The organism is Rhodothermus profundi (assembly GCF_900142415.1).
Taxonomy (GTDB): Bacteria; Bacteroidota; Rhodothermia; order Rhodothermales; family Rhodothermaceae; genus Rhodothermus; species Rhodothermus profundi.
Map to the genome: position 1 here is coordinate 183,978 of NZ_FRAU01000003.1, position 55,790 is coordinate 239,767.

The window sequence follows — 55,790 nt, forward strand, 5'->3', positions numbered from 1 at the left end:
CAGGAATGCTCAGTCGGAAATGACACATCAGGGACATGATAACATATCGTCGAAGCTGGTCCTCAGGAGTCAAGACATATCCCTTTCCGACGGGGACCTGCCCGTTGTCCAGCGCGGCATAATATTCAGAAAGCTTAAGAACATTTTGCACGTAGGCGTGGCGCAGTTGACTGATGGCCGAGATGCCGAAAGCGTACAGCTCCGTGCCGCCATGGGTGGAATAGCCCTGAAAGTTGCGCTGCAACGTGCCTTCATCCAGGGCCCGGCTGAGAGGATCATCGGGCCGCGCAAAGTGATCCATACCGATGTACCGGTAACCGCCTTCCGTGGTGAGCAGTTCGACAGCTCGAAGAAAGAGCTGTAGCTTTTCAGCCGGACGGGGTAGCCATTCCTCACGGATGAGCCGCTGGTGTTTCTTCTTCCAGGGCACGTGCGCATAGCTAAACAGGGAGATGCGGTCGGGCCCCAGCGCAATAACCTGCCGGATTGTCCGCTCAAATTGCGTCAGATGTTGATAGGGCAGGCCGTATATCAGGTCATAGCTAATACTTTCAAAGCCCAGCTCCCGCGCCCACCGGGTAACCGTGGCTACCTGCTCATAGGGTTGCACGCGGTTAATGGCCTGCTGGACAGCAGGATCCAGGTCCTGCACCCCAAAGCTAATGCGGTTAAAGCCAGCCTCTCGGGCTGCTTCCAGATGGGCGCGGGTAAGACGGCGCGGATCCGCTTCGATGCCTATTTCGGCGTCGGGTGCAAAATCGAAGTGCTGCCGGAGCGCCTTCATCAGGGCCACGATCTGATCGGGCGACAGATAGGTTGGCGTTCCGCCTCCCCAGTGAAGCTGCACAACTGGACGCCCTGGAGCCACCCACTGGCTAACCAGCGCAATCTCCCGCGTAAGATAGTCCAGATAGCGGGCAATCTTCTCGGGCCGGTGCGTCACGATCATGTGGCAGCCGCAGTAGTAGCAGAGCGTGTGGCAGAACGGCAGGTGCACGTAAAGCGAAAGAGGCTCCGGGTCAGGTCGTTGATTGTCGGCCTGCAACAGCGCGACAACCTGTTTCGGGGAGAAGCCAGCGCGAAAGTGAGGCGCAGGTGGATAGCTCGTATAGCGAGGACCCGGGCGGTTATACTTCTGGACAAGTTCAGCAGGTATCTGCATGATATTTATTTCAAAATCCTCTTTTATCTCGGAAACGTTCCCTCCACCTTCAGGTGCCCATCTTGCTTGAAATTCATCAGGGTGCCAGCGTTCAGGAATGTTGTGGTAAGGGTGCTGCGCGCAGCGCCAGAAACCGCAAAGGCGCTGGTGAACAGCGCCTTTGACAGATGCAGCAATCGGCTACTGCTTCCGGCCGAGACGCGTGCGCTGCTGCGCTACACTTCTACCGAGCCGGCGGGAATTGCTGGCTGAAGCGACCGGGCTGTTTTAGGCTCCACGCCTTTCTGTTGCAGCGGCAGATACGCTTCGGCCAGCTTCATTTCCAGCAGAGACAGCAAGAAAGCCAGCGTGGACTCAGCGCCCTGATTTTCGTTCACGCCATTGGGTTGCAACCCGTCGTAGCACCCACCTGTGGAGGGGTCATACAGCGGCAAGCCAAGCTGGTTGCGCCCCAGGAACCAGTCGAAAGCGCGTTGCGCCTCTCGATACCAGAAGGCATCGTTGGTGATGCGGTACGCCTCTAAGCAGGCAGAAACGGTAGCGTTGGCTTCTATGGGCTGCTGATCGAAGTACGGACGTTGCTGCCCCTGGACGTAAAAGCCGTCGTTTCCAATAGGAGCAAAATAGCCTTGTTCATCCAGTTGCACGTGCACCAGCCACCGCAGCGCCTCCAGGCCGGCCTCTACCCATTCGGAGCGGTCGGTCCATTTACCAGCCATCATGAGCGCCTGGGGAAGGCGAGCATTGGCATAGGTCAGGCGATCTTCGAACCAGCGCCAGTCATCGCGTCGATGTTTCTGGTAGAGCTTGAAGAGTCGGTCGGCCAGTTTTTTTCGCGCCTGCTGGGCGGTACGATCCCCATAGAAACGCCGTAGATATTCCTGAATCCCCAGAATGGTAAAGGCCCAGGCGCGTGGATTGGCAAAGCGCAGCGCAGCGGGCAGCGCCTCTTCAAACAGCCGACCGGCTAGTTTCCAGAGGCCGGTCCGTCGAGATCGACCGACGACATAGCCCAGCCCCCAGAGTGCCCGAGCGTGGCTGTCTTCGGAGCCCACCGCTTCGAGCCAATTGCGATTATAATCCAGAAAGTTGCGGAAACGCCCCGTTTCTGGATTAAATGCATGCCACAGGAAGGCCAGGTAGCGAGTGGCCAGCTCGGGTGCTTCGGTCGCGGTCTTGCCGCCCAGTTCCTCTACCAGGACGGCTACAATGAGGGCGCGGGCGTTGTCGTCGGTCGTATAGCCTTCGTTATAGTTGGGAACAGAATAGGTAGCGTGTTGCAGAATTCCCGTATCGTCAGTCAGTCGCTTCAGATGGTCTAATTTGAGCATGGGGAGGTCCCCGGGTCGCTGGTTCAGGGCCGGGATAGCCACGCGCGTGCGCGTCGTGCCGGTGGCCCGGGCTCGCTTAAAGCTTTCCAGGTAGCGCTGCGCCACGACTGGCCAGATCATCTGGCGGCCATACAGGTAGGCACGCTTTCGAATGGCGTGGCGTTCGGCCTCGTTGTCCAGCAGCCGGTTGATCGCCTTCGCGATAGCGTCTGCGTCCCGGAATGGTACCAGAATACCGCGCCCATCCGCAAGTAGCTCTTCTGCGTGCCAGTAGGGCGTTGAAATGACCGCTTTGCCGCAACCTACGGTATAGGCCAGCGTGCCCGAGGTAATCTGCTCGCGGTTCAGGTAGGGTGTCAGGTAAATGTCTGCCGCCCCGATGAATTCGACCAGCTCCTCTAAACTGACAAATCGATTGTGAAAGATCACATGCTCCTCAATGCCCAGCTCCCGCACGCGACGTTGTAGAAAGAGCCGATAGCTCTCGCCCTCTACCTGGCGTACGTGGGGATGAGTAGCGCCCAGTACGATGTAAACGACGTGGGGATGCCGTTCCAGTACAGCCGGCAGAGCTTCGATGACATACTCAATACCTTTGTTACGGGAAAGAAGTCCAAATGTTAGCAATACGATTTTGCCTTCAACCCCGAAGCGATCCTTGTAAAAGTTGGGGTCCACAAACGGCACATCCGGAATGCCATGGGGGATCAAATCAATTTTGCTTTCCGGCACCCCATAGATTGATTGAAGAAACTCTTTTCCACGCTGCGTCATGACCACCACGCGGTCCGAGAGCGCCGCGAGTTCTTCCAGCACGGCCCGTTGCTCCGCATCGGGTTCCCGCAGAATAGTATGCAGCGTGGTGACAACCGGCATGCGCAGCTCGCGCACCAGCGTCAGCACATGGCTGCCGGCTGGTCCCCCGAAAATGCCATATTCATGCTGTAAGCAGACAACGTCTACGTCGTTGATGTTGAGAAACTCGGCAGCGCGCCGATAGGCAGTCAGATCCTCTTCTGGAATTTCAAACCGAACCCGTGGGGGGTAAGCATATCCGTCGGTGCGGTCATTAATCGGCACCGCAAAACAGGTAAGCTCAGAAGCAGCCGCCGCTACGGCCTCGCACAGATCCGTCGTAAAGGTAGCAATGCCGCACTGACGCGGCAGATAATTGCCGACGAAGGCAACGCGCCGTATGCGAGCACCCTCCATAGAAACCGGATCCGGATGGTTGATAGGACCCAGCGGTACGTTTGAAGAACTGATCGCCCGCTCTGCATAAACGTTCCTGAAAAAATGGCAAAACGGCCGACGTTAAGCCGGCCGTTGCCATATTGTAACGTTGTGGTGTTCCTCAAACAAGGCGGGCATGCAATTCAATGACCGGCACCGATGCCAGCGCCTTTGAAATGGGGCAGCCCTCCTTGGCCGCTTCTGCGTGCTCCAGGAAGGTCTGCTCATCCAGCCCTGGTGCTTCCACTTCCGTATGCAGCTCCACCTTGCTGACTCGCGGCCCGTCTCCCGTCATTTCCAGATGCACACGCGCTTCTGTCTGCACACGGCGTGGCGTGTGGCCAGCCTGATCCAGCCGATGGGCCAGGGCCATCGAAAAGCAGCCCGCATGCGCCGCTGCAAGCAGTTCTTCTGGATTGGTGCCTTCCCCTTCTTCAAAGCGCGAAACAAATGTGTAGGCTCCTTCGAACGGACCAAAAGCGATGCTTCCCTTTCCTTCGCGCAGATTGCCGTTCCAGACGGCCTGTGCTTTACGTACCGGCATAGGACAGACAGGTTTTGGTGATTGGCAGCAGATACAAATTGTAAGATAAGTCCTTTTTTCAGAGAAAAGGCAAAGCGTACGTGCAAATGTTATATTAAGGCCAGCAACCTTCCTCCCTTTGGAGAAGGGACGGGTCTTTCCCTGATAGCTCTGAGGTGATGGTACAGATTGGCCTGACGACTGCCTTCGACGGCAACCGCCAGCAAATAGACTATGCCTACGTGCAGGCGCTGGAAAAAGCGGGCGCGCTCCCGGTATTGCTTCCGATAATTCGCTCCCAGGCTCCTGCTCGGCTGTTTGCCCGGCAGTTGGATGGGCTCGTTGTGCCCGGAGGTCCTGCCGTGACGGATGGCCTGATCGGAACGCTTCCCGATGACCTGGACCCGCCACAGCCGCTGCGCACTGAAAGCGACCGATACTATCTGGAGGCCTTCCTGGAAGCCGGTAAACCCATTCTGGGCATCTGCTATGGCATGCAGTTGCTCAATGCGGTCCTGGGCGGCACCCTGTATGCCGACGTGCAGCGACAACGCAAGGACGTACTGCCCCACAGCCCCAAACGCGGAGGGCAGCAGCATGCCCTTGCCATAACCCCCGATACCCACCTTGCCCGCCTGGTAGGTCAGCTTACCTGGCAGGTCAACACGCGTCACCTCCAGGCTGTGGCCACGGTAGGCCAGGGACTCCGCATCAGCGCCCGCGCTCCTGACGGCGTAATTGAGGCCATCGAATCACCGGACGGCCGTCTCGTAGGCGTACAGTTTCACCCTGAGCGGATGGGAACCGAAGGATTAATTTTGTTTCGCCACCTGGTCAGCCAGGCCGAAAAATTTGCTGCCCGCAGCGTCTGACACCCCAATTGGTACGCATTTCGCCGCGATTATAGGGTGTAGTCTGATCGCAGGTTGGCAGCCTACGTAAGTTCCCATGATGCGACCGCATGCCTGGCGCCTTTTATGGGTAGCCGTCCTGGGAGGCATCGTGTCAGTCAATCTGCCGCAACTTGCCGCAGCAATCCGAACATATCTCCTGCCTCCTGATTCGGCCAGTTTGCCCTCTGCTCCTGCCTCCCCGCCCCGTAACCATTCCGTTCTTTCCCTGGGCGCCTTGGCTTTTGACCTGCATCCTGATGTTCGCTACGGGCCGTACTTTACCGGCGTGCTGACTCCCTCAGACCGCTCCCTTGCTGCGGCTTCTCTGTTGCCTGCGTTTCAGCATTTGCTCACGCAGTACACGTTGCGCCAGGCCGTTGACGACAACTTTACCCTCCGCATTTATGACGGCCGCAGCGGAACGCTGCTGGTTCGGTATGAGCTAACCGACATACGGCAACGCTACCAGGCAACCGGCCACGCCGACTGGGATCAAGTAGATCGCCTGCGTCGAGACATAACCCGTTCCCTTCTGGATCGTCTGGTTGCCCGCGGCTTCCCACGCCGCGATCTCGTTGTGCGCTGGGGACGCGCTAACCAGGTGCAAGAAGCCTTTATGCGGGCAGTCCCCTACCTTGAGTATGAAATCCGGCTGGCTCGAACGCTCAATCTAAGCCTGCTCAGCACAGCGGTCAGCATCGTAGAGACGTTTAGCGATGACCGGCGGGTCTCACCAGCCGGTGCACGCAGTCGCTATCAGCTTATGCCCTACCTGTTGCGCCAATATGATCTTCACCATTACACGCTACGCACAGCGGCTGGCACCCGAGTGCGCATACGCGAAGCATGGCATCCCCTGCTGACCATGGAACCGGCCTTTCTGGTCATGCGCAGTTATGCCAATGCAGTAGGCCACGAAGTGCCCGGCCTTTCTGCTTACCATACCGGACCAGCCAATCTCTTTCGTCTCTACCGCCTGTTTCTCACCCGGGGTCTTGATTACCTGCAGCCTGGAACCACCGTGCTGGATGCCTATCTCTGGGCGATAACCGAAGGGTTTAACGAACTGGCCCGCCGCACAACCTTCCGGGAATATTCACGAGGTTACATCCCGTCTCTCTACGGTACGCTCCGCGCGCTGGAACACCTGCCGCTCGACACCAGCCGTACCATACGCGCCGAGCTGGTGCAGATAACCACTTCGGATCCGTTCTACCTGAGCGACCTGCTTACGCTGCTGCGTACAACGGGAGCCGATACGCTGGACTGGCGGGTAGGCAATTCGGCAACCAGCCTTTACAACCGATTCCGCCTACTCAACCCGCATTTTGATTTACCAGAGGTACCTGACAGCGCGAACGTTCCCCCGACAGGGGATGTCCTTTTTGCAATAACGGAAACTAAGCATCCTATCCGTATTTTCCTTCCCCTGGGCACCACCCAACGCCTCCGGCAGCTTGGATTCCAGGGCCTGCGCCTCCTGCAGCGCTTCGACCACACCACCTTCACCCCGGCTTCCCCTTCTCACCGAACTCAATGGGATCAGGCGTACGCCCAACTCCTCCACGACATCCAACGCTTCGGCTTTACGTTCGCCAACCGTATCCGACTGGACACGCTCGTCGCACGTTTTACCCACCTGGCCGCTGCCCTTCCTTCCCCCTACCGGCAACGTCAGCTTCGAATTATCCGCACCCACGCCTACCTGTGGCAGTTCGATGCCTGGGAACAACTGGCCCATGCTGCCGAAGCCGCCACTGGCCGACTCCGTCTTCCGGCCCAACCCCTTGAGCCAACCGGAGCTGATTGAGCCGCTCAATGTTCTGATGTTTCTTCCGCCTCTGGAATTCCTGTCTGCTCCCACAATACAGCCGGATCCCAGGGCTCCCGTTGCCGGCTGGCAGCCCGCACCGCCGCCACTTCTTCAGGCGACACAGCCGCTGCCTGATTACCAAAGTGCTGGCGAATATAAGTCAACACCGCAGCGATCTGCTCATCCGTCAGAAAATCATGCGCCGTCATCACATTATTGTACACCTCCTCCCCCACCCGCATCTCTCCCTGAGCCCCATGCAACACCAGCCGAATGAGCCGCCCTTTGTCGCCCTGCACCCATTCGTTAGGCGTCAGAGGCGGATAAATGCCCGGAACTCCCTGCCCATTTGGCTGATGACAGGTAGCACAATAATTCTGATAAACGCGTCGTCCGAGCTGCATAAACGAATCCTCTCCGGAACCTGGCAAGGTATGCCCTTCCGAACGACAGGCGACCAGGACAGCCGCCAGTCCAATAGCCAGGATGCTCAAGCTGCGCATAGGCCCTCTGAGTTTTACAACTTGCGAACAGGATCTCCTACGTGAACGATACCACCCCGGCACACCCGGAATAAGGCCCCCCGCAAACCAGTGCGCGCTACGGCTTCAAAGGCTTCCGGGCTGGTGCGCGCCCGAAACGTAGCGCACGGATGATGCGGCCGGTCGCTGCGTTCCAGTACCACATCGCCTACCATCAACCGATCCCCCGGGCTGAAGGTCCGCAGGTCAATACCCTCCAGAATCAGATTATCCCCGGGAACGGCGGGCGGTATGCCCAGTGCTCGCAACACTTCCAGGCTTATGGCACTCACTTCCCGACCCGGCGCGTGGCGACGCGCGTGATCACCCGGGCACCCTATCCCCACTTCCAAAGACAGCGCAGCCCGCAACAGATGCCTGCCCGGCACCGGACTTTCCACCAGATAGGCCACGCGGCCTATCGGATCAAATCGAAGCGCCTCCAGCGCCCGGATATAAGCCGCAAGCTGCGCGTCGTCCATAGGTCCTGCATAATGGTTCACGGGTAATGTAGGATGCACAGAGAATTGACGGACAGCCCCGGCGCCGTTTTCCCGAATTGTTTAACTTATGGCCGCTCCTTCAGTAAGCCACACGGGATACGTGGATGCGCTGACCTTACCATTACCTCCCCCCCATCCGTTCCCGGATCCCTGGATTCCTGAGCCGCTGGCCAATCCCCCGATTATTTCCTGCGCGGCAGGCTTCGAAGCTGTCGTGGCCGCCGAACTGCAAGAGCTGGGCTACCGCGCTTGCTATCTGAAGTCGGCTAAGCTGGTCGTGCCCGAGGCATCGCTGGACGCCTGCCTTCCCCTGATTTTCTATGGGCGTACGCTGCACCGCGTCTACCTATTGCTGGGGATAGGCCGAGTTAAGACGTTAAACGATGTGCGAGATTTTGCCCAGGCTATCTCCTTTCAAGATTATCTACATCCCAGCCAGCGGTTTGCCGTACGGGCGCAGCGACACGGCACCCATCCTTTTACTTCCATGGATGTAGCACGTGAGGTCGGCACAGCAGTTGTTGACCGCATCCTCGCCCATACCGGGCAGCGCATCCGCGCCGACCTGGAAACGCCGGATGTAGAAATCATGGCAGAACTGAGCGACGATCAACTTTTGCTCTTGCTCAACGCGTCAGGTCCGCCCCTGCATCGCCGGCATCGCCGTGCCTTTCAGCACTTTGCTCCCCTGCTTCCCACCTTAGCGGCTGCCCTGCTGCGCCTGTCCGATTTTCCCAGCGCAGTAGATCTCCTGATCGACCCGATGGCCGGTGGGGGTACCATTCCCATCGAAGCGGCGCTCATGGCGCGCCAGATTGCCCCAGGCCTGTTGCTTCCAGAAGAGCACCTGGTCTTCTTTCGGCTTCCCTTCTTCGACGCAGCCGGCTGGCACCAGCTTCGCCAGCAGGCAACATGCCAGGTTCGCCCACGCTCGCCTGTTCCGATTCTGGCAGCGGATCGTTTTGCCCGCAACGTCCGGGGCATGCAGGCCAATCTTGCTGCCATGGGCGTTGCAGCCGACGTGTCCGTCCATGCTGGAAACGCCGAGCGCATGACATACCTGGAAGGGATGGCCGGCGGGCGCTGGACGGTGGTCACCAATCCACCGTACGGCCTGCGCCTGGGCGACCCACGGCGCATCGACCAGCTCTACCGCGACTTTGCGCAGGCCTGCGCCCGGTACACCATTGGCGAGATTGTGGCCCTGACGCCCCGCCGCGATTCCTGGCTCAACGCCTTTGCGCAGGCAGGTTATCATCCCACGCTGATCCAGCCTGTGCGTTACGGCCGACTGGAAGCGTTCGTGCTGCGCGTTGAGCTGGCAGCTTAATAACAACGGGGTAGCCGGAAAGCCAGCCACCCTGTTCACCCCAGCGCTTCCTAGGCTGTTTGTGGCAGAGGCTCGGGCCACAGGTGGCGGATGGCTTTAGGCAACATAGCCCGCACGTCGGCAATCTCGCCGGCACTAATGTGCCGGTTAAGCACCTCAAAGACAACCCGCGCCGCCTGCTGCGGGCTGATAGTTAGACCAATCTGGTGCAAGGCCTCTTGAATGGGCAGCAGAAAATCCTGCTCATGCCGCAGGCGAAGCGGCTTATCGGTGGGATCCCAGCCCTCGAAGAAAATACCGCGTACCAGCAGAGGGAGCTGGGCTGCAAATTGTGCCGCTTCTTCGATGGTCAGCCGATCACGGAGCTGATGCAACACCGCCCGCAGCACATGATAGGCGTAGCGCCGGGCCGTCTCCTCTGGGTGCGGGCTATTACCTACATGTTCATCCAGATGCAACGCTTCACGGATTTCCTTCAGCCACGTATTTGTTTTTTGGATCGTGCTGTCAAACACGTCCAATCCCGTCATCGACATGGCGCGCCTCTGGGTCTGGTTGACACGCTGTCATCCACAGGCTTCCTCTGTAGACTGCGACAAAGCCCGTACCGGTCTGTCAGGCCGGCAGTACCGGAACCGGGCAGGCAGGCCAGCGCACTTCGAACGTACTGCCGCGGCCCGGGCCATCGCTCCAGGCATGCACCGAACCGCCGCAGGCTTCCACAATGGCGCGCACAATGGCTAACCCCAGTCCAGAGCCCGGCTTTCCCTCGGCGGAGCGTCCGCGATAGAACCGATCAAATAGATGGGCGGCTTCTTCCGGATCGAAGCCTATCCCTGTATCAGATACGCGCAGTCGCACCTGTCCATCTATTTGATGCACCTCTAACCGAACCCGTCCGCCCGGAGGCGTATACTTGCACGCATTAGCGAGCAGATTATCCAGCACTTCGTCCAGATACTCCGGCACGCCACATACCCAGGCCCTTTCGGGCAGCACCACGTCAAGCGTCAGGCCAGCTCGCATTAGCCGCGGTTGCCAATCCTTCAGTCGAGTCTGGCAGCGTTCGACTAAATCGATCGGACGCGCGCGTTCGTGGGTGTCGGTCCGTTCCAGACGTGCCAGATGCAATAACCCCCGTACCGTGTCGGTCATGCGCTCCACGTCGCGCAATGCTTCCTGCAGCACCTCATGGTAATATGCGGCAGAACGTTGGCGCCGCAGGGCTACTTCCAGCTCACTACGCAGGGCCGAAAGGGGTGTCAGGAGCTCATGAGCAGCATTGTCCGTGAAACGCCGCTCGCGCTCCAGCGAGGCAGCCAACCGATCCAGCAAATCATTAAAGGTCTCTGCCAGTTCGCTCAGTTCGTCTCGCACCTCACCCGGGACCGGCAATCGAGCTTCCAGGTTATCTGCCCCGATCTGGCGAGCCGTGGCTGTCAGCACCGCTACAGGCCGCAGAGCGCGTCGGGCCAGCCAGTACCCCCCCACTGCTGCCAACAGGGTGCTCAGCAGAATCCCCAGCCCCAGCACAAGCCCCAGATGGTGCAGCTCGCGGTGAAGTGACCACTCAAACCCCGTCACTTCCAGCCAGCCAAATAGCCGTCCCTCCTCCGAAAAAAGCGGCGTGTAGCGCGTGCGCGCCGGTTTATCTTCCCAGACGTGGCTGTACACCTGGGGCTCCTGGATGGGCTGCACGCGCACTGGCAGCGGGGCATGACGCGCAAAATTTGGACTTTCGTAGACCACTTCACCATCAGGTCGAAGCAGTCGCACGTAGGTTCCATAGATACCATCTGTCTGATAGGCAACCGAGCGTAGCGTATCCAGAGCTACAAAAACCGGCCCGGCAATTCCCTGCTGCACGAAGGGTAGTAACTGACGCGTCTCATGAATCAGATGCTGGTCAAAGTCGCGGTGACGCGCTACGTGAAACGTAAAGTAGCTGAAGGCAGAAAACAGCCCCAGCAAAATCAACATGGCAGCGGCAAACCAGAGAGCCAGCCGCACCGAAATCGACCACGGCACCAGTTTCCAGCGGCGCATCATGAGGAAAACATTTCTTCCGAGCTGACGCGCAGGGCATATCCTACGCCCCGGACCGTTTCGATTTGCAGGGCCGGGGTTGCCTCACTCAACTTCTGACGCAGTCCCGAAACCGTCACATCAATGGTATTGTCGCTGACGTAGAAGGGATCGCCCCATACTTGTTCGGCGATCCGTGTCCGCGAAAGCACCTCTCCGGGATGGCGAGCCAAAAAACGCAGAAGGTCGTACTCTTTGGGCCGAAGCGGAAGCACCTGGTCGCCGATTCGCGCCTGGCGGCGTCGTTCGTTGATTTCCAGCGGTCCTACCCGAATTAAGTCGCTGGGTTGCCACACAGGCGCCCGTCGCAGCAGCGCCCGCAAACGCGCCAGCAATTCTTCAAAGGCAAACGGTTTGCCCAGATAGTCGTCGGCGCCCGCATCCAGGCCGGCCACGCGATGCTCCAGATCATCCAATGCTGTCAGCATCAGGATAGGCATCTGGTAGCCTGCCTGCCGCAGGCGGCGGACAAGGGTCTGACCGTCCATTCGGGGCAAACGCCAATCGACGATGAGCGCATCATAGGTGCTGGCCTGCACGCGCGCTTCAGCTTCCAGGCCATCGGCTACTCGATCGACCTGATACCCTTCCTCGCGCAGCCCGCGGGCCAGCGCCCGCGCCAGCCGCTCATCGTCTTCTACGAGCAAAATCCACATGACCATTACGTTACTTTTTTTCAAACGATGAAAGGTCGCATTTCCCGTTTCAGTTCCAACCTTAAAGGGTTTTAAGCAGGCATCCAGATCGGCTTTAGTTCTTTGCCTGGAGATTGCTAGCGTTCTGGTGCAATCCCCACGGACCAACATCCATGAGCAATGGGAACGTTTACACGGCGTGATTTTTTGCAGGCGCTGGCTGTGCTGGGGATCACGACAGGCTTAGAAGCCTTGCTACCGGCTTATGCGCGGCCGCGTCCGCAAGTGCGACCGCTTCGCCGGCAGACTGATGGTCCGGTCACGTACGATCTAACCATCGCCGAAACGCCGATTCGGATTGGCGCGCGGAAGGCTACGGCGACCACCATCAATGGTACCGTTCCGGGTCCTCTGCTTCGCTTTCGCGAAGGAGATGAAGTCATTCTGCGCGTTACCAATCGACTGAAGGAGGATACGTCCATTCACTGGCATGGTCTGCTGGTACCCTTTGATATGGACGGGGTGCCGGGCGTCAGTTTTCCAGGAATCAAGCCGGGCGAAACATTCGAATATCGGTTTCGCATCCGCCAGCATGGTACCTATTGGTACCATAGCCACAGTGGGTTGCAGGAACAGACAGGCGTCTACGGCCCCCTCATTATTGACCCCGCAGAAGAGCCGTATCCGTATGATCGCGAGTACGTGATTGTCCTGAGCGATTGGACTTTTGAAAATCCCTACCGGGTGCTGGCCCGCCTGCGCAAATATCCGGGCTATTACAACTTTCAGCGGCGCACGCTGTCCAATCTGTTTGAGGAAGCCAGAGAGCGGGGCTTCTGGAGCGCCCTGAAAGATCGACTGAGCTGGGGACGCATGCGCATGGGGGCCACCGACATTGTCGATATTACGGGAGCCACCTATACCTATCTGCTCAACGGCCGTGCTCCCGAAGACAACTGGACCGGTCTGTTCCGGCCTGGCGAGCGCGTGCGGCTACGCTTTATCAATGCGGCAGCCGGTAGCTTCTTCGACGTGCGCATTCCCGGGCTGCCCATGACCGTAATTCAGGCCGACGGGCAGTACGTGCAGCCGGTGACGGTCGATGAATTTCGCATCGGCATCGCCGAAACCTATGACGTCATCGTCGAGCCCAAAGAGGAGAAGGCCTATACAATTTTTGCTGAATCCATGGACCGGAGTGGCTATGCCCGGGGCACACTGGCACCCCGCGAGGGCATGGAAGGTCCCATTCCCCCGCTCCGGAAACGTCCCCTACGAACCCACGCCGACATGGGCATGGTGCACGGAGATGGGGACCACGCAGGCATGCAGCATGGCGGCATGCAGCAGCATGAAGGAAGGGAGCACCGGCCAATGCACCACCAGAATCAGCAACATCAGGACATGTCCCATGCTCAACATGGGGCCATGATGGCCGGCATGATGGGAGGCGTAGGCCAGCCTCCAGGCATGCCACCGGAACCACAACCGCACAGCAAAGAAACGCACGGCCCTGGCAACGCAGCCATTCCGATGGTTACGCGAAGCCGTCTGCATGAGCCGGGCGTGGGACTGGGCGAGGATGGCTGGCGCGTGCTGGTCTACACCGACCTGAAAAGCCTTTACCCACGAAAAGACTTTCGTCCGCCTACCCGAGAGATTGAGTTGCACCTGACCGGCAACATGGAGCGCTTCCTGTGGAGCATCGACGGAAAAACCTACTCCGAAGCGCCAGAACCCATCCGGCTTCGCTACGGAGAGCGGGTGCGACTCATTCTCGTCAATGACACGATGATGGAACACCCCATGCACCTGCACGGGATGTGGATGGAACTCGAAAACGGCCATGGCCGGCATATTCCTCTTAAACATACCATCCTGGTCAAGCCGGCCGAACGGGTCTCGGTGCTGATCACCCCTGATGAGCCCGGCCCCTGGGCTTTCCACTGCCACATCCTCTATCACATGGACATGGGGATGTTTCGGGTCTTTGAAGTCAGCGAACCAGAAACTGCAGCGAAGACGTCATCATGATGCGCCCAATTTTCTCCCTGTTGCTGGTGCTTGGACTGGGGCTTTCTGGGCGCCCGTTATGGGCCCAAACGCAGCCCCTGATCCATTTTGCCAACGAAAACACCCTGGCCTTCATCCTGTTTGACCTGTTGGAAACCCAGCCCCGCCTGGAGGGACGTCCGGTGCAATGGGACCTGGATGCGTGGGTTGGGAAAATGTACAACCGGCTCTGGATTCGAAGCGAGGGCGAAGCGCTCACCAGCCAGCAAGGTGGCGAAGCTGAGTTCCAGGCGCTCTACAGCCGCGTCATTGCTCCTTTCTGGGATCTTCAGATAGGCGTCCGCATGGACGTGGCCTATGGAGAAGAGACGCGCACCCGCGCTCACCTCGTTTTTGGCCTGGAAGGACTGGCTCCGTACTGGTTCGAATTCGAACCGCTTTTTTACGTGAGCCAGGATGGTGATCTGGCAGCCTCGCTGGTTGCGTCTCATGACCTGTTCATCACGCAGCGGCTCATTCTGCAGCCCCGTTTAGAAATGCTGGCTGCAGCGCAGAACGTACCAGAGTGGGGCATCGGACGCGGCCTGAACCGCATCGATTTTGGTCTGCGGCTTCGCTTCGAGCTCGTGCGGGAATTTGCTCCCTACATTGGATTCAACTGGAGCCGTCTCTACGGAAGTGCGGCTTCACTGGCACGACGCGAAGGCGAAGCAGCACGCACGTCGGGTATTGTGGCCGGCGTCCGCCTCTGGTATTGATAAAATTTAATGCAGGCCGGGAGCCTGATCCCCCTCCTGATCGTAAGGCTCCCGGCCTGTATTTCCCAGAAACAAACTTCTTGGAAGCATGCGCATAACTCGCAAAACCTATGTGCTGGGTTTTCTGCTGGGCGCTGCCGTGGCCGCCATTGGCCTGGCCGTTTACAGCAGCCAGCGAGGCGCCATCGCCCAACCCACGCTGACCGTCTTCAAAAGTCCCACCTGTGGTTGCTGCAGCGACTGGGTTACCCATATGCAGAATGCGGGCTTTAAGGTGCGCGTAGAAGACGTGCAAGATATGGCGACCATCAAAGCCCGATTTCGCGTTCCCTACCAGTTGCAGTCGTGCCATACAGCCCTTATCGAAGGATATGTAATCGAGGGGCATGTGCCTGCGCGCGACGTGCAACGCCTTCTGCAGGAAAAACCGGCGGTAGCAGGCCTGGCGGTTCCAGGCATGCCCGTCGGATCGCCGGGCATGGAACAGGGAGACCGGCGCGATCCGTACGACGTGCTGACCTTTACTACGGACGGACAAACGCAGGTATACGCGCGTTACGGTCTGCCAGAGCTTAAACAATAGCGCAATGCAAGAGTCGTTGCCGCTTTCCCCTTCCCTGCTATACGGACTGGCGGCGCTGCTAACGCTTGGAGGTGCAGTGCTGCTCTGGCTGGCCCCACGCCTTAATCCCCATCGGCGCCTGGAAGGAGCCGCGGCGTGGACGGGTGTGGTGCTTGGCAGTTTTGTGACGCTTTCCGGTCTGGCGCTTGGCGTGCTGGCCTACCTGCGCCAGCAACAACCTGAACTCGTGCAACCACCGGGCGCTGTCGGACGACCCGCCCCTGCCCTGACCTTTCGGCTGGTCGAAACAGACGAACCGCGCACGCTGGCCGATTACCGAGGTCAGGTGATCTTGCTCAACTTATGGGCAACATGGTGCGGCCCCTGCCTGGCTGAAATTCCGGAACTGAACCGTTTCCAACAGGCCTATCGGGACCAGGGCGTCGTGGTCATCATGATCTCCGACGAACCCCGGCAGACCGTCCTGGAATTTATGAAAGAGCGGCCACTGGAGCCTGTCAGCGGGTACCTGCCACCCGGTACCCGCTGGCCCTGGCCGTATAACCGCGTCGAACAGGCGCGTCCCACTACGTTTGTCATCGATCGCCAGGGGATTATTCGCGAGACCTGGCCAGGCGCCGCCGACTTCGCCCAGTTTGAAGCAGCCGTATTACCATACCTGGAACAATAACTTTGCCGGCCTACGCCGCCCAGGCCCGATCTGCCTTCGAAAAAACGCGGCCGGTGAAACTCCAGGCTGCGCCTTTACAGTGCAAACCCCTCCTTTTGGCCAAGCATGGCCCTGCTCTTCTGTCAAAGCCTCCCGAGCTCTACGCACCTCGCCGGCCCGGCACCAGCGGCTTTTTAAAACTGGATTCCCGTTAAATGACCGCCGCCGACTCCTTGTGGGGTAAACTGATCCGAACCTGTCAGCGATCTTTCCTTTCTGCCGAAAATGCAGCGTTCACAGCCTGTTTCTCGGAGCAAATAGGCCTTCCTCCCGGTGAGCCATTGCCAACCACAATCCACCGAATAACGGGTCCTTTTCGCTGCTAAATATCAAAATTTATAGCACCATCTCCTAAAACACAGGCCGCAAAAAACAATCATAAACTTACGGCACGTGCCCTGTTTTGCTGCGTGAGGCTTGAGCTACTTTTATCATTCTATTCTGGGACAATGGCATAGCAATGATCACTCGTAACGGTATCGTTACGCCGCTTAAAGGCTTTTCAGGATCGTCTAAGCCTTAGCTCCCGTCTTTTTAAATAGGTTAAGACAGGTATGACACGAGAAGCCAAACTACAGAAACGACCATGAAAACGTATGGAACCATTCTCGTCTTAAGCCTGCTATGGGCCCTGCCGGTGCTTGGACAACCCCACCGGCACCAGATGAACCGGCCGGATACGGCGCGTAGCATGATGCACATGCAGCAGGGGGGGATGCAGGGGCACATGATGATGCAAATGATGTCGGGCATGATGGGCATGATGCAGGGAGGCATGATGATGCAGCGTATGCAACAGCCGCTGCATCGGGCTACGATGATGGCTTTTGTCTTGCCCGTTATGGCCGACTCGTTGGGCCTCTCTACGCAGCAACAGCAGCAGCTTCGCGAGCTCAAGCAGCGCATGATGCAGCAGCATCATGCGCGTCAGCAGGAAATGCGCCGGCACCGCCAGGCTCTTCAGGCGCTCTTTAAAGAAAATCGACACCCTGAACCGGCTGCAGTGCGAGAGCATCTACAGGCAATGGCACGCCTGAAAGTAGAAGATCAGGTGGCCCCGTATGAAACTTTCCGCCAGATGATGCAGGTGCTGAATGAAACGCAGCGGACTCGTCTGCGCGAGCTCAAGCCACGCCAGATGATGCATTACATGATGCGGTTGCCTATGATGGAAATGATGCAGATGATGCACATGATGCATGGCCGCGAGGGTATGATGCGCATGATGCGCGGGGGTGGCATGATGGACATGATGGGAGGCGGCGGCATGATGCATCGCCAGCAAGGATCATCGTCGCATCAACACCAGAATGACCAGAACAAAGGCCATCGTCATCAGCCACGCTAACTCCTAATTGAACGATGTACGGACCACACATGGTTTGGGGCATGCACTGGGGCTGGTGGATTTTCTGGATCGTCGTGATCATTGCGCTGGTCTGGCTGCTCAGCCAGCAGCGGCGCTCTGGCGAACCAGCCCACCGGCCCGCACGGGAATCGCCGCTGGAACTTTTGCAGCGGCGTTATGCCGCCGGTGAGATCTCCACAGAAGAATACGAAGAACGGCGGGCCCGCCTGGAACGCGACCGGCTGACATGAACGCCCTCCGTCAGCAGACGCTATCTCCTGATCCGGAGGCCACCGCCTTCGCCCGGAAAGCCTATGACCGCCTGGCAGGCCGGTACGACCTGCTGGAGCTCCCGATGGAATGGCTGGCTTTTCGGCGATGGCGCCGCCGGCTCTGGGCCCGGGTGCAGGGACCAGAAGTGCTGGAGATCGGCGTCGGCACTGGCAAAAATATCCCGTTTTATCCCTCGGGCATTCGGGTTACCGCCATTGATCTGTCGCCACGCATGCTGGAACGGGCCCGCCGGCGCCTCCAGAGCACCCCCGAACGCGCAGTCACCCTGCTGGAAATGGATGCGCAGGCGCTGCACTTTGAGGACGACCGCTTTGACGAGGTCGTAGCCACATTCGTCTTCTGTTCGGTTCCGGATCCCATCCTGGGGCTGCAAGAGGCGCTGCGCGTAACCCGACCCGGGGGACGCCTGCATCTGCTGGAGCATATGCGCGTTCGTTGGGAGTGGCTGGGGCGCTGGATGGACCGCCTGGATGCCCCTGTCTATCGCCTGACAGGCGTGCATATTGCACGCCGCACCGTTGACAATGTACAACGGGCTGGCTGGGCGCTGGAAGAAGTTACTGATCTGGCCCCCGGCGGCCTGGTGCGTCATATTGTTGCGCGTAAACCTCAACCTTAACAAAACAACCCGGAGATGCCATGAGCGAAGTCAAAACGACTTACTACTTTGCCCGGACTCTTCCTATCGGACTGGAAGAAGCCGAAGCCCGCGTGCGAGAACTGCTGCAGGAAGAAGGCTTTGGGGTGCTAACCGAGATCGACGTGCGCGAAACGCTGAAAAAGAAACTGAACATCGAGGTACGCCCCTATCGGATCCTGGGAGCCTGTAACCCGCACTTTGCCCATCAAGCGCTGCAAGCCGAGCCGCACATCGGCACTATGCTGCCCTGTAACGTGATCGTCCGCCAGACGGAGGATGGGCAGACCGAAGTAGCGGCCATCGATCCAGTCGCGTCAATGCAGGCCGTTGACAACCCGGCTTTGCGCCCCATTGCCGAACAGGTGCGGGAGCGGCTGAAACGCATTATTGAAAAACTCTAACCTCGATTGGGACGCAACACCATGCGATTCCTGGTGGCCGGGCCGATCCTTCTGCTGCTTGGCCTGATGGGAGGGTGTGCCCCAACGGTTTCCACCCCCGACGATCTGGTCTTTGTTACCCTGTCGGCCCAGCAGGCAATAGCCGTATTAGGACATCAGACTTCCTGGCCAGCGGGTCAGCAGATTACATACGTTGCCGCAGACCCTGAAGGAAGACTGGTGCTGGCCACCAGTAGCCGCGAAAACCGAATCTATGTCTACGATGCTCCCAGCGGACGCTTGCGGGATATCCTTTCGGTTGGCCAAACGCCCAAAGGAGTCCAGATCGACCATGCAGGTCGATGGGCGGCTGTTGCAAACGAAGGAGAAGGCACAATTTCACTGATTGAGCTGGCTACGCTGAGGATTGCGGCGACCATCCCGGTAGGCCCTATGCCCCACAACAGCGTTTTTTCTCCAGACGATCAATTGCTCTACGTGACGCTTCAGGGAGACAGTAGCGTAGCTGTCGTAAGCTTGCCGCAGCGAACTGTCGTCGATCGCCTGCCAGCCGGACGCGCTCCCCATAATGTAGATCTTTCGCCTGACGGGCGCTGGCTATATGTCTCCAACATTGGCAGTCGCAACCTGACCGTTATCGACCTGACCACGCGCCGCATCATTCGACGGATTCCGCTTAGCGCCCCTCATTATGGCGTCGATGCAACGCCGGATGGACGGTACGTACTGGTCACTGGCCTTGCCGATTCAGTCGTTACGGTCATTGACGCGCAGCAATTGGAAGTGATGCAGCAAATTACGGTAGGTCCTGGCCCTCATGGCGTGCGCGCCAGCCTGGACGGCCGAAAAGCATACGTAGCCCTGGCCTTACAGGACCGCGTAGCCGTCCTTGATCTGACAACCCTGACGGTTACCCGGTACCTGAGTCCCGGCAAGGGGCCTTTCTGGATTGCAATCCCGGGAAATTCTTAACGTATTCAGCCATGCCTGATCGGCGCACGTTTCTCCGAACCTTACTGAGCTCAACGGCGGCGCTGGCAGCGCCTGGCCTGTGGGCAGGGTGCCGTCAGGAAACAACCGACCAGGCCGAAGCAGCACCGCCGCTGCGCCGCACCACCCCTACCGGTCCTACCCGCACGGTACGCCTCCGGGTTGAACCCATTGAAGTCGAGGTGGCCCCGGGCCGCATCTACCGCACCTGGGGCTATAACGGCGCATTTCCCGGCCCAGAGCTTCGCGTGCGCGAAGGCGAACAACTACAGGTTATCGTCGAAAACTTTCTGCCAGAAGGGACCACGATCCACTGGCATGGCGTACCGGTCCCTAACGCTATGGACGGAGTCCCCGGCCTGACCCAAGACCCCATTGCGCCCGGCGAAACCTTTACGTACACGTTCGTGGCCGCTCCTTCCGGTAGCTATCTATACCACAGCCACGTTGGCCTGCAGCTCGACCGTGGCCTGCTCGGCGCGTTAATCATTGAAGAAACCACACCGCACGTATCCTATGACCGGGAGTACACCCTGGTACTGGACGACTTCCTGCCCGGCGCCCCGCAGCCGCTTGCAACCAGCGCTCCCGGCAGGCCCGGTCGCGGCATGATGGGACGTGGCATGATGGGGGGCATGCGGGGAATGATGGGCATTCAGATGCCTTCCTATGCCGGATCGTTGATCAACGGTCGTCTGCCGGAAGCAGCGCCGGTCTTTGAAGTACGGCAGGGTGAACGCATCCGCCTGCGGCTGCTGAATCCTTCCGGTGCCAGCACCTTCCGCTTCGCTATCGACGGACATCCCCTGCTGGTTACCCACGCAGACGGCCGGCCTGTAGAGCCTGTGCGCGTCGACAATCTGCTTATCGGCATGGGCGAACGCTACGATGTCATGCTGGAAGCCACTAATCCCGGCCGCTGGGCTATCGTGGCCATTCCGGTTGAAGGCACGCACGCCCCGGCCCGCGCCATCCTTCACTATCGAGAAAGCCGCGCGCGAGGGCTGCCGTCCGGACTGCCAGAAACGCTCCAGGGGCGCACGCTTACCTACGCCGACCTGCGCTGCCTGGAAATGCTACCGGCCCGGCGTCCCGACCGCACCTTCCACCTCGTCCTCTCAGGCGGCATGCCCATGGCGCCACGCTGGACAATCAATGGCCAGGCATATCCCGAAGCTGACCCCCTGGAAATCACGAAGGGCGAGCGCGTGCGCTTTCGCATGATCAATCACAGTATGATGCTGCATCCCATGCACCTGCACGGCCACTTCTTCCGCGTAGGCGACGCCCTGAAAGACACCGTGCTGGTGCTTCCCCACATGGGCCGCATTAGCTTCGACTTTATTGCCGACAACCCGGGACGCTGGTTCTTCCACTGCCACAACCTCTACCACCTTGAAAACGGCATGGCCCGGGAAGTGCGGTATCGGTCCTGATCAGAACCAGTCGGCTGGATCCGGCAACGGCATCCCCCGATTCAGCACAAAAAAAGAGGATTGTCAACCTGCCCTAATAATGTTCAACCCACTCATGTAGCAGCCGTACCGGTCCACGAAGGCGGATCGCTGGCCGGAAACGACTCCGCATCCGCCTCCTCCACTTCATCCAGTGGGAGAGGCTCTGGCAGCGCAACCATCAGCACCTGCCCGGGCTCTGCTCCGTTGAAATGCAGCCGGCATCCGGAGAGCGTATCTTCCAGCAGCACTAAGGTGCCGGGCGTCAGCCGGTGCCGGAACGCAGGAGGCACGCGGAGCTCAAGCTGCCCGGAAAGCACGGCCAACAGTTGGGTCCCGTCCTCCAATTGCCAGATGGCTTCGCTTCCGGGCTGGGCCTCCAGCACCTGCATCCGCACCGCCGGCCAGCGCTTGATCAACAACCCCACGTCGCCCACATCCCGCAGCTTGAGTTCCAACCGGCCCGATACGACCTGGCCATCCGGACGCCGGTAAATGCGCGTAACCCACATGGATTGCTCCAGGAATGTTTCAGGAACCGATTTCCTTACCCGGTATCCTTGAGGAGGTTTTCAAAAAAGCCGCCTTTCGGCAAAACAGCATGATGAAGAAAATGCGAAGCTCTCTAAAATTTCGTCCCTCTCTTGACCATGAGTCTTTTTTTTAGTCTTGCTTCAGCAAGAGCGGCCGCTCTATTGGATCAACATCTTGCCAAACCGTTCATCCCAAAACCTGTCAGAGCGCCATGAAACGGTGGATGCTTCTGGTATGGCTGCCTTTTCTGTTGGGCAGCGGCAACGAACGTCCTACAGGGTTAGCTCTGAACACAACGGCGCATGATCCTCTCTGTGCCCTGGCAACCGAAGATTGCAGGGATGGCATTCCGTGATTAGACTGCCAGATAGGGAAAGTCCAGGTCATGGGCGTCTTCGGTGCGACCTTGCCCAAGATCCATTTCCAATGTGAACCGGGAGGCTCCTACCGCTGTGATGGCGAAGCTATTCTGGCGTTGTTGACATCGGCAGGTGGTATGAATGAAGAACCGGAGTAATCGTGCACAAAAAGCTGTAACGCTGCCAATGTCCCCCCTTATGATTGCGTTGTTGCTGGGCCTCATCGCGTCGGCGGTGCAGGCTCAGCAACAACGCCTGCGTGTTACTTTTCGGCTGGAACAGCCCATTCTGCTCCAAGAACAACCCGGGGCCTACATTCAAACGGTAACCTCAATCACCCGCACCGACTCGCTGCTCTGGATCACGGGTGGCCGGCCGGGCAATACGGCGCTTTATGTTTATGACCTGAACGGTCGCTTCATCCAGCAGGTCGGCGAGCAGGGAGATGGTCCCCATGCGTATCGCAGTGCCGGATTTCTACGAATCTTTCAGGATACGCTCTGGCTGTGGGACAACATGGGGCTCAGGCTACTGGGCATTGATCTTAAAACGCGACAAGTCGTTCAACGGTACTCCGATTTCAGCTTAAACTGCCAAGACTTTATTTATCGTTATCCTTTTGTGATCTTTAGTCACTCTCAAAGAACCTCACAGTTTATTACGCTATTCGATCTGCGCCACAAACGATATGTGGAAAGTTTTGGAGAAGGCCAGTATGAAGACGAAATCCTGTCGCTTATGTCAGGAACCGGACATTTAGCCTACCTAGATTCCCTGGTTTACTTTGTTCGACCATCGCAGCCTGCACTCTACCGACTGAATCTGCGAACGCGCCAGGTTCAACGTTTCCCGTTAGCAATTCCAAACTTTACCGTTGCTCCCTATAAAGGTCCACGTGTACCCGCCCTTACCCTACAAGCCGTGCGCTATATCTTTACCAATTCTGTAAACCGTGGCGTATGGAAAACTCCCATAGGTCTCGTCCTTTTGATCGACACAGGAGCTTATGTGTTTAAAGATTTCACACCAAAAAGCAATGGAGACCGATCGCTAAACTTTGTCGTGGTCGACTTACGAACATTGCAACAGATTGGCCATATTTATCTTGAAACAGACTTTCTCGTAAAGAATGGTTTGAACCAGTTTGTTGGTTGGGATCCGGAGACGGCCACCTTCTATTTTTACAGCGTTCGTGAAGAAGAGCCCCTGCACCAGATTATTCCTGTCCGTTTGCATTTTGAGTAATGGGCCTGCGAGCATGCCATGCTTTCCTTCTGGGACCCGACGCTCCATCTAGCTGCGCAGGGTGCCTACATCTATTTCGCCCCTCCCGCAGAAGCAGCCTTTGCCTGCGTGCGCACTTTCAAGATCGAAACCTTTCCCCTGGGTACGGAATTTTCCGTCGCTCCCTACAAAGGTGATCCGACCCCCTATGCGCCCGAGATGGCGCCGTTCCTTTTCACGCAGTCGATCAACCGGGATGTCTGGTGCACTCGCCAGGACCTGACACTTATCGTAGCGACTGGTCCCTATCAGCTCCCGGTCGAAGGCACGCGGGTGGACATCATCTGGCGCAAACGGAAGAAGCGGAAGTGCATTTTATGCTGGTAGATCCCCACACCATGCGACAGATGGGTCATCTGCAGTGGGAAGGGGCGTTTGTTCATCAACACAAACTGCTCAGACTAGCAGGCCGCGCTTCGGCAACCGCCACCTGCTACTTTTACGGACAGCGTGAAACCGAGTCCATCCATCAGATCACGCCGGTGCGGTTCTATCTGGAGCCGGCGGCGCGCTGAGGAAGCGGAATTTGCCGGTTCAGGTGGCGCAGCAACTGAGCTGGCGTACATCTTTTGTAAAGCCCAGCGCGGCCAGCTTGACGGCCTCAGACCAGGTCAGGTAGGGACAGAAGCAGCGGGCCAGCTCGGAAACCGGAATGTCGTAGCGCAGGGCCAGCGACAGCCCCATCAGCAGCTCGCCGCCTTCCGGGGCCACGATGCGGGCGCCCAGGAGCCGGTCGCTCCGGGGGTCACGTAGCAGCTTCAGGAAGCCGCGCGCGTCGCGCCCCACCTGCGCGCGCGGCACCTCGGAAATCGGCAGCACGGAGGTTTCGTAGTCGAGGCCGGCTGCCTGCGCCGCCCGTTCGTCCAGGCCCACCCCGGCCACCTGGGGATCCGTAAAAATGACCCAGGGCACGTTCTGCTCGTCGCGTCGCTCCTGCTGATGCAGCAAGGCATTTTCTGCAGCCAGCTTTCCTTCGTACGCGGCGGTGTACACGAACAGCGGCGCACCAATCACATCGCCTGCGCCCCATACGGTGGGTACAGTAGTCCGCAGCGTCTCGTCCACCTGCAAAAAACCCTGCGGGTCGGTTGCAATGCCCAGCGCCTCCAGGCCCAGGTGGTCCGTATTGCCCCGGCGTCCGGTGGCCACCAGCAGGTGCGTACCGCTGATCCGGTGGGTTTTCCCGGCTTGGACGTAACGCACCTGCACTCCGTCCTGCTGCCAGGAAACGTGCTGGAGCTGCACGCCGGTCCGAATGTCCACGCCTTCTTCCTGCAGATAGGCCGCCAGGGTATCAGACACATCAGGATCCTCCCGAGAGAGAATCCGGGCCGAGCGTTGCAGGAGCGTCACCTGGCAGCCGAGTCGGGCGAACGCCTGCGCGTTTTCCAGCCCGATGTAGCCGCCGCCCAGCACAATCAGATGCCCGGGCAGGGTATCCAGCCGATACAGCGTTTCATGCGTGAGATACGGGCCTTCGGTCAGTCCTGGAACAGGCGGCAGGGCCGTCCGCGCACCGGTCGCAATCAGCACAGCACGGCCCGAGAAAATCTCATCGCCGATCTGGATCGTGTTCGGACCGGCCAGGCGCGCCCGTCCTTTCCGAAAGGCGATCTGCCTGCCATCGATCAGGTCCAGGTACTTATGCTGGCGCAGTTTGCTGGTGAGCGCCTGCACCTGTTCGATCAGGGCGCCAAAGTCCACCACCTGGCTGGTCGAGCGAATTCCAGCAAACGGATGATGCGCCGCGCGGTAATGGGCTTCGGCTGCCCGAATGAGCGCTTTCGACGGCACGCACCCGACGTTCACGCAGGTGCCTCCAGGGGGTAGCCCTTCGTTGACGATCAGGCTGCGGAAGCCCAGTTCACGCGCCCGCAACGCTGCCGCAAACGCTGCCGATCCGCCACCGATGATCAGCAGATCGTAATCCACCCGATCCGAAACGCCCTCAGGCAGCGTTTTATCGCCGATCTCACGCACCACTTCCCACCGCTCCAGCCGATAGCCAGGACCAGCGGCGGCGATAGCCTGTGCCAGCGCTTCGGCCTCCACTGTCTTCCCCTTCCACGTAACCATCACTCGTCCATGGGACCAGTCGACCACTTGTGCCCGCGTCACGCCAGCCACCTGCCGGAGTGCCCGTTCAATCGCACGCGCGCAGTGAGCGCACGTCATCCCCTTGATATGCAGGGCTAAGATTTTTTTCATAACGACTCGTTTGCTTTCAGGTGCGCGTCAAATCCAGCGCTGCGAATGGTCTCGATGAGCTGCGCTACCGACACCTTTTCCGCCTCGAAGCGCACGCGTGCTTCTGGCGGCTCCAGCGTTACCTCGGCCGCCCGTACCCCCTCAAGGCGCTGCAACGCATAGACCACCGCCTGGCTACAGGCCTCGCAAGTCATCCCCTGCACCTCCAGGACCACCTCCTGCACCGACGGGTTGGTCTCCTGCGTAACTGCCGGTACCGTATGCGCAGATTCGATCAAAGAGGGCGCGACCAGCAGTCCCAGCACCAGCACTGTCGCGCCTCCCAGCAACAACCGACGCATCTTCGGATGCAGACCGGCCTCGCAGTCGCAATCTGGATCCTGGCGACGCCGCGCTTCCCGATACCAGGCCAGCGCCAATGCTCCCAGCGCCAGCGCTATAAAAAATGGTCGATAGGGTTCCAGCGCGGTAAGCTGACTCACCCAGACACCCCCCACGCCAGCGGCCACTGCAACTAAAGGGCCAACACAACAGATAGAAGCCAGCACCCCGGCTCCAATGGCCGCCAACAGGCTGGAACGAACTACCGCGTTTGTCTTTTGGGCGCGCATACGTGGTTACCCCGTAGCATTCAGGTTCAGTTGAATTCGGTCCAGGTCCAGCTCATCGAAAAGTCGCCCCAGCAATCGGGCGAACGGATGAGCCGTGCAGACCCGATAGTAGATCGTCTGCGCCTCCCGTCGCGCTTCCACCAGCGCTTTCTCCCGCAGGATTTTCAGATGACGTGAAACCGCCGGCTGCGAGATCTCAAAAATATCGGCCAGGTCGCACACGCACAGCTCGCCCGCTCGATGTAGCACGTAAAGCATCCGCAGGCGCGTTTCATTACCGGCAGCCTGCATGAAGGCAGCCAACGCCACCAGATGATCATTCCCAAGCGCTTCCCGGCGAAGCCGGGCCAGCTTCTCTGCATCGACCGCCACGCGCACGCAGGTGCGATCGGTCACCTCCTGCCGTCTCATAATTTAACAAATTGGTTAATTAACTAACTTGCTATATAACAAACAGCAGGGAATTTGTCAACCTTCCGACAGGAGGCAGTTGCAGAAGGACAGGCCTGAAATAAAAAACCCCGACTTGAAAGCCGGGGTTTGTAGGAGCCAACGGCCGGACTCGAACCGGCGACCTGCTCATTACGAGTGAGCCGCTCTACCAACTGAGCTACGTTGGCTCGGCATGCTAGAGCAATTTAGCGAAGCATTTCACGCGCAGTCAAGTGTCAGGATCCCGCTCAGCGACCACCTTTCCTGACCTTAACATTTCTTCAAGCAGCCCGATTAAGCGGCTTCCGGCTGGGCCATGTGCGCCGGAAGCCGCTTTTTGTCTGCCGTTCAGTTTCACAGCTTACAGACAGCGTCGAATCTTCCGATGATTGTATCTTGGAGCCTGTCAGACGCGGGTATTCCTATGCAGACGATGAACAGACCTGCGCTTTTTTCAGAGCATCCAGCCCTGTCCAGGTTGTGCGCTCACCTGGCACGTATTGCTGACGTTCGGGCGGCGGCTGCGTTGTTGGAGTGGGATCAGGAGACGTACATGCCTTCAGGAGCTACAGGCGTTCGTGCCGAACAGCTCAGCACGTTACACCGGCTGGCGCACGAATGGTTCATCTCGGAAGAGACCGGAGTATTGCTGGAAGCCGCAGCCGCCGCAGTGTCCGGATGGCCCCCCGATGATCTGGCTGTTCGCCTGGTTGCCGTTGTCCGTGAAGACTATGATAGAGCGCGGCGGCTTCCGCCCGAGCTGGTAGCGGCCCTGGCTCGCACGGAAACGGAGGCGCGCGAAGCCTGGAAGCAGGCCCGCCAGGAAAATAATTACATGCTTTTTGCGCCCTATCTGGAGCAGCTGCTCAACCTCAACCGCGAAAAGGCAGAAGCACTGGGCTACGAGGCGCATCCGTATGATGCGTTGCTGGAGCAGTACGAGCCAGGCATGACCACCGCCGACGTGCAGCGGCTTTTCGAGCAATTGCGGGCCCACCTGGTACCCCTGGTGCAGGAGCTTGGCGGCCAGTCGCAGCCGGCGCATGCGTTTCTCCATCGTCACGTAGATGCCGAGCGCCAGTGGAAGCTCAACCGCATGTTGCTAGAGGTAGTCGGCTTCGATCTTCAGCGCGGACGCCTGGATGCCTCCGTGCATCCCTTTAGCACCGGCATTGCGATTTCCGACGTGCGGCTGACCACCCGAATCGATCCGCACGACTTCACCAGCGGACTGTTTGCCACGCTCCACGAAGCTGGCCACGGCCTCTACGAGCAGGGCATCGATCCGGCCTTGGAGCGCACGCCCCTGGCTGACGGGGCCTCACTGGGTCTGCATGAGTCGCAGTCCCGTCTCTGGGAAAATTTGATCGGCCGCAGCCTGCCCTTCTGGGAATATTTTTTCCCCCACCTCCAACGGCTGCTGGAAGGCGTCCTGGACGATGTTTCTCTGGAGGCCTTTTACCGCGCTATCAATCGGGTGCAGCCTTCGCTGATTCGCGTCGAGGCCGATGAAGTAACCTACAACCTGCACATTCTGCTGCGCTTTGAGCTAGAGTTAGCCCTTCTGGAAGATAGTCTATCGGTACAGGACTTGCCAGAAGCCTGGAATGACCGCATGCAGTGTTACCTCGGCCTGCGACCGGTAACCTTCCGGGAAGGCGTGTTGCAGGATATTCACTGGTCACAGGGAGCTTTTGGGTATTTTCCGACCTATACATTAGGGAACCTGATGTCTGCCCAGCTTTGGGAAGCCCTGGAGCAAGAGATTGCAGACGTGGCCGTCTACATACGCAGGGGCGACTTTCATCCAGTGCTGGCCTGGCTGCGCCAGCAGATTCATCGCTATGGCCGCGCCTGGAAAGCTCCCGTTTTATTGCAGCAGGCCACAGGTAATCAGCTCAGGGTGGAACCCTGGCTGGCGTACATACGGAAAAAGTATCAGGCGCTGTACCCAACGGCGTCTGTTTCTTGGTCGTAGTTCAATCACCAGCCTGGAGAACCTCCATGGAGACGCCTGAAATTGCCTTTGAGTATTACAGTGAAAATCATGAATTGACCGATGCGCTGAAGGCTAAGGTGGAGCAGCGCATTCAGAAGCTGGCTAAAAAGCATCGGGACATCACGGGCGTGTCGGTCGCCGTGCAACAGGTTGAGCATAGCCATACTCCCCACGCCTACCGAGCGCGGGTCGTTATCTATCACCGGCCAGAAAACGTGGTGGCTACGGAGGTGGCCCCTACGGTCCAGGAGGCGCTGCTCAGCGCCCTGAACTCGGTGGAGCGTCAGGTGCGCGAGCAGCGACGTAAGCTTCGCGAAGCCTGGAAGCGTTCGTAAAAAAACAAGGGGCGGTTTATATACCGCCCCTTGTTTCTGCCCTTGCTCCTTGCAAAGCCTTTATTCGGAAGAGGAACGTGTAGCCCGGGGAGTTTTTTGCAGACGTCCGCCGCGCTGCCGCAGCAAATCTTCGCGTAAAAAGATCAGCAAGTAGTCGCGTGCCACCTGGCTTTCTATGCCCGCCTGTTCAGCGCGATCAAAAAACTCCGCAAAGCTCATCTCCTCGGGCAGCTGGGCCAGAAAAGCCATGGCTTGCTGAAGCACTTCAGCCGACAGTTCTGGAAGGCCTTCCTCAGCAGGGGGTTGAATTTCTTGAAACAGGCGATACAGCGTAACTTCTTCTCGAAGGCGCCGATTTTCTTCCCGAAGCCGCTCGTTCTCTTCGATCAGTCGTTCAACCTCCCGCTGAAGCCAGGCCAACCGCTCCTGCACATACGCAATAAAATCTTTGGGGTCCAACGGCATCGAGAGCGCTTCTTCTGCAGGACGACTACGTACCAGATCCAGGCTTCTCGCCATTGGGATCCGTGGTGCTTCCACTTAACAAATAGTGTCCGAAAAGTTCGGCTCAACCGACAAAAACTGTTGGCTCAGTAAATATGCGCCATTGGCGCATCCCCTGACGTAATTTATGGCGCATCTGTATGCCCCTGTCTCATGAGCTAAAGTTAAGCACAACAGCACTTATCAGGTAGCGTTTCCCGCGTAAATTGATGGCTACGGAACGTGATGAATCGGCGGGTGGAGGGATCGTAGCAGTGCTCCGTAATCAGCACGCTTCCTCTGGCAAGACGCATGACATTATAAAAATTCTTGTCTCGATGCGGACCTCGGCCCCGACTGCTTGTAGCAGTACCGGCGCTTACAACAACCAGACGATGGCCATCAGGGTACACCACGACCGGCTCTACATGCGCCACGTGCAGGTGTCCGCACAGGATAAATTCGACCCCGACCTGAGCAGCCACCTGCAATGCCTTGCGAGCACCTCGCGCAATATCGTACGTTTCTACCGCCTGCAATGGCACCAGATGGTGGTGCACAACCAGGATGCGTACAGCCGACGGGGGCGCGCTGGCAAAGAACGTCTGCATGTAAACTAAGTCTTCGGCCGCAAGGCGCCCGCCTTTAACCGTAGCCCCATGCGCTGTATTCAACCCGAGGACGGCTGCTTCGCTGCAGACAAAAGACGGACGGAGCGTCGCGGAAATATACCGGCGGTAGCGAGCTAGCGGACGCACCAATCGGCTAAGCGGATACCACCAGGGATACACATCATGGTTGCCCGGCACCACCAGTACAGGAGATGGCAGCGCTTCCAGAAAGGCGCGTGCCGCTCGAAATTGACTGCGGCGGGCACGCTGCGTCAGATCGCCGCTAATCACTACCAGATCCGGCCTCTGCCGGTGCACTGCACGCAACAGATCCTCGACGACGGCATCTGACGCCAGCCGTCCGAAGTGCAAGTCGGAAAGATGCACAAGTACCATAGCCCCGTAAACAGACAGGCGGCCCCGGGGACCGCCCGCCCCTAACGTCCTGACAGGCGTTCAGGTGCCCGCTACAACAGCAAATTGAGCGGTTCCTCCAGGTATTGCTGGACCGTCTTGAGAAAGCGCGCTCCGGTGGCCCCATCCACAATGCGGTGATCGCAGGACAACGTCAGCCGCATCCGCTTGCCTGGCACAATCATGCCATTTTTCACGACAGGCACCTCCCGAATGGCCCCGATTGCCAGAATGCAAGCATTGGGCGGATTAATAATGGCGGTGAACTCTTCAATGCCGTACATCCCCAGATTGCTCGTGGTAAAGGTAGCCCCTTCCATTTCTTCCGGTTGTAGCTTACGCTGGCGAGCCTTTTCTGCCAGCGCTTGCGTTTCCTCCGCAATCTGGCCCAGGCCCTTCTGGTCAGCGTTGCGAATGACCGGCGTCACCAGTCCGTCCTCTAAGGCCACGGCAACCCCGATGTGGATTTCCTTCCAGCGACGGATTTCACCGTCCTGCTCCAGATACGAAGCATTGATTTCAGGGTGCTGACGCAGGGCCAGGGCGCAGGCTTTCGTAATCAGATCATTGAAAGAAATTCTGGGACGCCCCTGGGCTTCAGCCAGCTCGTTAAGCTGTTGACGGAAGGCAACCGCCTTCTCCACATCCACATCAACCGTCAGATAGAAATGCGGCGCGGTAAATTTACTCTGTGCCAGCCGCCGCGCAATCGTACGCCGCATAGGCGTGATTGGTACAGCTTCATAGGGCAGCTCCGGTGCCGGGGTAGGCGCAGCAGCAGGCGCCGGTGCAGGAGCTGCTGCAGGCGCGGGCGCAACCTCCTCAGCCGGCGGCCGCTGGCGCGCCAGCGCTGCTTCAATGTCGCGGCGCACAATACGTCCTTCCGGTCCCGTTCCCTGGATAGTGCGTAGATCTAGCCCATACTCTTTGGCCAGCTTACGCGCCAGCGGCGAAGCCTTGATGCGCAACTCCGCGCCATCACCGGCGGCTGCGGTCGGCGCAGGGGCTCCGTCTCCCACGCGCGCTGGCTCAGCCTGCGGCGCCGCAGGCTGAGCCGGCTCTGCGGCCCCCTTCTCAGCAGGAACCTCGGCCTTGCCGCTGTAGCGGGCCAGAATCTCCGAAATGTCTTCGCCTTCCTCCCCCAGCACGGCAATGAGTCCACCGATGGGGACCGACTCACCCTCTTGTACCACTTTTTTCAACAGAACCCCATCGTCATAGACCTCCAGGTCCATAGTCGCCTTGTCTGTTTCCACCTGAGCGATCACGTCGCCCGCCGACACGCGCTGCCCTTCCTCCACCAGCCATGCCACCAATACCCCCTCTTCCATCGTGTCGCTCATCTTGGGCATTTCAACAGGAATCGCCATTGCCGTCTTTTTTGCTTGATGGTTCCGGGGGATCAGTCCACGTACATTACCTTTTTGCAGGCCTCGTAGGCCGCCTCGACGCTGGGCATATAGTACTCAATCAGGTTTTTCGCGTAAGGCGCCGGCGTATCTTTAGCCGTTACGCGCAGCACCGGCGCATCCAGGTAGTCAAAAGCCCGTTGCTGAATCTGGAAAGCCACTTCCGAAGAGACGCTGGCAAAGGGATTGCTCTCGTCAATAATCACACAGCGGTTTGTTTTTTTGATAGACTGCACGACCGCGTCGAAGTCGAATGGCCGAATCGTTCGCGGATCAATCACTTCGGCGCTGTATCCTTCCTCGGCCAGCCGATCGGCCACCTCCATAGCAATCCAGTAGCTTTTCGAGTGCGCCACAATGGTTACATCCTCCCCTTCTCGAGCGATGCGAGCTTTCCCGAGCGGAATCAGATACTCGGGGTCTTCATTCACCTCAGCCCGCATGCTGTACATCAACTCGCTCTCCAGGAAGATTACCGGATCGTCGTCGCGAATGGCCGATTTCAGCAGTCCCTTGGCATCATCCGGGTTTGAGGGGGCGACCACCTTCAATCCGGGGAAATAGCTATAGATCGATTCCGTTGACGTGCTGTGCGTGGCAGCTAGCTGCCCGGCTGCCCCGTTGGGTCCGCGAAAGACTATTGGGATTTTGAACTGTCCTCCCGACATGTAGCGGATTTTAGCCGCATTGTTGACGAGCTGGTCAAACGCCACAAAAGAAAAGTTGAACGTCATGAACTCCACAATCGGCCGCAGACCGTTCAGCGCGGCTCCAATGCCCAGTCCTGCAAAACCTGCTTCGCTGATGGGTGTGTCGATCACTCGTTTAGGGCCAAAGCGCTTGAGCATGCCCTCACTTACCTTATAGGCTCCATCGTACTGCCCGACTTCTTCACCAATGAGAAAAACGCGCTCGTCGCGCTCCATTTCTTCGATCATGGCGGCCCGAATGGCCTCGCGAAACTGCATAATGGCCATGGTCTATCGCCTCGGTTAGGTTCTTGGAAGCTTGTTCCGTTAGCTCAGGAATGGATAATCTGGCTGCACGTAAACGTCTTCGTAGATCGACTCCAGGGGAGGATACGGACTCTTTTCGGCAAACGCTACGGACGCCTGCACCTCTTTCTTGACGTCAGCATCAATCGCATCCAGCTCTTCGTTTGTTGAAAGTCCGTGCTGCAGGAGATAGCTTTTCAGGCGGATGATTGGATCTTCTTTCTTTTTGGCTTCCAGCTCTTCTTTTGTGCGATACTTGGCCGGGTCACTCATGGAATGCCCGCGGTAGCGGTAGGTGCGAATCTCTACAACAGACGGCTGATACTCTCGCGCCATGGCTACATACTTGCGCAAGGCCTTGATCACACTGAACACATCCATGCCGTCCACCAGAGCCCCCGGCATGTTATAGCTGGCCGCATAGCGGTAAAATTCTGTGTTCGCAAAGGCCCGCCAGACCGCTGTGCCCATCGCGTACTGGTTATTCTCAATAATGAAGACAACGGGCAGTTGGTACAGCGCTGCCAGGTTCATGGACTCATGTACGGTCCCCTGCCCCATAGCGCCGTCCCCAAAAAACGTCAGGCATACCCCCCCATCTTCCCGGTACTTGTGCGCAAAGGCAATTCCTACCCCGAGCGGCACATGTCCTCCTACAATCCCATGCCCTCCGAAAAACTTCTTTTCCGCCTTAAAAAAGTGCATCGATCCGCCCTTGCCCCGCGAGCACCCGTCAATTTTACCGAACAATTCCGCCATGCACTCGTCAGCGGTCATCCCCAGCGCCAACGCAATGCCATGATCGCGATAGGCTGTGATCACCGAGTCATGGCCAATGTTTATCGAATACGCAGCGCCGGTCGAAACCGCCTCTTCGCCAATGTACAGATGCAGGAAACCCGCAATTTTCTGTTTTCCGTACATCTGCGCGGCCCGCTCCTCAAAACGCCGCTGCAGCAACATATTGCGATAAATGTTCAAGAGGTCTTCCCGGCTCAGCCCAAGTTCTTCGTGCGTGTAGGCACCGGCCGGGTACGTCTCGAACGTCTGCTCAAAGTGAATAGCCTTGGCGGGTACCTGCTGCAACAGCACCTGGCCATCTGCCAGACCGGCCTGATCTACTGAAGCCGCCTGTTGCTTTTTCCTGGTCTTGCTGGCCATAGCAAATCCGTGATGCTTAGTTCAAAGCCCTGGCTATCGTTTGCCACCCTGTGGAAAGGGAGCGTTTAAAGATACAACAAAGCTGCTGCGAAAGCGTAGATGAACCCCTGCCATTTCTTGAGATACCCGTGAACTTGAAGCGAAACAGGCTTGGGTCTTTGCCAGGTCTGTTGTAGTTTAAGGGCCACCCAACTGACCAGCAACTGCGCTGAACGTGGTCGCTTCGCCAACGAGCTCAGCTACTCCAGACACACTCGTTGTCATTCCAACCTACAACGAGGCCCAGAACATTACGCGACTGCTCCCCCAGGTGTTGGCTTTGCCCTGCCAGGTTTCCGTCCTGGTTGTGGACGACGCCTCCCCTGATGGAACCGCTGAGCGCGTGCGAGCGCTGCAACCCCAGTACCCAAACCGCCTGTTCCTCATTGAGCGTACGGGCAAGCTAGGCCTGGGATCCGCCTATCTGACTGGCTTCCGCTTCGGGCTGGAACGAGGCTATACCTATCTGGCCGAAATGGATGCCGACCTCTCGCACGATCCAGAAGATCTGCCGCGGCTGCTGGATCCACTGCGTCGCAACGAAGCGGATGTGGTTATCGGTTCTCGCTACATCGGCGGCGTGCGCATCATCAACTGGCCACTCTCGCGGCTGATTCTCTCCTACAGCGCCAGCCTCTATACCCGGCTGATCACCTGCATTCCGGTCTGTGACGTCACCTCAGGATTTAAGTGCTATCACCGACGCGTGCTTGAATCTATCGACCTGGAACGCATCCGATCCAACGGCTATTCTTTCCAGATCGAAATGAAGTACCGGGCCTGGCGCAAGGGATTCCGCCTTCTGGAGGTGCCCATTATCTTTACCGACCGCCAGGAGGGCTCTTCCAAAATGAGCAAAGCCATTGTCTGGGAAGCTGCCTGGAAAGTCTGGGAGCTCCGGCTGCGCGATCTGTTCGGAACCCTTTAAAAGATGGGGCCCCTTTCTCTGGAATCAACTAAATTATCTGGCCCGGCATGAACCGTATGTGCCCCCTGCCACCATCCCGGATAGGCTTTTAAAATTCCCTCTTTGCCCGGACTATTCCTGGCTTCAACATGAGGCTTGTTTAAAACCCATGGCGAAAGGGGCGAAATTATAAAGGAGGCCCTGTAGTTTATATCCGGTCGCTGTACCGGAGCGCCCGAGCCCCAGCCCGAGGCCTGGCGCCCCTGCCCTCAACCAGCGCAAGCCAATAGGAGTGCGCTATATGCCACGTCGGTTTCAGCCAGAAACCCTGCAATAGCAGGGACACATACTTTGGGGCTTTACGTTCATGCAGCAGTCCCTGGCCAGAAGTGGCTCCTTTTTTCTGCGGGAAGCGGGAAACGGCCAACGAGCCACACCTCAGCCCACGCCTGATGCAATTTTATGCAGAAAGATGAAAAAACCGGAAGTCTGGATGGACGCAAGCAGCGCCTCCAGGCACTGCTTTTTTACAGCGGCTTTTTGTACTTTTGACGCCGGAACGCGATGATCAATCAGGCCTGTTATCATGCCGATGCATTGCAAACGTGCCCTGTTGCTTGGTCTGCTGCTATGGGCTATTGCAGCCGCTGCCCAGGAAGCACCTGTCCGCCTACCCGAAACCCTACCTGTAGCGGAGCTGCTGCGTGCGGGTCCAATGAACGGCCATGCGACCCAGCGTGAAGTGGTAATCTGGCTGCAAACCTGGGCCCCGGCCCAGGTGCAACTGCTCTACCGCGAGGAGGGGATGCCAGAAGACAGCGCACGCATCACGCCTCCTTACTTTGCTGGACCGGAAACAGACTACACCGTCCATATCTCTATTCCTTATCTGGAGCCGGGCCGCCGTTACGTCTATGACGTGGTGCTCAACGACACGATCCTGACGCTTCCCTACCAGCCGCGTTTCCAGACGCAGCCACTCTGGCAGTGGCGCACCGATCCCCCCACCTTTACGGTGGCCGCAACTTCTTGCTTTTACGTAAACGATCCGCCTTACGATCGGCCCGGTCGTCCCTATGGAGGCGATTTCCAGATTCTCACGCACCTGGCCCGCCTGCAGCCCGACGTCATGCTCTGGCTGGGCGACAACACCTACCTGCGCGAAGCCGACTTTGGCAGCCCGACCATGATGTCTTACCGCTACGCCCACACCCGCAGCCATCCTCTACTGCAGGAACTGCTGGCTACCGCGCACCACTACGCCATCTGGGACGACCACGACTACGGTCCGAACAACGCCGACCGTAGCTACGTCTTAAAAGGCGCTGCCCTGCGTCTTTTCCAGCAGTACTGGGCTAACCCGTCTTATGGACTGCCCGGCACGCCAGGTGTCTTTACCCAGTTTACCTGGGGCGACGTAGACTTTTTCCTCCTGGACGATCGCTTCTATCGAAGCCCCAACGACGCTCCCGATGATTCCACCAAAACCATGTGGGGCGAAGCCCAACTGACCTGGCTCATTGATGCCCTCACCTATAGCCGCGCACCCTTCAAGATCGTCGCCAATGGCAACCAGATTCTCAACCGCTACACGCGTTTTGAGTCGGTGGCAGCCCGCTTCCCCCGCGATTATGAGCGACTACTCCAAGAAATCGTGCGCCGGCGCATTTCAGGCGTAGTATTCCTAAGCGGCGACCGCCATCATACCGAGCTGATGCGTTACCAACCGGAAGGCTTCTATCCCCTTTACGAAATTACCACTTCCCCGCTGACCGCGGGCCCTTCCAACATAGAAGAAAACAATCCCCTCCGCATTGAAGGAACCCTGCTGCGCGAGCGGAACGTCGTCCTGCTCACCTTTTCTGGCCCCCGCACCGATCGGGTGTTAACCATTACCGCCTATGACGCGCAGGGACAGGAACGCTGGCGCTATACCATCCGCGCCCGTGAACTACGCCCCCCGGAACCGTGAAGCTTCTGCCAAACCAGACAAAAAGGCCCGCTTTATGTTAACTTAAAGCCGGTATTTCTCTGAGTGAAAAACACCGACAGGTATCATGGCCCAACCGGTATCTGCAGAAGTCCCTGCTTTTGAGCATCTGACTCCCCCGGCAGAAGGGGCGCGTATCCTGAAGCGTCCTGATGGCACCCTGGACGTTCCGGACCAACCGATCATCCCCTTCATTGAAGGGGACGGCACAGGGCCCGACATCTGGCGAGCGGCCAAACAGGTCTTTGATGCCGCCGTGGCGAAGGCGTACGGGGGCCGCCGCAAGATTGTCTGGTTTGAAGTCTTTGCCGGCGAAAAGGCCTACCGTCAGCTCGGTACCTGGCTACCAGAAGATACGCTGAAAGCTATCGACTATTACCTCGTTGCAATCAAGGGGCCGCTGACCACGCCGGTAGGCGGAGGCATTCGCTCGCTGAATGTGGCGCTCCGCCAGCAACTCGACCTATACGCCTGCGTGCGCCCGGTGCGTTACTTTCCAGGCGTTCCTTCGCCCGTTAAGCATCCGGAGCTCGTCGACATGGTCATCTTCCGAGAAAACTCGGAAGACGTGTATGCGGGGATTGAATTCCCGGCGGGCTCTCCTGAAGCGCAAAAGCTCATCCGTTTCTTACAGGAAGAACTGGGGGTTCAAAAGATTCGTTTTCCGGAAACCAGTGGCATCGGAATCAAGCCGATTTCCCGGGATGCCACGCGCCGGCTGGTGCGCGCTGCGATTCGTTACGCTATTAGCCGCGGTCGCAAAAGCGTCACGCTTGTGCACAAGGGCAACATCATGAAGTTCACGGAAGGGGCCTTTCGCGAATGGGGCTATGAACTAGCGCGAGAGGAATTCGGAGCCCGTCCGCTTGATGGGGGCCCCTGGCATATCCTTGAGCACGAAGGGCGCGAGATCGTTATCAAAGATGTCATTGCCGATGCGTTTCTGCAGCAGATTCTAACGCGTCCGGCTGAATACGACGTGATTGCCACCATGAACCTGAACGGGGACTACGTCTCGGATGCGCTGGCAGCTCAGGTAGGTGGCATTGGCATTGCGCCGGGTGCCAACATCAATTATGAGACCGGTCACGCGGTCTTTGAAGCCACACATGGCACCGCGCCCAAATATGCGGGGCAGGACAAAGTGAACCCCAGTTCGGTGATCCTGTCGGGTGAAATGATGTTGCGCTACATGGGATGGCATGAAGCAGCAGACCTGATCATTCGTGGAATAGAGCGGACAATCGCGCAGAAACGGGTCACCTACGACTTTCATCGCCTTATGGAAGGCGCTACCCTGCTCCGAACGAGTGAGTTCGGGCAGGCCATCGTGGAAAACATGGATTGAACCAGACGGCGGGGCCGTCGTATCTGGCCGGCCCCGCCTTATTTTGGGGCATGCCTGACCGCATTACAGAACACCTGGATGAAGAAGGACGGCGTTTTGTTATCCGGGCGCCGGCCGAGATAGGCCCCGATGAAATCCTCGAAGCCGCGCATCACCAGTTTATCCTGACGCACTGGGAAGAACTGGCTGCCGCCTCGCTGAGCGGTTACCGTCAGGCCGGCAAAGGGGTGCTCATTGTAGGTGAAGCTACGCCTCCACGCAATAAGGCACTGCGGCACAGTTTCATGATTCATCGCCTGGCTTACGCAGCGCAGGACGCTTTGCAGTCTGTGCAGGAAATCCCCTCCTTACAGTGGTTGCTGGATCAGGTCGAGCGGTATGATCCCCACCAGACGGTACTTTTGCTCTTCACGACTGAAGCGGACACACATGCCTACGCTGTTGAAGGCGATCCACCGCCTCCCGACGCGCTGCTGTTCGTGCAGGCATCCAACAACTGATCTTGCCAGACACAACCAATGTTTTGCTTCCCCCGGTCGAACTCCAGGTCAACCCGACCCGATTCGTAGAGGGCAGGTGCGTCCTACTTACCTCTCCCGGACCATCAGCCTGACGCAAGCAAGCGTGTCCGACCGGCTTTCGACGATTGACAAGCTCCCCCTTCTCCAGGAAAGAGCACTTCTGCTACCTTTCCCCAGAGGCGCGGCTTTTTTTATTCAGGCTGTCACGGCCATGGCCTCGTCCGACCGCGCCGGTGTTGCGCCGGCTACTTCCTCAAATAGCCGATCATACGCGGCCACGTGACGCTTCCAGTCCAGATGCGCGGGAATTTCTCGCAGACGTTCTGGAGGCAGGGGGCGTTCCTCGCCTGTTAACAGGGCCGAAAGTAGGTGAAAGAGGGCTTCTTCATCTTCGTACAGCGTGGGAGCATGCAGGAGAGGCCGGTGCAAGGGCTCAGGGATTAATTCTGGATAGCTCAGTCGGTTGGGCAACAGCGGATGACAGCCGCAGTAGATAGCTTCCAGCACAGCTACACCGAAAAATTCATGGCGCGCTGTTGAGACAATGATATCGGCTCGGTGCAGCAGCCGGCTGTATTCTTCAAAGTCTTCAGCGTAGCCATAGTGCAAGATGCGATCGGCATAGCGCTCAAACGCCTTGTCCAGCTCATACGGCTGCTCTTCAAAGCGCTCACCCGCCAGAATCAGCCGAAAACGATGGCCGGCATCGTCCAGGCGGTTCATCACCCGCAGAAAGACTTCCGGGGCCTTATCATATTCCCAGCGTTGATTCCACAGGATGGTAGGAGGCGGCATACCTGGCCCCCAGTAACGAGGACGGCGACTTCCAGCGTACTGATCATGCGCCGACAGATCAATGCCCGGGTAGAGCACCGAAGCCTTTGCCCGGATTGCCTGCACAGCGTCCAGGTGCGTGTAGTCTGGAAAAGCCCGTAGCAACAGAGGAAGTGCCTCCAGGAATTCTTCCAGGTGAAAGCGCGTGTTGAACAGTACCCGGTCAGCTGCCAGGCACGACAGGTAGTTGATATATCCAAAGGCAGGATCGCGCTCTTTGCCTTCAGGAAGCGGATAGGTCAGGGCGTTTTCATGGAAGTACAGGATAACCGGGACGTGCGCCAGCCGGCTTCGGGTCAGCGAAAGAAAAGCAGGCAAGTTGACCATGTTCGTGGCAAAAATGACGTCCGGATGAAACCCCTCCTCCCAGGCCTGCAGCGCCTTACGTGCCATGGTGACGGCCCCTCCATGCATGCGCCAGCGCCGATACCGCGGCGCCATTGTCACCGCATGAAACCGATGCCGACTGTGGCGAATCAGGCCATCAAGAAAATTCTTGTGTGACCCTCCGTACCAGGGTTCCAGTGCCAGAATGTTCAGCATTCGCCCTATCGATTTTTAGCTGCTCTGCTGCTGCGCCAGTTGCTGACGGAGCTGTTCTTCTTCCTCTTCGGTAGTTGGCCGAACAATCGACACAGCACGCACCTGAAGTTTTTCGCGCAGCACGGGATCGCGCACTTCTTCGGCTGTGAGGAACGCCTCTTCACCAGGCTTGAGCCGGATCGTACGCGTACTCATGGGAATTTCAACCGGCACATCATTCGTATTTTTGATAATCATACCACGACGCTTGCGACTGGCCATGCTGCCCTCTCTGGATGGTTCACCGAATGCTGCAGGTTGCGAGCGTATGCTTGCGCACTTTCTTTAAAGTATACAATTTTTCAGGCAGGTATGCGAATCATTTTCTTAGAACCATGTCCGTTTTATCGGATTCTTCCACGCTACATCGCCTGGGGCGCGCGCTGCTGGAGCTGGTGTATCCCGGGTACTGCCTGCATTGTGGCGCGCGCTCGCCGAAACGGACGTTTCCGTTGTGCGCTTGTTGTCTGGCTTCCCTGCGTCGCGTCCCTCGGGGAGAGCCATTGCGTCGGCTGCACCGATTACCGGAAGCCATGGGTTGTTTTCAGGACGCCCACAGTCTGTGGTATGCTTCGCCGTCCGGTCCTTTTCGCCCACTGCATCACGCGCTGAAATATGCCAACCGGCCGGTCTATGCCCTTCATCTAGGTCGTTTGCTGGGCCAGACCTTTCAGAATGCGCTGTCCTCCATTGAACTCATCATACCCGTTCCCCTGCACCGTCGTCGCTATCTGGAACGTGGCTATAACCAGAGTGCCTGGCTGGCCCGGGGCATCGGTGAGGTGCTGGGACGTCCTGTTAAGCCCGAGTTGCTGATGCGCGTGCGCCCGACGCAAAGCCAGACCTATCTGGATCGGGAAGCGCGACGCGCCAACGTAGCGCATGCTTTTGTGGCTCCTTACCCGGAGCGCGTAGCCGGCCGGCACGTGCTACTTGTCGACGATCTGCTTACCACCGGCGCCACGGCTGCCTGGGCTGCTCAGGCCCTCCACCAGGTTCGCGTGGGCAGCCTCACGCTTGTCACGCTGGGCCTGGCAGTTTAGCAAGCGCCTGCAGGTCTACCTGCAGCATACAGGCGGCCGCTTCGTTGGCGTCGTTGGTAGCCACCACGACCAGTCGTCCCTGCTGCTGCGCCTCGGCCAGCAAGGATTCGACGAGCTGGTGGCCAGCTTTGTCCAGGTTTGAGCGGGGTTCGTCCAACAACCAGAGTGGCGGATTGGTCAGCAGCGCCGCAGCCAACCGAAGCCGCTGACGCATGCCTGATGAAAAGATGGCCACGGGCTCATCCGCAAACGCCCGCAGGCCCACCCGTTCCAGCCAGTGCTCTACCCATCGGGATCCTTCAGCCAATCCCCTGGCGCGGGCAATAAACGCCAGATTCTCTCGAGCTGTAAACCCGTCGTAAAGCTGTAGATAAGGTGCAGCGAGCCCTACGTGAAACGGACGATCTGTCGCTTCGATCCATCGCCCATTAACCTGCAGCCGCACTTCCCCACTGGAAGGGCGCAACACGCCAGCCAGAATACGCAGCAGCGTAGACTTGCCGGAGCCATTTGGCCCGGTAACGGCCAGGGTCTGACCGGCCGTCATGACAAAGGAGAGCCCGTCAAACAGCTGTCGGAAGCCAAAGCGCTTGCTGAGCGCAATTACTTCAAGGCGATTCATGGGTATTAAAATACAACACCCCTGATACCAGAACCGTCGTCTCTTTCTTCTGGTATATCCTTTTGCTCAAGTTTTACGTGAGCCATGAACGATCAGGCCTCCCTGTACGACGACGTTGCGCTGTTTGGCCGGGATCCTTCGCCGGGATTGCTAGATGTGCAACCGCTGCTGGACGGCGACGCTGACACCCCTGCCCGCGTGCGCCTGTACTGGCGCGGCGAAGACGGCACGGTGCGCACCGAGGAGCAGCCGTTCTATCCGTTCTTTCTGCTCTCCGACATTCAACTGTTGCGCGGCTATCCTCGCCGGCGCTTTCGCTTTCAACCGCTGCGGGGACGCGAGCACTTCCGCTACCTGGTCGTCTTTGAAAGCTGGACCGCCTATCGGGAGGCGATCCGGCATGTTGAACAGGCTGCTGTGGGCGCCGAGCGTCCGCCTATCTACCAGATCAATGCCCCGGCCCAGCAGTACCTGATGCAATCGGGTCGCACCTGCTTCAAAGGCATGACGCTCAACGACCTCCATCGTCTCCAGCTCGATATTGAGGTCTATACCACGTCTGGTTTCCCCAACGCCGAGCGACCTGAAGACCAGATTGTGCTCATTGCGCTGCATGACAACCGGGGCTGGCACCGCGTGCTGGACGTACGCGAAGCTGGCTCCGAGGCTGCGCTGTTGCGTCAGTTTCTGGAAGTGCTGCGCGACCGGGACCCCGACGTCCTGGAGGGATACAACCTGCTCGCTTTCGATCTGCCTTATCTGCAGCGACGTTGCCAGCGCTACGGTATTCCCCTGGGGCTGGGACGCGACGGCTCCGAACCTCGCACGTTTCCAGCAAGCATCCGTTTTGCGGAACGCACCGTCGAGTACACTGCCTTTGAGATAGCTGGCCGGCATGTCATAGACGTGTACTTTCAGGTACTGGCCTTCGATGTATTCAAGCGCGATCTGCCCGACTACACGCTGAAGACGGTGGCACGCTACTTCGGTCTTGCCACCCGGGACCGGACCTACATTGCCGGAGCCGAACTGTCGCGCACCTGGAAGGAAGATCCTCAGCGCGTGCGCGCCTACGTGCTCGACGACGCGATAGAAACGGAACGATTAGCCCGCATGCTGTCGGGCTCGGCCTTCTACCTGACCCAGATGGTGCCTATGCCCTACGGGCAGGTGGCCCGCACCGGTCCGGCCGCTAAAATCGAAGCGCTCATGGTGCGTGAGTATCTGCGACAGCGCCATAGCCTGCCCTGCCCTCAGTGGGGCAGCCAGGCATTGGGCGGATACACTGACGTTTTCGTAACAGGCGTGGTTGGCCCGATTGTCTACGTGGATGTTGAAAGCCTCTATCCTTCCATTATGCTCACCTATGGCATCCAGCCGCGTACCGATCGGCTGGGGCTGTTTCAGCAGTTGCTGCGTCGGCTGACCGAACTGCGCCTGGAAACCAAGCGCCAGATGCGGGCGGCTTCTTCCGAAGCGCTGCGCCGCGAACTCGACGCCCGGCAGAACTCCTACAAGATCCTGATTAACTCGTTCTACGGCATGCTGGGCTTCTCGCTGGCTGCTTTCAACGACTTCGAGGCGGCCGATCGCGTGGCCGCTACCGGTCAGGAAGTGCTGCGCCGACTCATTCAGGCCATCCAGCGGGCTGGCGGCCAGGTCGTCGAAGTAGACACCGACGGCGTACTCTTCGTACCTCCCCCGCATGTGCGGGATGAAGCGGCTGAACGCGCCTTTGTTGAGCAGCTCGGCAAAACACTACCTGCCGGAATTCGCGTAGGCTTCGAGGGACGCTTCCGGAAAATGCTCTCCTATAAAAAGAAAAACTATGCGCTGCTGGGCTACGATGGCACGTTGAAATTCAAAGGCTCCTCGCTTATCTCGCGTTCCGTCGAACGGTTCGGGCGACAGTTTGTGCGCGAAGCCATCACCTGTTTGCTGGAAGAGAATATTCAAGGATTGCATGAACTCTACCTGCGCTATCGCACCCGCATTCTGCAACACGACTGGGAAAGCGTGCACGACTTTGCACGTACCGAGACGTTGAAAGACACGTTAGACAACTATCTGGCGGATGTAGAAGCAGGACGCCGACCTCGCGCCGCGGCCTATGAGCTGGCGCTCCGCCTGCGCGCAGCAGGTCGCTCCGTGCGCAAAGGGGACCGCATTACCTACTACATTACGGGCACGCATCCGAACGTAGCTGCCTATGAGCACTGCCGCCTGGCCGAAGAGTGGGACCCCGCCAATCCGGACGAAAATGTTGCCTACTACCTTCGGCGCCTGGACGAATTTGCTCGCAAGTTCGAGCCTTTCTTTACACCGGCCGACTTTCGACGCATCTTTTCGCCGGACGATTTATTTGGGTTCTCTGCCGAGGGCATTCGTCTGGTCCGTCAGATCCGTGACCCCGAGGAAGTCTTCACGGCCCCTCCGTTTTAAAAAAACATGCGAGGGATGCGGCTGCGAAACCCGTCCCAGATGCGTAGCGTTCGGACCTCGACCTGTGCCCCAAACTTCGAGCCGCCCTTGGACGAGGTCCAACACCTGCAGACAGACACAGAGGCCTGGACTCCCCGCTCGGCGGAAGCACTCTACCACGTGCCGGCGTGGGGGGCGGGTTATTTCCACGTTAATGACTCCGGGCACGTAGCTGTCCGTCCTTTAGGCCCTAACGGGCCATCCATCGATCTGCTTGAAGTGGTTGCCCGTCTGCGCTCGCAGAATGTTCATCCACCTTTCCTGCTACGATTTCAAGATCTGCTGCGCACGCGCGTCACCCAGCTCAACCGGGCCTTTCGGCGAGCCATTGCCGAAACAGGATATGCCAATACGTATCGGGGAGTCTATCCCATCAAAGTCAACCAGCTTCGTGAGGTTGTTGAAGAAATCCTGGAAGCGGGCCTTCCTTTTTCCTTTGGCTTAGAATGCGGTTCCAAGTCCGAATTGCTGGCTACGCTGCCCTACCTGGACCGGGACGATATGCTGTTGATTTGCAACGGCTGTAAGGACCGGGCCATGATGCAGCTCATCCTGGCAGGGCAGCGTCTGGGCAAAAAAGTGATTCCCGTCATAGAGCGCATGGCAGAGTTTCAGTTGTTGCTGGAGGTGTTGGAGGACCGCACACTTCCCCCGGTTAGCCTGCCTGCTGCTTTTGGCATACGGTTGCGTCTATCGGCAACAGGATCCGGGCTGTGGTCTGAGTCTGGCGGTGAAACCTCCAAGTTCGGGCTATCGCTTGCCGAGCTTCTGGGCTTGCTCGACCACATTGCCGACAACCACTCAGCGCTCTCCCTGCAACTGTTGCACTTTCATATGGGCAGCCAGATTGCCCACCTGAAACAGGTGCAGGAAGCCGTTGCCGAAGCAACCCGCATCTATGCCCGGCTGCGCAAGCGGGGCCTTGGCATTACCTACCTGGACATTGGCGGAGGACTGGGCGTTACCTATGAGGCAGGGAATCCTGAAGCGCCAGGTAGTATCGACTACACGCTGGACGATTATGCCCGCGCCGTGGTAGCAACCGTACAACAGGTCTGCAACGCGGAAGATGTTCCTCCACCTGTCCTGATCTCTGAAAGCGGCCGAGCGCTAACCGCTTACCATTCGGTCTTTATAACTGAGGTGCTTGATACCCGCTCCCGTCACTACGAACGCCCCTCCTGGGCCGACGGGCAGCACCATGCCCTGCTGGAAGCGCTGCATCAACTCTACGAACTCGCCGCTTCTGAAGCCCCTCTTGCTCTGCATGAGCGTCTGGAGACGCTTCGCCACCAGGTCAACCAGGCCTTTCGGGAAGGTGCCCTCACACTCGAACAAAAAGCAACAGCCGAGCAGCTTTACTGGGCTACCTGCGCGCGCCTCTGCGAGCGCCTCCCCCAAGCCCCCGAAGCGTTGCAGGATCTGCCTGATCCCCTGCGCCAGCTTCCCACACAACTGGCAGATCATTACCTGTGCAATTTCTCTGTTTTTCGTTCCTTAATCGATCACTGGGCCATCGGCCAGCACTTTCCCATTATGCCTATCCATCGGCTGGATGAGCCGCCCTCTCGACGAGGCATCCTGATCGACCTGACCTGCGACTCCGACGGCCAGGTCCGGGACTTTGTTACGCCCGTTGGCGAAAAACACACGCTGGAGCTGCATCCTCTGCGTCCGGGTGAACCCTACTATTTAGGCTTCTTTCTCATGGGCGCCTATCAGGACATCATGGGTGACCAGCACAACCTGTTTGGCCGTGTAACAGAAGCCCACATTTATCTTGATGAAGACGAACCGGGCAACTTTTACGTTGAGCTGATCTTACCCGGTGCAACGGTCGAAGAGGAACTGGCTCAGGTGCAGTACTACCCCAATGACCTCGAGCGTCGCATGAACCACCTGATCCAGGAAAAAGTACGGACAGGCTTTATTCGTCCGCGTGAAGGCGTAGACCTCCTCGAGTTATACCGACGCATTCTGCGCACTTCCACCTACCTGGAACACTGACGCTATGCTGCCCGGCGCCGTCCCCGGCGCAGCAAATACAGCGCAATACCCAGCAGTTGAGCCGGATTTACCGGTCGCACCAGACAGGCGTCTGCTCCCACTTGATAGGCTTCCGTAATTACCTGCGGATTATCTTCCTGCAACACTACCAGCAGCGGTACGTCGGCCAGCGGCATCTCTCGACGCAACCGGATTATCCGCGTCCAGTCCGGTCGGGGCCCGCGGGCCTCTAACACCAGCAGTCGGCCAGAAAGCACGCTGTGAATTTCGACCAGTGAAGCCACCCAGTGCGTATCGGCCACCTGAAAGCGTTGCACAACGGGAGGCGTCTCGGTCGTTTTTTCCGAATGCGGTACTTTCTGCAGTTGCACCTGGAGCGACTGAATTACGGCAAGGAGCTCGTTCAGGAATGATTGCAAGGGCTCCTTTGCTGCTGCACGTCCGGCTGAGGCCTGGTGGTTGATCGCCTGCATATCTGAACAAAATGCTTAACTCCCTGGGGCTATTTCAAGTATCGGTTCAAAACCGGTGGGGATTAAGCCAGAGGAGCAAGCATCATGCCCGCTGGCATCGAGCGGTCAGCCACCCGGCGGAAACCGCCGCGGCAACGGCTCCGGCAGATCAGCTACGACATAAGCCATAATGGCCAGTGCGGCAATACACAGATTGAGTTCATGAGGATCCAGTTTGTCGATGGTGTCGGCGTCGGTATGATGATACCAGAAGTACCGCGTGCCGTCTACGCGCAATCCCATGCCCGGCACGCCTTCACGCATTAACGGAGCAATGTCAGCTCCCCCACCTCCTTCCCAGATACGATCTGCTCCGATCGGCTGAAGCAATCGCGCTATCCTGCGAACGATGGCCAGCGCCTCGGGCGTCCCGGTAAATCCGAACCCCTCTGGTCGAAACACGCCGGCGTCCGATTCAATGGCCAGCACATGCCGGTCCAGTTCGTTTCGGTAGCGATTCCGGTACGCCAATGCCCCTCGCAGGCCGTTCTCTTCGTTGGTCCAGAGCACAACACGGATGGTTCGGCGTGGCCGCAATCCCAGCCGTTTCAAAAGTCGCACGGCTTCCCAGGCTGCCACGCATCCGCCTGCATCATCCATAGCCCCCTGCCCTACGTCCCATGAATCAATGTGTCCTCCTACGACAACAATTTCATCAGGACGCTCCCTTCCCACCAGCTCAGCCATCACATTGCGCGACGGTACCTCTGGAAGCGTTTGCGCCTCCATGTAGAGCCAGAGTCGTGGCCGCTGCCCTCGATCCTGTAACCGTTGCAGCAGTTCGGCATCCTCGACGGTCAACGCAGCGTGTGGAATGCGCGGCACCCCTTGCTCGTAGCGCATGCTCCCGGTATGCGGCGTGTACAGCGAACGGGGTGTCACCGAGCGAACCAGACTCGCTACCGCACCGGCGCGCGCAGCAGCTATCGCCCCCAACACGCGGTAACGTACGGTCTCCCCATAGGTGGTAAACGGCACGTTGAACACAACAATACGTCCCTGCGCCGCTTCTCGCCGGGCTTCCAGTTCGTCAAAAGAGCGCACTACCAGCACCTCAGCCTCAATACCTTCGGGCGGTGTGGCTACGCTGCCTCCCAACCCCAGCACAGCCAGCTTCTTTCGATAAGGATAGCGGAGCTCCAGCGCCTCTTGCCCACGCACCCAACGAGGTACCATTACAGTATCCCCTCGAACGTTCTCCAGCCCGTCCTGACGCATGGTTTCCAGAATCCAATCAATGGCTCGCTCCAGTTGCGGAGTGCCGCTGAACCGCGGCCCAAACGTATCCACCAGATAAGCCAAACGTTCGAACGCACTGCTGTCGGCCAGTGCTGTCTCGATAATGCGTTGTGCGATGGCCTCATAGCGGTTCCACAACGTATCCGATAGCGTCTGCGCCTGTGCAAGTCCGCTAATCACAAAAACGAGGGCGGTGATAAAGGAACGCATAATGGCTTGACCGACAGGTTAACCCGGATTATCGTGTAGCTTACAAAACCTGCTGCAGAAACGCCATGCCTTCTCCCGCATCTGACAGTTACTGCGGCCTAGATTTTGGCGCCCGCACGGCAGGCACAACGGTGCTCGCCTGGAACGGCCGCGACGGCCGCCTCCACCTGCGCGCCTGCCCTCGCCAGACCGATGCCGACCTCTGGCTCAAACGGTTGCTCACTCCGCATCCACCGCGCCTCCTTGCCATCGACGCCCCCCTCAGCCTCCCGCGCGCCTATTGCGGTCCTCCTCAGGACAAAGCCCCCGACTTTTTCTTTCGCGCGGCTGACCGCCTGGCCGGTGCCATGTCTCCGCTTTTTCTGGGAGGACTGACTGCACGCGCTATTGCCCTGGCTCACCACCTGCGCCGCCTCGGTAGCACCGTGCTGGAAACCTATCCGCGCCTGATCGTCCAACGCCGCCTGCCCGAAAACCTTCAGGCTCGCTACCGCCGCGACGACCCCGCCGTTTTTGCCCACGATCTATTACCCCTGCTGCCCCAACCCTGCGCCGAACCTCCCGTTAGCTGGCACGGCGTGGACGCTCTCCTGGCCTGGTGGACCGCCTGGCGCTATGCGCACCATCAGGCCGCTTCCCTGGGAGACCCCGACGAGGGCCTGATCTGGTATTGAATGGTTAAAAATGAAACGTCAATCCCAGACGCCAGATAAGCACATTCGTTCGCGAACGATATACGTCGTAGAAGACGCGTCCGTTAACGCGTCGTATAGATCCTTTGCGCAGGTATTCCGCTTCGGATCCATACAGATAGCGTCCTCCTACATGCAGCAGCAGCCGCTGCCGTCTTCGGGGGGTAGCTTTCTGATACAGTTCGATTTCCACGCCCCCTCCATACCCATAACTCAGCGCCACATCTTCATAGTTGGTCGAAGCGGCAATTTCTTCTTGCTGTTCGCTTTCGATAGAAGTGCGGGTGTAGAAATAACGCCCACCAGCCAATCCTTCTACAAAGGGCCAGAGTCGCCCTAGCGCGGGCTGCACGCGCATCACCAGATGCCCCATGGCCATGTTGTTGACCGTCTCCACATCGACCGTTACGTCCGGAATAGTCATGCTAAACGGCTCTTTTCGGCGTTCTACACCGTAGATCATGAACCCGAGCTCTGCGCCCAGAAAGAGCGGTGCATGCTGAAAGCGCCAACCTACGTCAAAGTCCAGCCCGAAGCCTGCATTGTCAACGTTAGCTCGGAAAGCTCCTTGTGGGATTCCGGCGAGCAAGTAGACGCTTCCTTGAAAGGTTGTTTGCGCCTGTGCAGAAAGGCTCAGCCATACCCCCAGCATTATTCCGGGCAGTATGCGCATGATGCCCCGCATGTGACGGTTATCTGTGCTATGCAGGTCATGCCGCAACATATGCGTTCCGTTGCTTATGGATGCGCAGGATTCGGTGCGCTAGCGTCCTTTGCAAAGACAGCTCGTCCGTTCCGCGCAAACAGATCATAGCCTTCCGGTTGAGGCTGTCCCAGGAGCAACTCAGCCAGCAGTCGCCCCATGCGGAAACTATATCCCATGCCATGTCCGGTAAAACCAGCTACCCAGTAACTACCTGGCAGCCCGGGAATCTGGTCGATCATCGGAAGACCATCTGGCGAAAACCCCATCGTGCCACTCCAGCGACAACGCACCCTGAGCCCCGTGGTCTGGGGAAAATAGGCCTGCAAATAGCGCTCCAGATCAGCCTGCAGAGCCTCAGTCGTGACATCGTCATATCCTACTTCTTCCTCCAGATGTAAATGCCGGGCACCGCCCAGCAGTAACGTACCATCACGCAGTTGACGCAGATAAAAAAAGCCTTCATGTGAGTAGACCGGACAGGGAATCCAGCGCTGGCGCGCTGGCTCGGTAGCCAACATCTGGGCGCGCACAGGTCGCACATAAGCGGCTGTCTCCGGTAGCAGCCGGGGAAGATAGGCGTTTAGCGCCAGTAGCACTTGCCCGGCTCGGATTGCCCCATAAGGTGTCTCTAGCCGCACCCCCTCATTACAGGGCATCAGTGCCAGCACGGGATGGTGCGTCAGCACGGTTGCCGTGCTCTGGATAGCCAGGTACCGCACAAAGGCTACTGGATCCAGACAGCCTCCTTCAGGCAGATACAGCCCACCACGATATCCCTGCGCCTGAAGCCGCCGGTTCACCTCGGCAGACGTCAGAAAAATCACCGGTATGCCATCGCTTCGGAGCAAAGCGACAGCCTGTTGCAGCCGCGCTTCTTCTTCGGCTGAGCCTGCCACAATCAGCGCTCCGCTGCTCTCCCAGTCAAAGGCAGCCGGATCCAGTTCACGCAACAGCAGCGAGCGATTCTCCCGCGTAAACTGCCAGAGCCTGCGCGCTCGCGTTTCGCCGTATCGGCGACAATCCTTCAGAAAATCGGCCGATGCGCCGGGCAAGATGAACCCGGCATTGCGCCCACTGGCCCCATCGGCCAGCGCGCTGGCTTCCAGCAGCATCAGACGCAACTGCGGCCGAAGCCGACGCAGCCAGAAGGCAGTAGCACACCCAATGACCCCGCCTCCGACAATAGCAATGTCGGCGATGCGTTCGGCCGCCTGATGTTGTCGCTGCCAGTAAGATCGTGTCACGGCTACGTCCGTACGTCAACGACCAGGCGGCCCTGCGTTTTACCGGCAAGCATCGCTTCACTCCACTGTGGCACTTCCGAAAGCGGAATGACACGGGTAACCCGGTGGAGCGCTTCCTTAGGCAGATCGTGCGTCAGACGATGCCAGGCCCGACGCCGTCGCTCCTGAGGGCAGGTGTTCGAATCAATGCCCAGCAGGTTAACACCACGCAGAATAAATGGAAAAACTGTGGTGGTGAACTCGTGGCTCTGCGCTAACCCGCAGGCAGCGACGCTACCATGGCGCTTGATCTGACTGAGCAGGGCTGCCAGCGTTGCGCCTCCAACCGTATCAACAGCTCCTGCCCAGCGTCCGGAGTCGAGCGGTCGCCGGGGTCCCTGCCCCAGCTCCTGCCGGTCTATGACGCGTGCTGCCCCCAGCGCCTGCAGCAGCCCATGAGCCGCAGGCTTACCCGTGGAGGCCACCACCTCGTAGCCCAGGTGGGCCAGAATAGCTACAGCCAGACTTCCCACCCCACCACTGGCGCCTGTCACTACAACCTCGCCCTGATCTGGCATGAGACCGTGCTCTTCAAGCGCCATCACCGAAAGCATGGCCGTAAAACCAGCCGTGCCAATGGCCATCGCCTCCAGGGGTGTAAGCCGACGAGGAAGCGGCACTACCCATTCAGCGCGCACGCGGGCCCGCGTTGCGTATCCTCCCCACTGCGACTCTCCAATTCCCCAGCCTGTTACGATCACCGTCTGACCGGGCTTGAGATTGGGATTACTCGATTCCAGAACGGTACCTACCAGGTCAATACCTGGTACGAAGGGATAGTCTCCGCGAATGATTTTTCCCCTGCCCGTGACCGCCAGGGCATCCTTGTAATTCAGACTGGAGTAATGCACCTCCAGCAGCACGTCGCCTTCTGGCAGACGTTCTTCCGGCAGCGTCTCCACACGCGGTTGAATTGAGCCGGCTTCGTTGTACAGGACCAGTGCTCGCATGGAATTACTGACAGGTTTGGTGAACGAGTTCGCCTTCAATGATTACGCCACATACGTGCGTGGTGTACTCGAAGGGATCGCCGTCGAAAAGCACCAGATCGGCATCTTTACCGGGTTCTAACGAGCCTACGCGATCCGCAATTCCCAGAATACGGGCGGCCTGAATCGTCAAGGCCTCCAGCGCAGCCATACGGGGCAACCCGTTGGCTACGGCCATCGCCGCTTCAAACAGGACCACCCGCGTCTTAGGCACATAGCTTTCAAAGCCACTCTGGAAGGCAAAAGGAATGCCCGCCTCATAAAGCCTGGCCGCCGTTTCGAGGGTGGCATTGACCGTTTCGCCCCGGGGACGCACCATTGTCGGATGCAGAATCACCGGAACGCCAGCCTTCTTGATCTCATCCAGCACCAGGTACGCCTCCGCAGCCCCATCCAGAATCAATCGAAAGCCAAACTCGCGTTGCAGGCGCAGCGCTGCCATGATTTCAGGCACCTGCTGCGCTGTGATCATCAGCGGAATTTCGCCATCGAGCACGCGAACAAGCGTCTCCAACCCCAGATCTGGATCAGGACGCCGCGCCGGATCCGAAGCCTGCCGCTTGCGGCGATAGGCCTGGGCTTTGAGCAGTTCGGCCCGTAGCATGGCCACCGCCTTGGCGCGAGTCCCGGGACTGCGAAAGTAGCGTTCAATCATGGGGCCCAGCGTGGCCGCAACGGTCGCCACAGAATCAACCAGCGCCTCTTCGACTGTTTCGCCGCGCGTTTTGACCAGCATGGTCTGGCCACTGATGACCGCCCCTGGCCCGTGACCGGTGTGCAACGTTGTCACGCCGAAGCTGCGCACCCATGCTACCAGTTTTTCCCGTGCATTGTAGGCGTCAATAGCCCGCAGCTCTGGCTGGATCGGATCGGAACGGTCCAGTTGATCCTGGTCGTGGTCATAGTTCAGGATGCCGGCCAATCCGACCACGCTGTGCGCGTCGATAAGCCCGGGCGTAACAACAGCGGCTTCCAGCACCTGGTATCCTTCGGGAACGCGAACGTCCTGTGCCGGTCCGACCTGTTCAATTTTTCCATCCCGGATCAGCACAACCCCCTCTATAATCGGAGCGCCGCTCATTGTATAGAGCGTATCCGCCCGCACAGCCAGTTGTGCCCGGGCAGAAGCCACGCATAACGACAGTCCGACCAGCAGACTCCATGCTTTCATAGCACCCAATCCATTTTTTTCCTGGTTCAATGATCAGCATGTACAAACACATCCCCATCCTCAAATACCCCGGCTCCCCCCACTGCATATTTACGATCTTCTGGATTTGCCCGGTCAAACACCTTCTGGCCTTCCACCCAGGTTTGCTCTACATGCGTATAGACGCTGAGCGGATCGCCGGACAAAACGATAAAGTCCGCGTCTTTACCGGGCTCCAGGGAGCCGATGCGGTCGGCCAGGTCTAGCATGCGGGCGCCGGCCAGCGTAAGGGCCTCCAGAGCCTTTTCGGGAGACATGCCCGCCCGAACGGCCAGGGCTGCCGCTCGCAGGAACCATCGCGAATCTGTAATCAGGTCATCGGTATGAATGGCCACTGCTGCACCAGCTTGCTCCAGCGCGGCCCCATTTTTCATGCTTAGATCCACTGCTTCCAGTTTACCGCCTGGCGCATCCAGGATGATGATGGAGCTGGGCACGCCAGCAGCGGCAATTTCATCGGCCACCTTCCAGGCCTCGCTGACGTGGTGCAGCACAACGCGGAATCCAAATTCTCGTTGCAGACGCAGCACAGTCAGAATGTCGTCGTGCCGATGCGTGTGAAAATGCACGATCCGCCGCCCGTCCAGCACCTCCAACAGCGCTTCCATATCCAGATCACGCTCTGGCATCTTCTCGGGATCACCCTTTGCCTGTTCGATTTTGCGCCGATAGGCTAAGGCTTTCAGAAACTGCTGGCGCACCAGGGCGGCTGCCTTGGCCCGGGTCCCTGGAAACGGGGGATCGCCCTGCGGATTGGTACCGTTGGCCATTTTTAATCCCCCGCAGACCTCTGTCAGCGGGTCTTTGCAGTAAAGCAGGTCTTCAATGGTGTTGCCTTTGCGCAGCTTCAAGTAAACCGTCTGACCACTGAGCAGGTGGCCAGAACCCGACATCACATTCACAGTGGTTATGCCGCCTGCCCGCGCCCGCTGCACCGAGCTATGCCGCACATCAATGGCATCCAGGGTGCGGACCGCCGGATGCATGGGCGCGGAGCGGTCGCCGCCTTCAACGCGACCAATGTGTGAATGCGTATCGACCAGTCCCGGCATAATTACCTTACCCGTCACGTCATAAACCGTAGCTCGCTCCGGAACTGGCACGCTATCCTCGGGCCCTACCGCCACGATCTTGCCATGCTGCACCACCAGCACGCCGCGTTCAATGGGAGGCTGACTGATGGGATAAAGTCGGGCCCCACGAAAAACCAGCGGCTGTTCTTGCCCATAGAGCACCAACGGGACCAGAACCGCCAACAATGTCAGAGATACCCGCATACGCTGGCTCCAGGTTGGGTGGCACATACCTATGCAGAGGGTTTTAAAGTTAGGCAAAATTCAGAAAAGGGCGGACGTCGATGAGCCATCCGGCAACTTTTTGGACTGTCTATGGTTTTTTCACAGAGGTTTCTCACTGGGTGAGGTGGTCATGGGGCGTGGGCCTACAGGGTCTTGGAGACGCCGCCAGCTCTACCATCGGCTGGAAGTGCGAGAGCACATCTATGCGCTCCGCCTCCTTGGCAGCTTAGCCGTTGTCCTCATGCTGTGTTTATGGCTTACCCGGCTTCCCTGGTACCCGGCCCCACGTCCCATCGGCTGGCAACTGGTCGAAGAAGATCGGCGACTGGCCTTAATGGCGACGCAGCTTGAAGCGAAAGCCCAGGAAGACGCAGGCGTTCCGATCACCCGCTTTACGCCCCCAGAACCTGAACAGAAACAGGAAGGCCGCGACACTTCGCAGCGGCCAACGTTTAAGCTGCGCCGCCGGTTAGAACCTCCGGCGCGTCTCCAGGCGCGAGAAGTTATCTTCGAGAACCCAGAGCAACCACCACGCATCATTGGAGGATTAGGGGCTTACTACATCCACATCGAATACCCAGAGGAAGCCATTCGTGCGGGTATTGAAGGGCGGCTGGTGCTTCGTTTTATTGTAGAAACGGACGGACGCCCCTCCCGCATTCAGGTCATTGAACCGCTGCATCCACTCCTTGACTCAGCGGCTGTAGCGGCCCTGCGCCGCGTGCGTTTCATTCCGGGTAAACAGAACGGCCGTCCGGTGCGCGTCCGCATGCAGTTGCCCGTGCGCTTTCGCTTGCTACCCAGTCCGGTTCAGGCCAACAACGACGGTGGGCATTAACGCAGCTTTACCACCCCGAAACAATCACTTCGTCACTCTCGGGCAACTCAGGAGGAGGCAGCGCATCCAGGTTCAGCACGTCCTGTCCAACCTGCTGTTGCCAGCGCTCCTGTGCCCTTCGATTACCCGATACCCAGCGGAACGTCGCTGCGGTACCATCTTCAGAGATGGTCAGCACCCCAGACAACACGCAGAGCGGTCGGAACCAACCGCCTTCGCGCCAGCGTGCGGTTACCTCCACCACATACTGGAGGTTCAGTGGATTAAAACTCCAGCTTTCCACCTGAAGCCAGACAGGATACCATCGCCCGCTGAGGCGCTCGACCACCTGCTGCAACGCTTCTCCGGCGAAATGCGCCACTTCCGCTTTACGTTCGGCCTCCGT

Annotated in this window: 56 protein-coding genes and 1 tRNA gene (2 of these 57 cut by a window edge); 28 read left to right on the top strand and 29 right to left on the bottom strand. The window is 58.6% G+C overall.

The features are described from left to right. The 3 genes from hemN to BUA15_RS05905 all read right to left on the bottom strand — a co-directional run. Positions 1-1,162 carry the 5' portion of an oxygen-independent coproporphyrinogen III oxidase gene (hemN, locus tag BUA15_RS05895; RefSeq protein ID WP_072715051.1) on the bottom strand. 215 nt of this gene lie to the left of the window's left edge, so 1,162 of the gene's 1,377 nt are visible here — the first part of the coding sequence; the start codon lies at positions 1,160-1,162; its stop codon lies off the left edge, out of view. A gap of 215 nt (positions 1,163-1,377) precedes the next feature. After that, entirely contained in the window at positions 1,378-3,705 is a 2,328-nt protein-coding gene (locus tag BUA15_RS05900) for a glycosyltransferase family 4 protein (protein ID WP_072715052.1), read from the bottom strand. Between the two features lie 142 nt (positions 3,706-3,847). Beyond that, complete coding sequence (locus BUA15_RS05905) at positions 3,848-4,270, bottom strand: OsmC family protein (RefSeq protein WP_072715053.1); 423 nt, start codon at positions 4,268-4,270, stop codon at positions 3,848-3,850. Between the two features lie 158 nt (positions 4,271-4,428). Here BUA15_RS05905 and BUA15_RS05910 point away from each other — a divergent pair, with 158 nt between their 5' ends. Together BUA15_RS05910 and BUA15_RS05915 are read left to right on the top strand one after the other, a co-directional pair. After that, positions 4,429-5,121, top strand: coding sequence for a gamma-glutamyl-gamma-aminobutyrate hydrolase family protein (locus BUA15_RS05910; RefSeq protein ID WP_072715054.1), 693 nt, complete (start codon positions 4,429-4,431; stop codon positions 5,119-5,121). A gap of 76 nt (positions 5,122-5,197) precedes the next feature. Beyond that, entirely contained in the window at positions 5,198-6,952 is a 1,755-nt protein-coding gene (locus BUA15_RS05915) for a hypothetical protein (protein WP_072715055.1), read from the top strand. Positions 6,953-6,957: 5 nt separating this feature from the next. On the opposite strand, the gene BUA15_RS05920 is transcribed toward BUA15_RS05915, so the two are convergent. Continuing rightward, a complete protein-coding gene (locus BUA15_RS05920; RefSeq protein ID WP_072715056.1) occupies positions 6,958-7,458 on the bottom strand; it encodes a c-type cytochrome in 501 nt (166 codons plus the stop codon). A 14-nt stretch (positions 7,459-7,472) separates the two neighbouring features. Next, positions 7,473-7,958, bottom strand: a complete 486-nt coding sequence (locus BUA15_RS05925; protein WP_072715057.1) for an MOSC domain-containing protein — start codon at positions 7,956-7,958, stop codon at positions 7,473-7,475. An 88-nt stretch (positions 7,959-8,046) separates the two neighbouring features. On the opposite strand from BUA15_RS05925, the gene BUA15_RS05930 reads away from it, so the two are divergent. After that, on the top strand, positions 8,047-9,309 hold the full coding sequence (locus BUA15_RS05930) for a THUMP domain-containing class I SAM-dependent RNA methyltransferase (protein WP_072715058.1): 1,263 nt from the start codon (positions 8,047-8,049) through the stop codon (positions 9,307-9,309). A gap of 50 nt (positions 9,310-9,359) precedes the next feature. On the opposite strand, the gene BUA15_RS05935 is transcribed toward BUA15_RS05930, so the two are convergent. The 3 genes from BUA15_RS05935 to BUA15_RS05945 form a co-directional block, all read right to left on the bottom strand. Beyond that, positions 9,360-9,845 carry a DUF2267 domain-containing protein gene (locus tag BUA15_RS05935; RefSeq protein ID WP_072715059.1) on the bottom strand — a complete coding sequence of 162 codons (486 nt, stop codon included), beginning with the start codon at positions 9,843-9,845 and terminating at the stop codon, positions 9,360-9,362. A gap of 79 nt (positions 9,846-9,924) precedes the next feature. Next, complete coding sequence (locus tag BUA15_RS05940) at positions 9,925-11,358, bottom strand: sensor histidine kinase (RefSeq protein ID WP_245771945.1); 1,434 nt, start codon at positions 11,356-11,358, stop codon at positions 9,925-9,927. Continuing rightward, a complete protein-coding gene (locus tag BUA15_RS05945; protein ID WP_072715060.1) occupies positions 11,355-12,050 on the bottom strand; it encodes a response regulator transcription factor in 696 nt (231 codons plus the stop codon). The genes BUA15_RS05940 and BUA15_RS05945 overlap by 4 nt, the downstream gene beginning before the upstream one ends. 159 nt (positions 12,051-12,209) lie before the next feature. Here BUA15_RS05945 and BUA15_RS05950 point away from each other — a divergent pair, with 159 nt between their 5' ends. The 10 genes from BUA15_RS05950 to BUA15_RS05995 all read left to right on the top strand — a co-directional run bounded on the left by BUA15_RS05950 (position 12,210) and on the right by BUA15_RS05995 (position 21,201). Continuing rightward, positions 12,210-14,063 (top strand): copper resistance system multicopper oxidase, encoded by a 1,854-nt coding sequence (locus tag BUA15_RS05950; RefSeq protein ID WP_072715061.1) that lies wholly within the window; start codon positions 12,210-12,212, stop codon positions 14,061-14,063. Further along, positions 14,060-14,800: a copper resistance protein B gene (locus BUA15_RS05955; RefSeq protein WP_072715062.1), complete on the top strand. Its 741-nt coding sequence runs from the start codon at positions 14,060-14,062 to the stop codon at positions 14,798-14,800. The genes BUA15_RS05950 and BUA15_RS05955 overlap by 4 nt, the downstream gene beginning before the upstream one ends. An 88-nt stretch (positions 14,801-14,888) precedes the next feature. Next, positions 14,889-15,383 (top strand): DUF411 domain-containing protein, encoded by a 495-nt coding sequence (locus BUA15_RS05960; RefSeq protein ID WP_072715063.1) that lies wholly within the window; start codon positions 14,889-14,891, stop codon positions 15,381-15,383. Between the two features lie 4 nt (positions 15,384-15,387). After that, positions 15,388-16,053, top strand: coding sequence for a TlpA family protein disulfide reductase (locus tag BUA15_RS05965; protein ID WP_072715064.1), 666 nt, complete (start codon positions 15,388-15,390; stop codon positions 16,051-16,053). 625 nt (positions 16,054-16,678) lie between these two features. Beyond that, the gene (locus BUA15_RS05970) at positions 16,679-17,440 is read left to right on the top strand and encodes a Spy/CpxP family protein refolding chaperone (RefSeq protein ID WP_072715065.1); all 762 of its coding nucleotides are present in this window, start codon (positions 16,679-16,681) and stop codon (positions 17,438-17,440) included. A 14-nt stretch (positions 17,441-17,454) separates the two neighbouring features. After that, positions 17,455-17,691 carry an SHOCT domain-containing protein gene (locus BUA15_RS05975; RefSeq protein ID WP_072715066.1) on the top strand — a complete coding sequence of 79 codons (237 nt, stop codon included), beginning with the start codon at positions 17,455-17,457 and terminating at the stop codon, positions 17,689-17,691. Then, positions 17,688-18,353 (top strand): class I SAM-dependent methyltransferase, encoded by a 666-nt coding sequence (locus BUA15_RS05980; protein WP_072715067.1) that lies wholly within the window; start codon positions 17,688-17,690, stop codon positions 18,351-18,353. Before BUA15_RS05975 ends, BUA15_RS05980 begins: the two co-directional genes overlap by 4 nt. A gap of 20 nt (positions 18,354-18,373) precedes the next feature. Continuing rightward, positions 18,374-18,775, top strand: a complete 402-nt coding sequence (locus BUA15_RS05985) for a DUF302 domain-containing protein (protein WP_072715068.1) — start codon at positions 18,374-18,376, stop codon at positions 18,773-18,775. A gap of 21 nt (positions 18,776-18,796) precedes the next feature. Further along, positions 18,797-19,747 carry a YVTN family beta-propeller repeat protein gene (locus BUA15_RS05990; protein ID WP_072715069.1) on the top strand — a complete coding sequence of 317 codons (951 nt, stop codon included), beginning with the start codon at positions 18,797-18,799 and terminating at the stop codon, positions 19,745-19,747. An 11-nt stretch (positions 19,748-19,758) separates the two neighbouring features. Then, positions 19,759-21,201 carry a multicopper oxidase family protein gene (locus tag BUA15_RS05995; RefSeq protein WP_072715070.1) on the top strand — a complete coding sequence of 481 codons (1,443 nt, stop codon included), beginning with the start codon at positions 19,759-19,761 and terminating at the stop codon, positions 21,199-21,201. 92 nt (positions 21,202-21,293) lie between these two features. On the opposite strand, the gene BUA15_RS06000 is transcribed toward BUA15_RS05995, so the two are convergent. After that, a complete protein-coding gene (locus BUA15_RS06000) occupies positions 21,294-21,731 on the bottom strand; it encodes a hypothetical protein (RefSeq protein ID WP_072715071.1) in 438 nt (145 codons plus the stop codon). Positions 21,732-21,964: 233 nt separating this feature from the next. Between BUA15_RS06000 and BUA15_RS13710 the strand changes: the two genes are divergently transcribed. The 4 genes from BUA15_RS13710 to BUA15_RS06015 all read left to right on the top strand — a co-directional run bounded on the left by BUA15_RS13710 (position 21,965) and on the right by BUA15_RS06015 (position 23,911). Then, positions 21,965-22,108: a hypothetical protein gene (locus tag BUA15_RS13710; RefSeq protein ID WP_178139385.1), complete on the top strand. Its 144-nt coding sequence runs from the start codon at positions 21,965-21,967 to the stop codon at positions 22,106-22,108. Positions 22,109-22,310: 202 nt separating this feature from the next. Next, positions 22,311-23,357, top strand: a complete 1,047-nt coding sequence (locus BUA15_RS06005; protein WP_072715072.1) for a 6-bladed beta-propeller — start codon at positions 22,311-22,313, stop codon at positions 23,355-23,357. A gap of 18 nt (positions 23,358-23,375) precedes the next feature. After that, the gene (locus BUA15_RS06010; RefSeq protein ID WP_072715073.1) at positions 23,376-23,723 is read left to right on the top strand and encodes a hypothetical protein; all 348 of its coding nucleotides are present in this window, start codon (positions 23,376-23,378) and stop codon (positions 23,721-23,723) included. Positions 23,724-23,734: 11 nt separating this feature from the next. Then, positions 23,735-23,911 (top strand): hypothetical protein, encoded by a 177-nt coding sequence (locus tag BUA15_RS06015; protein ID WP_178139386.1) that lies wholly within the window; start codon positions 23,735-23,737, stop codon positions 23,909-23,911. A gap of 19 nt (positions 23,912-23,930) precedes the next feature. Here BUA15_RS06015 and merA read toward each other — a convergent pair whose 3' ends face one another. The 4 genes from merA to BUA15_RS06035 all read right to left on the bottom strand — a co-directional run bounded on the left by merA (position 23,931) and on the right by BUA15_RS06035 (position 26,835). Further along, positions 23,931-25,604: a mercury(II) reductase gene (merA, locus tag BUA15_RS06020; protein WP_072715075.1), complete on the bottom strand. Its 1,674-nt coding sequence runs from the start codon at positions 25,602-25,604 to the stop codon at positions 23,931-23,933. After that, positions 25,601-26,215, bottom strand: a complete 615-nt coding sequence (locus BUA15_RS14080; RefSeq protein WP_072715076.1) for a mercuric transporter MerT family protein — start codon at positions 26,213-26,215, stop codon at positions 25,601-25,603. Before BUA15_RS14080 ends, merA begins: the two co-directional genes overlap by 4 nt. Positions 26,216-26,221: 6 nt before the next feature. Continuing rightward, positions 26,222-26,626: an ArsR/SmtB family transcription factor gene (locus BUA15_RS06030; protein WP_072715077.1), complete on the bottom strand. Its 405-nt coding sequence runs from the start codon at positions 26,624-26,626 to the stop codon at positions 26,222-26,224. A gap of 136 nt (positions 26,627-26,762) precedes the next feature. After that, positions 26,763-26,835, bottom strand: a tRNA-Thr gene (locus BUA15_RS06035). A 245-nt stretch (positions 26,836-27,080) separates the two neighbouring features. Here BUA15_RS06035 and BUA15_RS06040 point away from each other — a divergent pair. After that, positions 27,081-28,625, top strand: a complete 1,545-nt coding sequence (locus tag BUA15_RS06040) for a carboxypeptidase M32 (protein WP_072715181.1) — start codon at positions 27,081-27,083, stop codon at positions 28,623-28,625. A gap of 26 nt (positions 28,626-28,651) precedes the next feature. Continuing rightward, entirely contained in the window at positions 28,652-28,981 is a 330-nt protein-coding gene (locus tag BUA15_RS06045; RefSeq protein WP_072715078.1) for an HPF/RaiA family ribosome-associated protein, read from the top strand. Between the two features lie 60 nt (positions 28,982-29,041). On the opposite strand, the gene BUA15_RS06050 is transcribed toward BUA15_RS06045, so the two are convergent. The 5 genes from BUA15_RS06050 to pdhA form a co-directional block, all read right to left on the bottom strand. Beyond that, complete coding sequence (locus BUA15_RS06050) at positions 29,042-29,500, bottom strand: hypothetical protein (RefSeq protein WP_072715079.1); 459 nt, start codon at positions 29,498-29,500, stop codon at positions 29,042-29,044. Between the two features lie 149 nt (positions 29,501-29,649). Then, complete coding sequence (locus BUA15_RS06055; RefSeq protein WP_072715080.1) at positions 29,650-30,471, bottom strand: metallophosphoesterase family protein; 822 nt, start codon at positions 30,469-30,471, stop codon at positions 29,650-29,652. 71 nt (positions 30,472-30,542) lie between these two features. Further along, positions 30,543-31,859 (bottom strand): pyruvate dehydrogenase complex dihydrolipoamide acetyltransferase, encoded by a 1,317-nt coding sequence (locus BUA15_RS06060; protein ID WP_072715081.1) that lies wholly within the window; start codon positions 31,857-31,859, stop codon positions 30,543-30,545. Positions 31,860-31,891: 32 nt separating this feature from the next. After that, positions 31,892-32,875, bottom strand: coding sequence for a pyruvate dehydrogenase complex E1 component subunit beta (locus BUA15_RS06065; RefSeq protein WP_072715082.1), 984 nt, complete (start codon positions 32,873-32,875; stop codon positions 31,892-31,894). 39 nt (positions 32,876-32,914) lie between these two features. Then, positions 32,915-34,054, bottom strand: a complete 1,140-nt coding sequence (gene pdhA, locus BUA15_RS06070) for a pyruvate dehydrogenase (acetyl-transferring) E1 component subunit alpha (RefSeq protein WP_072715083.1) — start codon at positions 34,052-34,054, stop codon at positions 32,915-32,917. Positions 34,055-34,268: 214 nt separating this feature from the next. Between pdhA and BUA15_RS06075 the strand changes: the two genes are divergently transcribed. The 4 genes from BUA15_RS06075 (at position 34,269) to BUA15_RS06090 (ending at position 38,838) form a co-directional block, all read left to right on the top strand. Continuing rightward, positions 34,269-35,021 carry a polyprenol monophosphomannose synthase gene (locus tag BUA15_RS06075; RefSeq protein ID WP_072715084.1) on the top strand — a complete coding sequence of 251 codons (753 nt, stop codon included), beginning with the start codon at positions 34,269-34,271 and terminating at the stop codon, positions 35,019-35,021. Between the two features lie 565 nt (positions 35,022-35,586). Beyond that, the gene (locus tag BUA15_RS06080) at positions 35,587-36,972 is read left to right on the top strand and encodes an alkaline phosphatase D family protein (protein ID WP_245771946.1); all 1,386 of its coding nucleotides are present in this window, start codon (positions 35,587-35,589) and stop codon (positions 36,970-36,972) included. A gap of 85 nt (positions 36,973-37,057) precedes the next feature. Beyond that, on the top strand, positions 37,058-38,338 hold the full coding sequence (gene icd, locus BUA15_RS06085) for an NADP-dependent isocitrate dehydrogenase (RefSeq protein WP_072715085.1): 1,281 nt from the start codon (positions 37,058-37,060) through the stop codon (positions 38,336-38,338). Positions 38,339-38,388: 50 nt separating this feature from the next. After that, complete coding sequence (locus tag BUA15_RS06090) at positions 38,389-38,838, top strand: hypothetical protein (protein ID WP_072715183.1); 450 nt, start codon at positions 38,389-38,391, stop codon at positions 38,836-38,838. A gap of 216 nt (positions 38,839-39,054) precedes the next feature. On the opposite strand, the gene BUA15_RS06095 is transcribed toward BUA15_RS06090, so the two are convergent. Further along, positions 39,055-40,236 (bottom strand): tRNA-queuosine alpha-mannosyltransferase domain-containing protein, encoded by a 1,182-nt coding sequence (locus BUA15_RS06095; RefSeq protein WP_178139387.1) that lies wholly within the window; start codon positions 40,234-40,236, stop codon positions 39,055-39,057. 15 nt (positions 40,237-40,251) lie between these two features. Next, a complete protein-coding gene (locus BUA15_RS06100) occupies positions 40,252-40,497 on the bottom strand; it encodes a hypothetical protein (RefSeq protein ID WP_072715086.1) in 246 nt (81 codons plus the stop codon). 113 nt (positions 40,498-40,610) lie between these two features. On the opposite strand from BUA15_RS06100, the gene BUA15_RS06105 reads away from it, so the two are divergent. Next, complete coding sequence (locus BUA15_RS06105; protein ID WP_072715087.1) at positions 40,611-41,318, top strand: ComF family protein; 708 nt, start codon at positions 40,611-40,613, stop codon at positions 41,316-41,318. On the opposite strand, the gene ccmA is transcribed toward BUA15_RS06105, so the two are convergent. Next, on the bottom strand, positions 41,296-41,940 hold the full coding sequence (gene ccmA, locus BUA15_RS06110) for a heme ABC exporter ATP-binding protein CcmA (protein WP_072715088.1): 645 nt from the start codon (positions 41,938-41,940) through the stop codon (positions 41,296-41,298). The genes BUA15_RS06105 and ccmA overlap by 23 nt on opposite strands. A gap of 84 nt (positions 41,941-42,024) precedes the next feature. Here ccmA and BUA15_RS06115 point away from each other — a divergent pair, with 84 nt between their 5' ends. Beyond that, positions 42,025-44,382 carry a DNA polymerase domain-containing protein gene (locus BUA15_RS06115; protein ID WP_072715089.1) on the top strand — a complete coding sequence of 786 codons (2,358 nt, stop codon included), beginning with the start codon at positions 42,025-42,027 and terminating at the stop codon, positions 44,380-44,382. A gap of 87 nt (positions 44,383-44,469) precedes the next feature. Continuing rightward, positions 44,470-46,428: a biosynthetic arginine decarboxylase gene (gene speA, locus BUA15_RS06120; RefSeq protein ID WP_072715185.1), complete on the top strand. Its 1,959-nt coding sequence runs from the start codon at positions 44,470-44,472 to the stop codon at positions 46,426-46,428. Positions 46,429-46,430: 2 nt separating this feature from the next. Here speA and BUA15_RS06125 read toward each other — a convergent pair whose 3' ends face one another. Next, on the bottom strand, positions 46,431-46,847 hold the full coding sequence (locus BUA15_RS06125) for a PleD family two-component system response regulator (RefSeq protein ID WP_245771947.1): 417 nt from the start codon (positions 46,845-46,847) through the stop codon (positions 46,431-46,433). 159 nt (positions 46,848-47,006) lie between these two features. After that, entirely contained in the window at positions 47,007-48,389 is a 1,383-nt protein-coding gene (locus tag BUA15_RS06130; RefSeq protein WP_072715091.1) for a M28 family metallopeptidase, read from the bottom strand. A gap of 65 nt (positions 48,390-48,454) precedes the next feature. Here BUA15_RS06130 and BUA15_RS06135 point away from each other — a divergent pair, with 65 nt between their 5' ends. Further along, the gene (locus BUA15_RS06135) at positions 48,455-49,063 is read left to right on the top strand and encodes a DUF429 domain-containing protein (protein ID WP_072715092.1); all 609 of its coding nucleotides are present in this window, start codon (positions 48,455-48,457) and stop codon (positions 49,061-49,063) included. A gap of 4 nt (positions 49,064-49,067) precedes the next feature. Here BUA15_RS06135 and BUA15_RS06140 read toward each other — a convergent pair whose 3' ends face one another. The 5 genes from BUA15_RS06140 to BUA15_RS06160 form a co-directional block, all read right to left on the bottom strand. Continuing rightward, positions 49,068-49,754, bottom strand: coding sequence for an outer membrane beta-barrel protein (locus BUA15_RS06140; protein ID WP_072715186.1), 687 nt, complete (start codon positions 49,752-49,754; stop codon positions 49,068-49,070). Positions 49,755-49,819: 65 nt separating this feature from the next. Beyond that, a complete protein-coding gene (locus tag BUA15_RS06145; RefSeq protein ID WP_072715093.1) occupies positions 49,820-51,031 on the bottom strand; it encodes an NAD(P)/FAD-dependent oxidoreductase in 1,212 nt (403 codons plus the stop codon). A gap of 2 nt (positions 51,032-51,033) precedes the next feature. Continuing rightward, positions 51,034-52,020, bottom strand: a complete 987-nt coding sequence (locus tag BUA15_RS06150; protein ID WP_072715094.1) for an MDR family oxidoreductase — start codon at positions 52,018-52,020, stop codon at positions 51,034-51,036. A 4-nt stretch (positions 52,021-52,024) separates the two neighbouring features. Continuing rightward, entirely contained in the window at positions 52,025-53,230 is a 1,206-nt protein-coding gene (locus BUA15_RS06155) for an amidohydrolase family protein (protein ID WP_072715095.1), read from the bottom strand. 26 nt (positions 53,231-53,256) lie between these two features. Further along, positions 53,257-54,546, bottom strand: a complete 1,290-nt coding sequence (locus BUA15_RS06160; RefSeq protein ID WP_072715096.1) for an amidohydrolase family protein — start codon at positions 54,544-54,546, stop codon at positions 53,257-53,259. 151 nt (positions 54,547-54,697) lie between these two features. Between BUA15_RS06160 and BUA15_RS06165 the strand changes: the two genes are divergently transcribed. Then, the gene (locus BUA15_RS06165) at positions 54,698-55,405 is read left to right on the top strand and encodes an energy transducer TonB (protein ID WP_072715097.1); all 708 of its coding nucleotides are present in this window, start codon (positions 54,698-54,700) and stop codon (positions 55,403-55,405) included. A gap of 7 nt (positions 55,406-55,412) precedes the next feature. Here the strand turns inward: BUA15_RS06165 and BUA15_RS06170 are convergent, their stop codons facing one another. Further along, a protein-coding gene (locus tag BUA15_RS06170) for a hypothetical protein (RefSeq protein ID WP_072715187.1) crosses the window boundary here: on the bottom strand, positions 55,413-55,790 show its 3' end. The gene runs 741 nt beyond the window's last position; the window shows 378 of its 1,119 coding nt (coding positions 742-1,119); the start codon falls outside the window, past its right edge — the gene reads right to left on this strand; it ends in the stop codon at positions 55,413-55,415.

What these genes read in the sequence shown, in the direction of transcription:
- BUA15_RS06135 (WP_072715092.1), top strand. Translation starts at nt 48,455, where the DNA reads ATGCCTTCTCCCGCATCTGACAGTTACTGCGGCCTAGATTTTGGCGCC.
- BUA15_RS05910 (WP_072715054.1), top strand. Translation starts at nt 4,429, where the DNA reads ATGGTACAGATTGGCCTGACGACTGCCTTCGACGGCAACCGCCAGCAA.
- BUA15_RS06010 (WP_072715073.1), top strand. Translation starts at nt 23,376, where the DNA reads ATGCTTTCCTTCTGGGACCCGACGCTCCATCTAGCTGCGCAGGGTGCC.
- BUA15_RS05995 (WP_072715070.1), top strand. Translation starts at nt 19,759, where the DNA reads ATGCCTGATCGGCGCACGTTTCTCCGAACCTTACTGAGCTCAACGGCG.
- BUA15_RS06105 (WP_072715087.1), top strand. Translation starts at nt 40,611, where the DNA reads ATGTCCGTTTTATCGGATTCTTCCACGCTACATCGCCTGGGGCGCGCG.
- BUA15_RS06095 (WP_178139387.1), bottom strand. Translation starts at nt 40,236, where the DNA reads ATGCTGAACATTCTGGCACTGGAACCCTGGTACGGAGGGTCACACAAG.
- BUA15_RS05990 (WP_072715069.1), top strand. Translation starts at nt 18,797, where the DNA reads ATGCGATTCCTGGTGGCCGGGCCGATCCTTCTGCTGCTTGGCCTGATG.
- BUA15_RS05900 (WP_072715052.1), bottom strand. Translation starts at nt 3,705, where the DNA reads ATGGAGGGTGCTCGCATACGGCGCGTTGCCTTCGTCGGCAATTATCTG.
- BUA15_RS05925 (WP_072715057.1), bottom strand. Translation starts at nt 7,958, where the DNA reads ATGGACGACGCGCAGCTTGCGGCTTATATCCGGGCGCTGGAGGCGCTT.
- BUA15_RS06140 (WP_072715186.1), bottom strand. Translation starts at nt 49,754, where the DNA reads ATGCGCATACTGCCCGGAATAATGCTGGGGGTATGGCTGAGCCTTTCT.
- ccmA (WP_072715088.1), bottom strand. Translation starts at nt 41,940, where the DNA reads ATGAATCGCCTTGAAGTAATTGCGCTCAGCAAGCGCTTTGGCTTCCGA.
- BUA15_RS05940 (WP_245771945.1), bottom strand. Translation starts at nt 11,358, where the DNA reads ATGATGCGCCGCTGGAAACTGGTGCCGTGGTCGATTTCGGTGCGGCTG.
- BUA15_RS06065 (WP_072715082.1), bottom strand. Translation starts at nt 32,875, where the DNA reads ATGGCCATTATGCAGTTTCGCGAGGCCATTCGGGCCGCCATGATCGAA.
- BUA15_RS05950 (WP_072715061.1), top strand. Translation starts at nt 12,210, where the DNA reads ATGGGAACGTTTACACGGCGTGATTTTTTGCAGGCGCTGGCTGTGCTG.
- BUA15_RS05965 (WP_072715064.1), top strand. Translation starts at nt 15,388, where the DNA reads ATGCAAGAGTCGTTGCCGCTTTCCCCTTCCCTGCTATACGGACTGGCG.
- BUA15_RS06090 (WP_072715183.1), top strand. Translation starts at nt 38,389, where the DNA reads ATGCCTGACCGCATTACAGAACACCTGGATGAAGAAGGACGGCGTTTT.
- merA (WP_072715075.1), bottom strand. Translation starts at nt 25,604, where the DNA reads ATGAAAAAAATCTTAGCCCTGCATATCAAGGGGATGACGTGCGCTCAC.
- BUA15_RS05905 (WP_072715053.1), bottom strand. Translation starts at nt 4,270, where the DNA reads ATGCCGGTACGTAAAGCACAGGCCGTCTGGAACGGCAATCTGCGCGAA.
- BUA15_RS05930 (WP_072715058.1), top strand. Translation starts at nt 8,047, where the DNA reads ATGGCCGCTCCTTCAGTAAGCCACACGGGATACGTGGATGCGCTGACC.
- BUA15_RS06050 (WP_072715079.1), bottom strand. Translation starts at nt 29,500, where the DNA reads ATGGCGAGAAGCCTGGATCTGGTACGTAGTCGTCCTGCAGAAGAAGCG.
- BUA15_RS06055 (WP_072715080.1), bottom strand. Translation starts at nt 30,471, where the DNA reads ATGGTACTTGTGCATCTTTCCGACTTGCACTTCGGACGGCTGGCGTCA.
- BUA15_RS05945 (WP_072715060.1), bottom strand. Translation starts at nt 12,050, where the DNA reads ATGTGGATTTTGCTCGTAGAAGACGATGAGCGGCTGGCGCGGGCGCTG.
- icd (WP_072715085.1), top strand. Translation starts at nt 37,058, where the DNA reads ATGGCCCAACCGGTATCTGCAGAAGTCCCTGCTTTTGAGCATCTGACT.
- BUA15_RS13710 (WP_178139385.1), top strand. Translation starts at nt 21,965, where the DNA reads ATGAAACGGTGGATGCTTCTGGTATGGCTGCCTTTTCTGTTGGGCAGC.
- BUA15_RS06155 (WP_072715095.1), bottom strand. Translation starts at nt 53,230, where the DNA reads ATGAAAGCATGGAGTCTGCTGGTCGGACTGTCGTTATGCGTGGCTTCT.
- BUA15_RS06005 (WP_072715072.1), top strand. Translation starts at nt 22,311, where the DNA reads ATGATTGCGTTGTTGCTGGGCCTCATCGCGTCGGCGGTGCAGGCTCAG.
- BUA15_RS06040 (WP_072715181.1), top strand. Translation starts at nt 27,081, where the DNA reads ATGAACAGACCTGCGCTTTTTTCAGAGCATCCAGCCCTGTCCAGGTTG.
- BUA15_RS05970 (WP_072715065.1), top strand. Translation starts at nt 16,679, where the DNA reads ATGAAAACGTATGGAACCATTCTCGTCTTAAGCCTGCTATGGGCCCTG.
- BUA15_RS14080 (WP_072715076.1), bottom strand. Translation starts at nt 26,215, where the DNA reads ATGCGCGCCCAAAAGACAAACGCGGTAGTTCGTTCCAGCCTGTTGGCG.
- BUA15_RS06080 (WP_245771946.1), top strand. Translation starts at nt 35,587, where the DNA reads ATGCCGATGCATTGCAAACGTGCCCTGTTGCTTGGTCTGCTGCTATGG.
- BUA15_RS05935 (WP_072715059.1), bottom strand. Translation starts at nt 9,845, where the DNA reads ATGTCGATGACGGGATTGGACGTGTTTGACAGCACGATCCAAAAAACA.
- BUA15_RS06150 (WP_072715094.1), bottom strand. Translation starts at nt 52,020, where the DNA reads ATGCGAGCACTGGTCCTGTACAACGAAGCCGGCTCAATTCAACCGCGT.
- BUA15_RS06115 (WP_072715089.1), top strand. Translation starts at nt 42,025, where the DNA reads ATGAACGATCAGGCCTCCCTGTACGACGACGTTGCGCTGTTTGGCCGG.
- BUA15_RS06030 (WP_072715077.1), bottom strand. Translation starts at nt 26,626, where the DNA reads ATGAGACGGCAGGAGGTGACCGATCGCACCTGCGTGCGCGTGGCGGTC.
- pdhA (WP_072715083.1), bottom strand. Translation starts at nt 34,054, where the DNA reads ATGGCCAGCAAGACCAGGAAAAAGCAACAGGCGGCTTCAGTAGATCAG.
- BUA15_RS06100 (WP_072715086.1), bottom strand. Translation starts at nt 40,497, where the DNA reads ATGGCCAGTCGCAAGCGTCGTGGTATGATTATCAAAAATACGAATGAT.
- BUA15_RS05980 (WP_072715067.1), top strand. Translation starts at nt 17,688, where the DNA reads ATGAACGCCCTCCGTCAGCAGACGCTATCTCCTGATCCGGAGGCCACC.
- BUA15_RS05985 (WP_072715068.1), top strand. Translation starts at nt 18,374, where the DNA reads ATGAGCGAAGTCAAAACGACTTACTACTTTGCCCGGACTCTTCCTATC.
- BUA15_RS06060 (WP_072715081.1), bottom strand. Translation starts at nt 31,859, where the DNA reads ATGGCGATTCCTGTTGAAATGCCCAAGATGAGCGACACGATGGAAGAG.
- BUA15_RS06015 (WP_178139386.1), top strand. Translation starts at nt 23,735, where the DNA reads ATGCGACAGATGGGTCATCTGCAGTGGGAAGGGGCGTTTGTTCATCAA.
- BUA15_RS05915 (WP_072715055.1), top strand. Translation starts at nt 5,198, where the DNA reads ATGATGCGACCGCATGCCTGGCGCCTTTTATGGGTAGCCGTCCTGGGA.
- BUA15_RS05920 (WP_072715056.1), bottom strand. Translation starts at nt 7,458, where the DNA reads ATGCGCAGCTTGAGCATCCTGGCTATTGGACTGGCGGCTGTCCTGGTC.
- BUA15_RS06160 (WP_072715096.1), bottom strand. Translation starts at nt 54,546, where the DNA reads ATGCGGGTATCTCTGACATTGTTGGCGGTTCTGGTCCCGTTGGTGCTC.
- BUA15_RS05955 (WP_072715062.1), top strand. Translation starts at nt 14,060, where the DNA reads ATGATGCGCCCAATTTTCTCCCTGTTGCTGGTGCTTGGACTGGGGCTT.
- BUA15_RS06130 (WP_072715091.1), bottom strand. Translation starts at nt 48,389, where the DNA reads ATGCGTTCCTTTATCACCGCCCTCGTTTTTGTGATTAGCGGACTTGCA.
- BUA15_RS06000 (WP_072715071.1), bottom strand. Translation starts at nt 21,731, where the DNA reads ATGTGGGTTACGCGCATTTACCGGCGTCCGGATGGCCAGGTCGTATCG.
- BUA15_RS06165 (WP_072715097.1), top strand. Translation starts at nt 54,698, where the DNA reads ATGGGGCGTGGGCCTACAGGGTCTTGGAGACGCCGCCAGCTCTACCAT.
- BUA15_RS06045 (WP_072715078.1), top strand. Translation starts at nt 28,652, where the DNA reads ATGGAGACGCCTGAAATTGCCTTTGAGTATTACAGTGAAAATCATGAA.
- BUA15_RS05960 (WP_072715063.1), top strand. Translation starts at nt 14,889, where the DNA reads ATGCGCATAACTCGCAAAACCTATGTGCTGGGTTTTCTGCTGGGCGCT.
- BUA15_RS05975 (WP_072715066.1), top strand. Translation starts at nt 17,455, where the DNA reads ATGTACGGACCACACATGGTTTGGGGCATGCACTGGGGCTGGTGGATT.